Raw genomic sequence first — 57,671 nt, forward strand, 5'->3', positions numbered from 1 at the left:
AAGAACTGGCGTGGTTATTTAGCGCCGTATTCTGGTGTGCGTTAGGCGCGCTCTGCTATTTGTTTATTAGCAGCCTGTTTAGCCACCGGCGAAAAAAACGCCGATAGCGCCCTCCGGTAGAGGGCGTTGCCAGAGCAATCAGGCGAAAAGATTCAGATTTTCTTTTGCCCATGCTTCAAAATCCGTACAGCCGCCGATATGTTTTTGATCGACAAAAATCTGCGGTACGGTTTCTACAGGTTTACCTACGGTTTTTTCCAAATCCGCTTTAGTAATGCCTTCAGCATGGATATCAATATAGCGGTAGTTAAAATCGTCGCGTTCTTTGCTCAGTTTTTCCGCCAACTCTTTTGCACGCACGCAATAAGGGCACCCTGGGCGGCCAAAAATAACAGTAAACATATCTCTCCTCGAACATAAAGCCAGACGGCGAACAGGTGTTATCATGCCGCGATTTACGGCAGATGAAAAGCAGGTTACGCCTGTTCCTTTGATAACCCAGGGCTATATCTGTTAAGCACGCCGGACCAGAACGTTCTACACTGTGCGTCAGTTAACCGGGAGGCTTGATATGCGCACGATTGGCGTGTTACCCAAAAGCGTACTGATACTGGAATACCTCGGTATGATTTTGCTGGCGTTTGCTCTGCTATCGCTTAATCATTACCTTACGCTGCCCGCGCCGTTCAATACGCCGCTGGCTGGCGTATTGATGGTTTTCCTGGGCGTCGTGTTGATCCTCCCCGCCGCGGTGGCGATGATGTGGCGTATTGCGCAGTTACTGGCGCCGCAGTTGATGAAACGTCCACCCGACATTTCTTCCCGTTCAGATAGAGAAAAGCATAATGAGTCCGACCATTGAACTTCTTTGTGGCCATCGTTCTATTCGCCATTTCACCGATGAACCCGTGACTGACGCGCAGCGAGAGGCCATTATTGCCGCCGCGCGCAGCACGTCCAGTTCCAGTTTTTTACAGTGCAGCTCTATTATCCGTATTACCGATAGGGCGCTGCGCGAGGCGTTAGTGCCCCTGACGGGCGGGCAAAAGCATGTGGCGCAGGCCGCTGAGTTCTGGGTATTTTGCGCCGATTTTAATCGTCATTTGCAGATCTGTCCTGACGCGCAGTTGGGGCTTGCCGAACAACTGCTGCTCGGTGTCGTCGATACGGCGATGATGGGGCAAAATGCGCTGACGGCGGCGGAATCACTGGGATTAGGCGGCGTGTATATCGGCGGCATCCGTAACAATATTGAGTCTGTTACCGAACTATTAAAATTGCCGAAGCATGTATTGCCGCTCTTTGGCCTGTGTTTGGGATGGCCTGCGGATAATCCGGATCTGAAACCGCGCCTGCCTGCCGAGCTTGTGGTTCATGAGAACCAGTATCAACCGCTTGATGAAAAGCTGCTGGCGCGCTATGACGAGCAGTTGGCTGAGTATTATCTGACCCGCGGCAGTAATACGCGACGCGATACCTGGAGCGATCATATCCGTCGCACCCTGATTAAAGAAAATCGCCCATTTATCCTTGAATATTTGCATAAACAGGGCTGGGCGACGCGCTAAAACCTGCGGGCCAGTGTATGATACGCGGGCTTTTCAGGGTTTTCAGCGAGGTGCAGGGTGAAAATTGCCATATTGTCCAGGGATGGAACGCTCTATTCTTGCAAACGTCTGCGCGAAGCGGCGATGCGGCGCGGCCATCTGGTCGAGATACTCGATCCTCTTTCCTGCTATATGAATATTAATCCGGCTGCGTCGTCGATCCATTACAAGGGGCGTCGTCTGCCCCATTTTGACGCCGTTATTCCCCGTATTGGTTCGGCCATTACCTTTTATGGTACCGCTGCGCTACGTCAGTTTGAGCTACTGGGTAGCTATCCGCTGAATGAATCCGTCGCTATTACCCGCGCGCGCGATAAGCTGCGATCGCTACAACTTCTGGCGCGCCAGGGGATCGATCTCCCCATTACCGGGATCGCCCATTCGCCGGATGATACCAGCGATCTTATTAAGATGGTTGGCGGGGCGCCGCTGGTCGTGAAGCTGGTAGAAGGCACGCAAGGGATCGGCGTGGTATTGGCGGAGACGCGTCAGGCTGCTGAAAGCGTTATTGATGCGTTTCGGGGGCTCAATGCCCATATCCTGGTTCAGGAATACATTGCCGAAGCTAAAGGATGCGATATTCGTTGTCTGGTCGTCGGCAATGAGGTTGTGGCGGCGATTGAGCGGTGCGCGAAAGCCGGTGATTTTCGCTCCAATCTTCATCGTGGCGGGGTGGCCAGCATCGCGACGATCACGCCCCGTGAACGGGATATCGCCATCAAAGCCGCACAGACGCTGGGGCTGGATGTGGCGGGTGTCGATATTTTACGCGCCGCGCGCGGGCCGCTGGTGATGGAGGTGAATGCCTCGCCGGGACTGGAAGGTATCGAAAAGACTACGGGCGTGGATATCGCGGGGCGAATGATTCAGTGGATAGAACGTCACGCTACGCCTGAATTTTGCCTTAAAATCGGCGGCTAATCGCAATCGTGGATTCCGCCGTAGTACGAAGCACGCTTTTTGCGTAAGCTGTGCCGGTAATTTTTTCATCGTCATCGTAAGAGGTAGCACTTTATTATGATATCACTGGTCGTTCCCACTCTGGATACGTTGCGTCAATGGCTCGACGACCTGGGCATGAATTTCTTCGAATGTGATACCTGCCAGGCGCTGCATTTGCCGCATATGCAGAATTTTGACGGCGTCTACGATGCTAAAATCGATTTGGTGGACAACACCGTTCTTTTTTCCGCGATGGCGGAGGTCAGGCCTTCCGCGTTGCTGCCGCTGGCGGCCGATCTCTCTGCTATTAACGCCAGTTCGTTGACGGTAAAAGCCTTTCTCGATATGCAGGATGATAATCTGCCAAAACTGGTTGTGTGCCAGTCTTTATCCGTTATGCAAGGAGTCACCTACGAACAGTTCGAATGGTTTGTTCGCCAAAGTGAAGAGCAGATTTCTATGGTGATCCTTGAGGCCGGGGCGCATCAGCTTCTGTTTAACGCGGAAGAAGACGCGCAAAAAACCAGCGCGGTTGACCATTTTCTTCACTGATCCCTCCCGATAATCAGGCAGTCGCTGCCAGCGCGGCTGCTGTTTACGTTTTTTTATGCTGCCGTTAACCTTTATTTAAAGAATTATTCACCTCCTTTCTGACCATTTCGCTTTATCACATAGACAAAACCTGCATAAAAAATTGATAAAAGGCGTTTTTTAATCTGGGCTATAGCCTCAAACCTTAGCTAAAGTTATTCTTGCGAAGCTTCTATAGCGAGCTTGATGGCAGGGAGGGTGACCTCTCTTCTTCATTTGTATCAAATGAAAAGGTATGCACATTTCAGGCATGTTTTAAACCACGCCTAATGGGTTCATTTGTTAACGGATTTCAGAAGGAAAGCGATGATGACCGCCTTAAAGAAAAAATGGCTATCGGGTCTGGTTGCGGGTGCTCTGATGGTCGTCTCTGTCGGCACGCTCGCTGCCGAACAAAAAACGCTGCACATTTATAACTGGTCAGATTATATCGCGCCGGACACGGTGGCGAACTTTGAAAAAGAGACCGGGATTAACGTTATCTATGATGTCTTTGACTCTAACGAAGTGCTGGAAGGCAAGTTAATGGCAGGCAGCACCGGGTTCGATCTGGTGGTGCCATCGGCCAGTTTTCTTGAGCGCCAGCTCACCGCGGGCGTTTTTCAGCCGCTGGATAAAAGCAAACTTCCCGGCTGGAAAAACCTCGATCCTGAACTGCTGAAACTGGTAGCGAAGCACGATCCTGACAACAAATACGCCATGCCCTACATGTGGGCCACGACGGGCATTGGCTATAACGTTGATAAAGTGAAAGCGGTGCTGGGGGATGATGCGCCAGTGAATAGCTGGGATTTAGTCCTCAAGCCGGAAAATCTGGAGAAGCTAAAAAGCTGCGGCGTCTCTTTCCTTGATGCGCCTGAAGAAATTTTTGCCACTGTGCTGAACTATCTGGGTAAAGATCCGAATAGCAGCAAAGCGGATGACTACACCGGCCCGGCAACCGATCTGTTGTTGAAGCTACGGCCAAACATTCGCTATTTCCACTCCTCGCAATACATTAACGATCTGGCTAATGGCGATACCTGTGTGGCCATCGGCTGGGCGGGCGATGTCTGGCAGGCCGCTAACCGAGCGAAAGAGGCGAAAAATGGCGTCAATATCTCTTTCTCGATCCCCAAAGAGGGGGCAATGGCGTTTTTTGATGTGTTTGCCATGCCGGCTGACGCCAAAAATAAAGACGAGGCCTACCAGTTCCTTAATTATCTGCTGCGCCCTGATGTGATTGCCCATATTTCCGATCACGTTTTCTACGCCAATGCGAATAAAGAGGCGACGGCGCTGGTCAGCCAGCAGGTGCGCGATAACCCGGGAATTTATCCGCCGGCGGATGTGCGGGCCAAGTTGTTTACCCTGAAAGTGCAGGAGCCGAAGATTGATCGCGTCCGCACCCGCGCATGGACGAAGGTGAAAAGCGGTAAGTAATTTATTAACGGTATGGCCTGATAAGCGTGCGCTATCGGGCATTCCACCGTTTGTATCGTTTGATTGTGTTATGCCGGAGAGCGCCTTGTGAATGATGTCCCCCACCGCCCGCAGGTGAAAACCCGTAAAGCGCTGACGCCGCTTCTGGAAATTCGCAACCTGACGAAGTCATTCGACGGGCAACATGCTGTCGATGATGTCAGTCTGACTATCTATAAAGGCGAGATTTTTGCCCTGCTGGGCGCGTCAGGTTGTGGAAAATCGACTCTGCTACGGATGCTGGCAGGTTTTGAACCGCCGAGCAGCGGGCAAATTATGCTCGACGGCGTCGATCTGGCGCATGTTCCGCCGTATCAGCGTCCGATTAATATGATGTTTCAGTCCTATGCGTTGTTTCCGCATATGACGGTAGAGCAGAACATCGCTTTTGGTCTGAAGCAGGACAAACTGCCGAAGGCGGAGATTACCAGCCGCGTCAATGAGATGCTGGGTCTGGTGCACATGCAGGAGTTTGCAAAACGTAAGCCGCATCAGCTTTCCGGCGGTCAGCGCCAGCGCGTGGCCCTGGCGCGCAGCCTGGCGAAACGTCCTAAGCTGCTCTTGTTGGATGAACCGATGGGCGCGCTGGATAAAAAATTACGCGACCGGATGCAGCTTGAAGTGGTGGATATCCTTGAGCGCGTCGGCGTGACCTGCGTCATGGTGACGCACGATCAGGAAGAAGCGATGACGATGGCGGGGCGCATTGCCATCATGAACCGTGGAAAATTTGTGCAAATTGGCGAACCGGAGGAGATTTACGAGTATCCGACGACCCGCTATAGCGCCGAATTTATCGGATCGGTAAATGTTTTTGAGGGCTTACTGAAAGCGCGTGAGGAGGACGGTCTGGTCATTGACGCGCCCGGTTTGGTTCATCCGTTAAAAGTCGATGCAGATGCCTCTGTCGTTGATAATGTGCCGGTATATGTGGCGCTACGTCCGGAAAAAATCATGCTGTGTGAGTCGCCGCCTGCCGATGGCTATAATTTCGCCGTCGGCGAAGTGGCGCATATTGCGTATCTCGGCGATCTGTCTATTTATCATGTGCGGCTAAAAAGCGGGCAGATGATCAGCGCTCAACTGCAGAATGCGCACCGTTACCGGAAAGGGTTACCGACCTGGGGCGATGAAGTGCGTTTGTGCTGGGAAGCGGATAGCTGCGTGGTCCTGACGGTATAAGGGGGAAACATGAGCACACTTGAACCTCCGGCACGCATCAGTAAACCTGGCGGCGCGGCGCTATGGTTGGCGCGAATGCAAATGAAACATGGGCGTAAGCTGGTTATTGCTTTGCCCTATATTTGGCTCATTCTGCTGTTTTTACTGCCGTTTCTTATCGTCTTTAAGATAAGCCTGGCGGAAATGGCGCGGGCGATCCCGCCGTATACCGATCTGCTGGAATGGGCTGACGGTCAGTTGTCGATTACGCTCAACCTCGGCAATTTTTTGCAACTGACCGACGATCCGCTCTATTTCGAAGCCTATCTGCAATCGTTACAAATTGCCGGTATTTCCACAATCTGCTGCCTGCTGTTGGGCTACCCGCTGGCGTGGGCGGTGGCGCACAGCAAGCCCTCCACGCGCAATATCCTGCTGCTGTTGGTGATTCTGCCCTCGTGGACGTCTTTTTTAATACGCGTCTATGCCTGGATGGGCATTTTGAAAAACAACGGTGTGCTGAACAATGTGTTGCTGTGGCTAGGGGTTATCGATCAGCCGCTGACGATCCTGCACACTAACCTGGCCGTCTATATCGGCATTGTTTATGCTTATCTGCCGTTTATGGTACTGCCCATTTATACCGCATTGACGCGCATTGATTATTCGCTGGTGGAAGCGTCGCTGGATCTCGGCGCCCGACCGCTGAAAACATTTTTTAGCATCATTGTCCCGCTCACCAAAGGCGGAATCATCGCCGGCTCGATGCTGGTTTTTATCCCGGCGGTGGGCGAGTTCGTGATCCCGGAACTGCTTGGCGGGCCGGACAGTATCATGATTGGTCGCGTCCTGTGGCAGGAGTTTTTCAATAACCGCGACTGGCCGGTTGCTTCTGCGGTCGCCATTATTATGTTGCTGCTGCTGATAGTACCGATCATGTGGTTCCATAAACATCAGCAAAAAAGTGTGGGGGAGCACGGATGAATAACTTACCGGTCGTTCGCTCGCCCTGGCGCATTCTGATTCTGGTGCTGGGGTTTACTTTTCTCTATGCGCCGATGTTAATGTTGGTGATTTACTCGTTTAACAGTTCGAAGCTGGTGACGGTGTGGGAGGGATGGTCGACGCGCTGGTATGGCGAGCTCTTTCGGGATACCGCCATGATGAGCGCAGTGGGACTAAGCCTGACAATTGCCGCCTGCGCGGCGACGATGGCGGTGGTGCTCGGTACTATCGCCGCGGTGGTGATGGTGCGATTTGGACGATTTCGCGGCGCAAACGGCTTTGCGTTTATGATCACCGCGCCGCTGGTGATGCCGGATGTGATTACCGGGCTGTCGCTGCTGCTGCTGTTTGTCGCGCTCGGTCATGCTATCGGCTGGCCCTCCGATCGCGGGATGCTGACCATCTGGTTGGCGCACGTCACTTTCTGTACCGCCTATGTGGCAGTGGTGATCGCTTCGCGATTACGCGAACTGGATCGTTCGATTGAAGAGGCGGCGATGGATCTTGGCGCGGCGCCGTTGAAGGTCTTTTTCGTCATTACGTTACCGATGATCATGCCAGCGGTGATCTCGGGCTGGCTGTTGGCCTTTACGCTTTCTCTTGACGATCTGGTGATTGCCAGCTTCGTTTCCGGTCCCGGCGCCACCACGCTACCGATGCTGGTTTTCTCCAGCGTGCGCATGGGCGTGAACCCGGAAATCAACGCGCTGGCGACGTTAATCCTCGGCGTGGTAGGAATCGTCGGATTTATTGCCTGGTACCTGATGGCGCGAGCGGAAAAACAGCGGATTCGCGATATCCAGCGTGCAAGACGCGGCTGAAGCCACTAAAATCTTCCACTATGGTAATGCGTTGCCGCGCGGGTCGCGGCATCATTTTCAGGGAAGACATTCATTGGGATTTATAAAGCAATCAACCTCATCACATGCCCGTTTAAATGTGCCTACGCTGGTGCAGGTTGCGGCTATGGCGATTATTTTGATTCGCGGTCTCGATGTGCTGATGATTATGAATACCCTCGGCATACGCGGGATGGGCGAGTTTATTCATCGCAGCGTGCAGACGTGGAGCTTAACCCTGGTCTTTCTGGCCAGTTTAGTGCTGGTCTTTGTTGAAATTTATTGTGCGTTTTCGCTGGTGAAAGGCCGTAGCTGGGCGCGCTGGGTGTACCTGGCGACACAAATTATTGTGAGCGGATATCTGTGGGCGGCGTCGTTAGGCTACGGATATCCGGAGTTGTTTAGCATCGCGGGAGAATCGAAGCGTGATATCCTGCATTCCCTGGTCATGCAAAAACTCCCCGATCTTTTAATTCTGTTTCTGCTGTTTATTCCCGCTCCCAGCCGTCGGTTCTTCCGGCTGCAATAATGTGTATAATCGTCGCCCCGGATAATATGAAGGTTTTTTGGTATGCAGTGCGCACTCTATGACGCGGGTCGCTGCCGTTCCTGTCAATGGATTACGCAGTCGGTTAACGAACAACTTTCCGCAAAAACAGCCGATTTACATCGTTTGCTCGCCGGGCTGCCTGTTGAACAGTGGTGCGCGCCGATTGGCGGCCCGGAACAGCATTTCCGCAACAAAGCGAAAATGGTCGTGAGCGGTAGTGTAGAAAAACCGCTCTTCGGGATGCTGCATCGCGACGGTACGCCGGTCGATCTTTGCGGCTGCCCGCTGTATCCCGCCTCCTTTGCCCCCGTATTCAGCGCGCTAAAACCTTTTATTGCCCGTGCCGGACTCACGCCTTATAACGTGGCTCGAAAACGCGGCGAACTGAAATACCTGTTGCTGACGGAAAGCCAGTTCGATGGCGGTATGATGCTACGCTTCGTGTTGCGTTCAGAAACCAAACTTACGCAACTGCGCGCGGCGTTACCGTGGCTGCGCGCGCAACTGCCGCAGCTCAGAGTGATCACCGCAAATATCCAGCCGGTACATATGGCGATTATGGAAGGGGAGACGGAAATCTACCTGACGGATCAGCAGGCGCTGGTGGAACGTTTTAACGATGTGCCGCTGTGGATTCGCCCGCAAAGTTTCTTTCAGACCAACCCTACGGTCGCCAGCCGATTATATGCAACGGCGCGCGATTGGGTAGGGCAACTGCCGGTACGCCATATGTGGGATCTTTTTTGCGGAGTGGGCGGATTCGGCCTGCACTGCGCGACGCCGCAGATGCAATTAACCGGTATTGAGATCGCGCCGGAGGCGATTGCCTGCGCGAAGCAATCCGCTGCCGAGCTGGGATTGACCCGCCTTCATTTCCAGGCGCTGGATTCCACCCAATTCGCCACCGCACAAGGCGAAACGCCCGACCTGGTATTGGTGAATCCTCCCCGCCGCGGCATTGGCAAGCCGTTGTGCGATTACCTTGCACAAATGGCGCCGCGTTTTATCATTTATTCGAGCTGTAACGCGCAGACGATGGCGCAGGATATTCGTCATCTGCCGAACTACCGTATTCAACGTGTTCAGCTTTTCGATATGTTCCCGCATACCGCGCATTATGAAGTGTTAACACTGCTTTGCAGGCTGTAGCGCCAAAAGCCAGACATACAAAATATCTATATTAACTATCTAATTATCCATAAATAATAATAACCATGATCGATCGATAAAAAACTCCGATCGATCATGGTTATATATTGCCCTATTTTTGCAAATCAAATCACAAATAATCACTTAAAATCTTTTAATGACTAATTTTGATTATTACAGTGCGTGTAAGGCAAAATTAGACAAGGTGGTTTATCGGGTAAATTTCAATAGCATCAGCGAAGCAATACGTAACGTCAGTAAAGGGGTCAATCATGACAACGAATAGGCACGCTTATGGAGGGCGTTCAGACGATGTTTGCCAAATTTATAGATGTTATTCAAACGTTTTTAACTGAACCGGCAATATTAATTGGGATATTAGTCGGTGTTGGCTATGCGCTGGATAAAAAGACGCCTATAAAAATTATCACCGGTATGATCAGCGCGATGGTCGGTTTGATGATGGTGTTATTTGGCGGCTTTCAATTTTCAGCCACTTTTAAACCGGTTGCAGAGGCAGTCAGCAAGGCTTATGGCGTGCATGGATACTTAATGGATTCATACGCCATGAAAGCCGCGACGCAAATAGCGCTGGGCGATAATTTCGGCTATGTAGGATACGTTTTTGTATTGGCGTTTTTTACTAACCTGTTATTAGTTTTATTTGGCCGTTATACCGGCGCAAAAGGTATATTTCTTACCGGTAATACCGGGGTCTCTCATTCACAGGCAGTACTGTGGTTAATCGTCTTCTGGCTGGGGTTCGGTTGGGTACAATCCATTGTAATTGCCGGGGTATTGACCGGGGTCTTTTGGGCGTTTTCAACTACACTTATTGTTAAACCCATCGCCAAAGTGACCAATAACGCCGGTTTTACCATTGCGCATAACCAGATGCTGGGACTGTGGTTTTTCTCGAAATTCGCGCATAAATTCGGCGATCCGGAAAAGCATGACGCCGAAAACCTGAAACTTCCCGGTTGGTTAGCCATTTTTAACCACAACGTGACGGCAATCGCCATTGTGATGACGCTCTTCGTTGGCGGTTTTCTATTGGCGACAGGGATCGATAACGTACAGTTAATGGCGAAAGGCAAACCCTGGTATATCTATATCATCAATCTGGGCCTGCAATTCTCTATGTATATGGTCATCTTGCTGCAGGGCGTGCGGATGATGGTTGGTGAAATTAACGGTTCGTTTAAAGGATGGCAGGATCGCTTTATTCCTAACGCCATACCGGCTGTGGATGTTGCTGCTTTATTACCTTTTTCGCCTAACGCGGCCACGCTGGGATTCGTCTTTTGTACTTTCGGCACGATTTTTTCTATGGGCATTCTGCTGCTCATCCATAGCCCTATTATGGTACTGCCTGGTTTTGTTCCGCTCTTCTTTTCCGGCGGTCCCATCGGCGTATTAGCCAACCGAATGGGGGGATATCGTTCCGTTATTATTTGTACTTTCCTGTTAGGGATTATTCAGACTTTCGGTACGGTATGGGCCATTCCTTTAACCGGGCTGGCAAAAGAAGGTGTGGGCTGGACGGGAATATTTGACTGGGCGACTCTGTGGCCTGCAATTTGTGAATTACTGAAATTTATTGCTTCAACGTTCCATCTTGGTCCTTATTCCATTTAATTGATTCGGTTTATATAAAGGGTTTTATTATGAAAGATTCTGTAAATATTTTATTCGTATGCGGTTATGGTGTAGGCAGTAGCGTAATGTTACAGACTGTTGTTAAAAAAGCGTTAGCAAAATATGACTTCTCTTTTGATATGGAGCATACGGCAGCGGGAGAGGTCGGTGGATTTACCGACTGGGCAGATATTTATGCGATTTCGAAAAAATTGCTTGATGTTGTTAGCCTCGATCCTAAACACGGACAATATCTCATTCCCATTGAAAATATCATGGATGGCGAATCAATAGGTAAACAGATTTACGATGTGGTAGAGAAAAATTTTCCGCACCTGCTCAACAAATGAGGGTGAGTCATGAAAGCGATTATTCTGCTGTTTGACAGTCTGAATAAAAACTATTTGCCGCCCTATGGTGATTTGCTAACGAAAGCGCCTAACTTTCAACGCCTGGCGGCACATGCCGCCACCTTTGACAATAGTTATGTCGGCAGTATGCCCTGTATGCCAGCCCGTCGGGAACTGCACACCGGGCGCTATAATTTCCTGCATCGTGAGTGGGGGCCGCTGGAACCCTTTGATGATTCCATGCCGGAATTATTGAAAAAAGCGGGGATCTACACCCATCTTATCAGCGATCATCTGCATTACTGGGAAGACGGCGGCGGTAACTACCATAACCGCTATAGCTCCTGGGACGTAGTACGCGGTCAGGAGGGCGATCACTGGAAGGCAAGTGTTAGCGAGCCGCCCATTCCGGAAGTACTGCGCGTTCCACAAAAACAAACCGGAGGCGGCGTTTCCGGGCTATGGCGTCATGACTGGGCGAACCGCGAATACATCCAGCAGGAAGCCGATTTTCCCCAGACGAAAGTTTTTGACGCCGGGTGCGATTTTATCCATAAAAATCATGCCGAAGATAACTGGTTATTGCAGGTTGAGACGTTTGATCCGCATGAGCCGTTTTATACCACCGAGGAATATTTATCGCTCTATGAAGATGAGTGGCAAGGCCCGCATTATGACTGGCCGCGCGGCAAAGTCAGTGAAAGTGAGGAGGCGATAGCGCATATTCGCTGTCGTTATCGGGCCCTGGTTTCCATGTGCGACCGCAATCTGGGACGTATCCTTGATCTGATGGATGAACACGATCTCTGGCGCGATACGATGCTGATTGTCGGTACCGATCACGGCTTCTTGCTGGGGGAGCACGGTTGGTGGGCTAAAAATCAAATGCCCTATTATAACGAGGTGGCGAATAACCCGCTGTTTATCTGGGACCCGCGCAGCGCGGTATGCGGAGCGCGACGGCAGTCGCTGGTGCAGATGATTGACTGGGCGCCAACGCTACTGGATTATTTTCAGCAACCTATTCCCGCAGATATGCAGGGCCAACCTCTGGCGAAAGTCATTGCCAGTGATGAACCCGTCAGGGAAGGCGCGCTGTTTGGCGTGTTTAGCGGACATGTTAATGTTACCGACGGACGCTATGTTTATATGCGGGCCGCGCAGCCGGGGCGTGAGCATGACATTGCGAACTACACGTTAATGCCGATCAAGATGAATGCGCGTTATGATGTGGATGAACTGGGAAAATTATCTCTGGCACCTCCGTTTAACTTTACTAAAGGGCTTCAGGTATTACGTATTCCGGCCAGGGAAAAATATAAAGGTGTGAATAGCTTTGGTCATCTCTTGTTTGATCTCAGAGACGATCCGCAGCAGCAACATCCTATTCATGATGAGGCCATCGAAGCAAGGATGATCAACTTACTTATCCGTTTGATGAAAGAAAATGATGCTCCGGCGGAGCAGTATCGCCGTCTGGGTCTGGATGTTATCTAAAACGTAACAATGTTGTAAGCCGGGTACGCGTCAGCGTCACCCGGCAAGTATTAGTCCGAATCGCCTGTTGATGCAGGCGTTTGAGACTGATGACAAACTGTAGAATGCTCAATGGCGCTGCGCTTATCAGGCCAGGATAGTTTCCGATGGCGGCCCGTGGGCTGAATAAGGTATTTATACTGCCATTTCGCAACACGGTGGGCTAATCACATATGTCTTACTGCGGGAACCACTGATCGCTAATTTTCTGATAAGTGCCGTCCGCTTTAATGGCGGCCAGCGCATTATTCAGTTTTTCCAGCAACGCCTTATTGTCCGGGCGCACCGCGATGCCAAGTCCGGTACCGAAGTATTGCGGATCGGTCACTTTCTCTGTTGCCGGACCCAGTTGCGGATTCGTTTTCAGCCACTCATTGACCACTGCGGTATCGCCAAAGACGCCGTCAATACGGCCATTTTTCAGGTCGATAATCGCATTCTGGTAGCTGTCGTAGGCCACGGTTTTGACCTCCGGATGTTTATCCTGGAGATATTTTTGATGCGTGGTGCCATTTTCCATACCGATACGCTTACCTTTTAGATCGGTAAAGGTTTTATAGGTGTCTTTTTTGGCAATCACCAGCGCGGAGTTCGCATAATAGGGATTGCTAAAGGCGACCTGTTTACTGCGCTCCGGGGTAATGTCCATTCCGGAAATGACGGCATCATATTTTCTGAATTTCAGCGCCGGGATAAGACTATCGAAAGCATGATTGGTAAAAGTACATTCTGCCTGCATTTGCTTGCATAATGCGGTTGCCAGATCGATATCGAAGCCCACAATTTTATTACTCGCATCCAGGGATTCAAACGGGGGATAGGTGGCGGAAACCCCGAAATTGATTTTTTCAGCGGCGATGCTGCCAGTGGCGAAAGAGGCGAGTAATGCAGCCAGAACTAACTTTTTCATGATGTCACTCCCGTAATCTTATGATTATGCGCCGTGTCTGCGGCATAGATTTACAATGCCATCAATTGAATTTGTATGCAATAAAAATGATTAAATATTTTGAAATGGATAAAAAAAGACGGACAAGTTAACCACTTGTCCGTCGGGTTTATTCAATATTATGCATCGTAGGCTTGATAAGCGCAGCGCCATCTGACCATTGTCGAACGGCGGCGAGAATGCCTTATCCTGCCTGGTTAATTGCGCCGCTCAAACGCCAGGGCTTTACGCTCAATCAAACGCATCATCAGCGTCAATAGACCGTTGACGACCAGGTAAATTACGCCTGCCGCGCCAAATACCACCACATCGTAGGTACGACCATAGAGCAACTGACTGTACCCCATGACTTCCATCAAGGTGATGGTATAGGCCAGAGAGGTACTTTTGAAGACCAGTACCACCTCATTAGAATAGGAGGAGAGGGCGCGTTTAAACGCATAGGGCAACAAAATCGCCAGCGTATCTTTCTTACTCATCCCCAGCGCGCCGCAGGACTGCCACTGACCTTCCGGAATCGCGCGAATCGCGCCATAAAATAGCTGCGTGGTATAAGCGGCGCTGTTTAGCGACAACGCGATCAGTGCGCACAGCCACGGTTCAGACAGTAGATGCCAGAGTAGCGGATACTCTTGCAGTGTCGGGAATTGACCGGGTCCGTAGTAGATCAGGAAAATTTGCACCAACAACGGCGTACCGGTAAACAACGTGATATAGCCGCGCACCAGCCACACCACGAACGGCGTTTTTAGCGTCAGGATGATGGTAAAAACTAACGCCAGCACCAAAGCGACGGCAATAGAAGCCACGGTCAGCGTCAGGCTGGTGTGTAGCCCTTTTAGCAGTTCAGGTAAATACTCAAGCATTAGTCCGGCCTCCGCTCAAAACGTGTCGCGCGCAGGTCTATGCGTTTGAGAATGTACTGACTGATCAGCGTAATGACCAGGTAAATAGCCGCCGCAATAATGTACCAGTTAAACGGTTCCTGGGTGCGTGTGGCAATACTTTTGGTCTGCAACATCAGATCGTTAACGCTGATAAGGCTGACCAGAGCCGTATCTTTTAGCAACACCAGCCACTGATTACCCAGCCCTGGCAGAGCGTGACGCCACATCTGCGGCATCACCAGACGGAAAAAAATCGCCGTCTTTGATAATCCCAGTGCCTGACCCGACTCCCACTGACCAGACGGAACGGCTTTCAGCGCGCCGCGTAGCGTCTGCGACGCATAGGCCGCATACAGCAGGGACAACGCAATCACGCCGCACAGGAACGGACTGACGTCAAAGTTCTCAATCTCCATTTGCACCGGGATCTGCGTAAAGCCGAGATGGAGGGTAAACCCGTCAGACAGCGTAAGCAGGAGTTGCGAGGAGCCGAAATAGATAAACAGCACCACCAGAATTTCCGGCAGGCCGCGCAAAATAGTGACCAGCGCGGAGCCTATCCAGGCAATCGGGCGCCATTTTACGGACTCCCAGACGGCAAAGAACATGGCTAACGCGAGGCCAATGATCAGCGCGCAGACGGCAAGGCCGACGGTCATCCCGGCGGCGCTTGCTAAAGGAAAAAATTCGTTCATCAAAGATTACTTCTGGAACCATTTGTTATAGATGGTCTCGTAAGTCCCATCTTTCTTCACTTTTTCCAGCGCAGTATTGAATTTCTGCTGCAGCTCGGTGTTGCCCTGACGTACCGCGATACCCAGGCCGGTGCCGAAATAATCTTTATCGGTGACTTTATCGCCGACCGGCGCCAGCTTAGGATTGGCTTTCAGCCATTCGGTCACGACCGCCGTGTCGCCGAAAACAGCGTCGATACGGCCATTTTGTAGATCCAGCTTCGCGTTCTGATAGCTGTCATACGGTACGGTGGTGATTTCCGGATGCTTATCCATGATGAATTTCTGGTGCGTCGTACCGTTCTGTACGCCGACTTTCTTACCTTTCAGTTGATCGACGCTGGTGTATTTGCCCTGCTGACCCACGAACAGCGCGGAGTTGTCGTAATATGGCGTGGTAAACAGCACCTGCTTTTCACGTTCCGGCGTGATATCCATTCCCGCCATTACAGCGTCGAAACGGCGGAATTTCAGGCTGGGGATCAGGCTGTCGAACGCCTGATTGGTAAAGGTACAGGAGGCGTCGATCTCTTTACATAGCGCGTTGGCCAGGTCGACGTCAAAGCCGACAATCTTGTTATTAGCATCCATCGATTCGAACGGCGGATAGGACGCTTCGGTCGCAAAACGAATGGTCTGGGCTGCTGTAGCGGAAAGGCTAAAGCCTGCAATTAGCGCGGCAATCAGAACTTTTTTCATTGTCATTGTCCCGAATCTTAGTGAGAGAGATAGTTTTTGAACGCTTCGGTCTGAGGGTGGGCAAAGCAACCCGCATCACCGTGCTCGACGATGTGACCATTTTCCATATAAATCACACGACTGGCGGTCTTACGCGCCACTTCGACTTCATGCGTAACGATCACCTGAGTAATGTTCGTTTCCGCCAGCTCATGAATAATGCTGACGATTTGAGCGGTAATTTCCGGGTCCAGCGCGGCGGTCGGTTCATCAAACAGCAGCACCTGCGGCTCCATCATCAGCGCGCGGGCAATCGCGACGCGCTGCTGCTGACCGCCGGAAAGGTGCAACGGATAACGATCGCTATATGGCTTCAGACGTAGACGCTCCAGCAGCTTTTCTGCGCGCGCCAGCGCCTGATCTTTTGTCAGACCCAGTACGCGGCAGGGCGCTTCAATCAGATTCTGCACAACGGTGAGATGCGGCCAAAGATTATATTGCTGAAAGACCATTCCGACATTTTGACGTAGCTCACGAATCGCCTTATCGGACGGCGTTTTCGTAAAGTCAAAATGGTTCCCGGCGATAGTCAGAGTGCCGGAGCGCGGCATCTCAAGCAGATTGAGTACACGCAGCAGCGAACTTTTACCCGCCCCGCTTGGGCCAAGCAACACCAGCGTTTCGCCTTCGGGGCAATCCAGCGTGATATCGAACAGCGCCTGATGCGCGCCGTAAAAGCAATTAATGCCGTTTAATTGAATACTCATTGACACTCGTATACAGGCAGTCTGATAGCTATTGAAGCCGCAGATAGTACCTTTCGCAGAATAGTTATGCAATATTTATGCGTTAAAAGTTAAATATATCCCACATTCTTCCCTAAACATAGCACAAAATAGCAGGAGGAATAGTAGGTAAGAAGAATTGTCGGCATCCCGGGCAGAATGCCAGACAATTTACGGGGTTATGGGTGCAAAAGCGGGGGAATACTGGCTGTTAACGGTTTTCTATCGACTGGCGCAGCGTACCGGCAGGGGCATGGACATCTCCGCCCAGATAGCGAACGTCGTCAATCACCCAGCATGAGCCTTCGTGAATCATAAGCACTTCATCCTGCCAGCTTTGATCGCCCTGTTTTAACGCTACCCGCAGAGGAATGTTGCGCGCATCTCGGTTCGGAATGGTTGATGCGCTGGCGACGTTGGCGCTATCCGGCAGCGTAGCGCGGCTGGAGAACAGATCGCCGCTCATCAACTGGCGGTGCTCCGTATCGCGGCTGGCGTCGGTCAACAATTTCGCCAGGTTATCACTCAAGTAGGGGCGAAGCGCGGCGATATCATTGCTGTGGTGTTGAATACGGTAGTCGTAAAATTGTTGAGCCACGCTGTCCGGGCCGCCTTCCACACACGCGCCGATACGCGGGCCATTATCTTTGTAGGCGGGAGTGACGGTCGTACAGGCGCTAAGCAGAAGCGCGCACGGGATGAGCAAAGAGAGTTTAGAATAGCGCATGATGATTTCCTTATAGGCGATCGAGCAAAAACCGATCTACGATAATCAATTATATCCTTTCAATGATAGCGTATCAGCTTGATAATGCGTTTGAGATCGTGTGCTTAGCTAACCCGGGAGATTCACTATGCAGTTTTCAACAACCCCAACGCTGGAAGGACAAAGCATCGTGGAGTATTGCGGTGTGGTGACGGGCGAAGCCATTTTAGGCGCCAATATTTTCCGCGATTTTTTCGCCGGCATTCGGGATATCGTCGGCGGACGTTCCGGCGCGTATGAGAAAGAGCTGCGTAAAGCGCGTGAAATCGCTTTTCAGGAACTTGGCGAGCAGGCTAAAGCGTTGGGCGCCGATGCGGTGGTAGGCATCGATATTGATTACGAAACTGTCGGCAAGGATGGCAGTATGCTGATGGTCAGCGTCAGCGGAACGGCGGTGAAAACGCGCCGATGAGAGCGCTACTGTGGCTGGTGGGTCTCGCGTTGCTGTTAACAGGCTGCGCGAGCGAAAAAGGAATTATCGATAAAGAGGGATATCAGCTTGATACCCGACATCGGGCGCAGGCGGCCTATCCGCGCATTAAAGTCCTGGTGATTCACTATACGGCGGAAAACTTTGACGTTTCGCTGGCGACGTTAACGGGTCGCAACGTCAGTTCGCATTACCTGATTCCCGCAACCCCGCCATTATATGGCGGTAAACCGCGCATCTGGCAACTGGTGCCGGAACAGGATCAGGCCTGGCATGCGGGCGTCAGTTTCTGGCGAGGCGCCACGCGTCTCAATGATACGTCTATTGGCATTGAGCTGGAAAATCGCGGTTGGCGAATGTCCGGCGGGGTGAAATCTTTCGCGCCGTTTGAATCCGCGCAAATTCAGGCATTGATTCCGTTAGCGAAGGATATTATCGCGCGCTATAACATCAAACCGCAGAATGTGGTGGCCCATGCGGATATCGCGCCGCAGCGTAAAGACGATCCCGGCCCGCGCTTCCCGTGGCGCGAGCTGGCGGCGCAGGGGATTGGCGCCTGGCCTGACGCCCAGCGTGTGGCGTTTTATCTGGCTGGACGCGCGCCGTATACGCCAGTCGATACCGCAACGGTGCTTGCGTTACTCTCGCGCTATGGCTATGAAGTCAAAGCCGATATGACGGCGCGCGAGCAGCAGCGGGTGATTATGGCGTTCCAGATGCACTTCCGTCCGGCGCAATGGAACGGTATCGCAGATGCCGAAACGCAGGCGATTGCCGAAGCATTACTGGAGAAGTACGGCCAGGATTAACGCGGTAAATTTCCGTGATCGCGCAGCCAGGCGGCGGTGCGCTCAATGCCTTCGTCCAGCGTGACGATGGGCTGGTAGCCCAGCTCGTCCTGCGCGCGAGTCGTATCGAGCGTAAAATCAAAATTCAGTTTTGACACGCCGTAATGCGTTAGCGGGGGCTCTTTGGCGGATTTTTTGCCGAAGCGCTCCATACTGCGGGCGATCATATCCAGCATTGGGTAAGGCACAGAGCGAATGCGGCAGTCGATAGTCAGTTCATCAATTAACTTTTGTACGATGCTGCGTAAGGTGCGGTTTTCGCCGTTAGTGATGTTATAAGCGCGGCCAGAAGGCAGATGATCGCAGCCCGGCTGGCTGGCCAGCCACATGGCGTGGATCGCATTTTCATAGTAGGTCATATCGACCAGCGCGCTGCCCCCGTGCGGTAATAAGACGCTACCGTAATGGTGCATCATATGCGCCAGACGTGGGATAAATACTTTATCGTGCGGGCCAAACAGGCTTTGTGGACGCAATACCGTAAAACGTGTTTGCGGATTGGCCTGCGCCAACAGATTAATCACCTCTTCGCCGGCGGCTTTACTGCGGGCGAACTCATTGGCAAACCGATGCGGGCGGAAATCTTCTTTGATATCACGGTGATGGTGGTAATCAAAATAGAGCGAGGGAGAGGAGATATGAATAAAATTGCGCACGCCCCAGGCGACCGCCCATTCTCCCAGACGGCGGGTGGCGCGAACATTCGCCAGATCGAAAGCCTGTTGGGTTCCCCAGGGCGAGGTAAAGCTGGAGCAGTGCCACAACGTGTCGATCCCGGCGAGCATCACTTTAGCCTGCGAGGAGACCAGTTCGGTTAAATCCGCATGGACGAATTCCGCGCCCATTTTTTCAAGCAGCTTGCCCATCGCTTCATTGCGACCCGTCGCTCTGACGCTGATGCCTTTATTGCGCAAAAATTCAACCGCGTTTCGACCTAAGCCGCTGGTGGCGCCGGTAACCAGTACCTTCATATCAATCCACTGTGTTTAATAAACCGTCGTGCGCATTCTTCCGTGAATTACGTCGGTATGCAATGGGAAACACGAAAGAATACAGCAACTTTTTCTCATTTTTCTGTGATTTGTTCTGCAAGTCGGGCAATACGCCTTGCCATTCCCCGGAAAATAAACAGGTGCGCCGGGATCATCAGTAGCCAGTAAATCAGGCCCGGCATTCCGTGTGGATGCCACCAGGCGCGCACGTCAATTTCGCGGTAGCGGCCTTTATCGTGCAGCGTGAAGCTAAGCCGCCCCAGACCCGGCGCTTTCATGCCAAACAAGAGCGTGAGCTGTTTTTCTGGTTCGACAATGATCACTTTCCAGCTATCTACCGTATCGCCAGGCTTGAGCAAGGTATGCGACGGGCGGCCTTTCGCCAGTTTATGCCCCACCAGACGGTCCATCGCGGCGCGCGTCTGCCACAAAATATTGCCGAAAAAATAGCCCTCTTTGCCACCCAGCCGATTTACGACCTGCCATAGCGCCGATAGGCTGGCCGGGGTCTGCGCGGTAAAGCCCGCCTGCTTTGGAAAATAGCCGTATTCGGGACGCCAGCGGGCGAAGGCCAGCGCGTCGTAGCCCCAGTCGCTGGAGTTCACCAGTTTTTCTTCTTCTTTCAGCGTGCGGCGAACGGCGTCATCAAAGGTGATAAGCGTTTGGGGGATCAACTTTTTTAACGCGGCGTCATCGGCCAGCAAATCGTGCCTTAATCCCTGGATTAACGCTTTTGCGGTAGTTGGCGGCACGGAGGTAATGACGTTTAAAAACCAGACCGAAATCCAGCGGGTCGGAAAAGGCACCGGGATCAGCGGACGCCGTTTACCGCTGACGGCCATAAAACGTTCAAACTGCTGCTGATAACTTAATACCTGCGGCCCGGCGGCTTCCAGAATACGATGCTCGCGAGCAGGGTGGTCCAGTAAGCCGACCAGGTAGTAGAGTAAATTTTCCAGAGCGATGGGCGTGGTGCGCGAACGCACCCAGCGCGGCGGCGTGAGTATTGGCAGGTTGTAAACCATGTCGCGCATGACTTCGAAGGCGGCGGAGCCTGCGCCGACGATGATCCCGGCGCGTAATTCCGTCACCGGTACGCCTGCGTCGCGCAGCGTGTCAGCCGTAAGCTGGCGGGCGCGCAGGTGATCGGATTGCTCATGCGCCGGTGCCTGCAGTGAACTGAGGAAAATAAGTTGTTTAACCGGCGTCTGGCGCAGCGCGTCGCGCACGTTGAGCGCCGCCTGACGCTCATGGGCGATAAAATCGCCGCCTTCGCCCATGCCGTGTACCAGATAGTAAACGGTATCAATGTCGCGAAGCAGCGCGGGTAAATTTTCCGGCCAGTGCAGATCGACCTTATGACAACTGACGTTGGCGAGGCGCTGTTTTTCCAGACGTTCGATGCGTCGCGCCGCCGCTCGCACCTGATGCCCTTGCTGACTTAGCGCAAAGACCAGGTGCTGGCCGATATAGCCGCTGGCGCCGAGAACCAGAATGCGTTGCGCCACGTTGCTCTCCTTAGCGGGCTAAAAAGGCGCGCCAGTGGGCGACGACGTCGGTAAGCTGTTCGCGAGAGACATCCAGATGCGTCACCAGACGCACAATCGGCGCGGCGTTAATCAGGATATTCCGTTCCCGCAAATAGTCGCCAAGCGCGGCGGCCTGTGCTTCGCCAACGCGAACAAACAGCATATTCGTTTCGTGGCGCATGACCTCCGCGCCCGCTTCCCGAAGCTGCTGCGCCAGCCAGGCGGCGTTATCATGATCCTCTTGCAGACGCGCCACGTTATGCTTCAGCGCATACAGTCCGGCCGCTGCCAGAATCCCGGCCTGACGCATTCCGCCGCCGACCATTTTACGCCAGCGCGTCGCGCGTTTAATGTAATCGCGGTTGCCGACCAGCAGTGAACCGACCGGCGTTCCGAGACCTTTTGACAGGCAGATGGTAAAAGAGTCGCAATACTGCGTAATCTCTTTTAACTCACAGCCGTAGGCAACCACCGCGTTAAAAATTCGGGCGCCGTCAACGTGCAGCGCCAGTCCACGTTCGCGGGTAAATGTCCAGGCGTCTTTCAGATACGCGCGCGGCAGCACTTTCCCGTTATGCGTATTTTCCAGACTGAGCAAGCGCGTGCGCGCGAAGTGGATGTCATCCGCTTTAATCTTCGCCGCCACGTTCTCCAGCGGCAGCGTACCGTCCGCGGCGGCGTCGATGGGCTGCGGCTGAATGCTGCCGAGCACCGCCGCGCCGCCAGCTTCATAGAGATAATTATGCGCGCCCTGACCAACGATATACTCTTCGCCGCGTTCACAATGGCTAAGCAGCGCGACCAGATTGGCCTGGGTGCCGGTGGGTAAAAAAAGCGCCGCTTCTTTACCGGAAAGGTCGGCGGCGTAGCGCTGAAGGGCGTTAACGGTAGGGTCATCGCCGTATACGTCGTCCCCGACCGGAGCGGTCATCATCGCCTCGAGCATGGCACGGCTCGGTCGGGTAACGGTATCACTGCGTAAATCAATCATGGCACATCCCTGGATTTTAAAAGGTGATGTGCACTGTTTTACCTTAGCCAGTTCGTTTTCGCCAGTTCGATCACTTCATCGCCGCGGCCGCTAATAATGGCGCGCAGCATGTACAGGCTAAAGCCTTTCGCTTGTTCCAGTTTGATCTGCGGCGGGATCGCCAGCTCTTCTTTTGCCACGACCACGTCAACCAGTACCGGGCCGTCAATGGAAAACGCGCGCTGTAGCGCTCCGTCCACGTCTGCGGCTTTTTCCACGCGAATACCGGTAATGCCGCAGGCTTCGGCGATACGCGCGAAATTGGTGTCGTGCAGTTCGGTACCGTCGGTAAGGTAGCCGCCAGCTTTCATTTCCATCGCCACAAAGCCCAGCACGCTGTTATTAAAGACGACGATTTTTATCGGCAGCTTCATCTGTACCACCGAGAGAAAATCGCCCATCAGCATACTGAAGCCGCCATCACCGCACATCGCGATAACCTGACGACCCGGCGCGGTAGCCTGAGCGCCGAGCGCCTGCGGCATAGCGTTGGCCATTGACCCGTGGTTAAACGAGCCCAGCAGGCGGCGCTTGCCGTTCATTTTTAGATAGCGGGCCGCCCAGACGGTCGGCGTGCCGACATCGCAGGTAAAAATAGCGTCGTCAGCGGCGAAATGACTAATTTGTTGCGCCAGATATTGTGGGTGGATGGCTTTATCGCTGAGTTTGGCTAAGTCATCAAGCCCTTTACGGGCGTCCCGATAGTGCTCCAGAGCTTTATCGAGGAATTTACGATTGCTTTTTTCTTCCACCAGCGGCAGCAGGGCGCGAAGCGTGGCTTTAATATCGCCCACCAGCGCCATGTCGACTTTGCTGTGCGCGCCAATACTGCCCGGGTTGATGTCAATCTGAATGATTTTGGCATCGCTCGGATAAAAGGCGCGGTAGGGGAACTGGGTGCCGAGCAGGATCAGCGTATCGGCGTTCATCATGGTGTGGAAGCCAGAAGAAAAGCCAATCAGGCCGGTCATTCCCACATCATAAGGGTTATCGTACTCAACGTGCTCTTTGCCGCGCAGGGCATGAACGATTGGCGCTTTTAGTTTTGCCGCCAACGCGACCAACTCCTCATGCGCGCCCGCGCAGCCGCTACCGCACATCAATGCGATATTGCTGGAGTAGCGCAGCAGTTGCGCCAGTTTTTTCAGCTCTTCCTCCGCCGGCGTGACGACGGGGTGCGGGGCATGGTACCAATGAGTGACGGCGTTTTCAGGCGCAGGTTTCAGCGCCACGTCACCCGGAAGTACGACCACGGAGACGCCGCGGTTTAGCACCGCTTTGCGCATGGCGATGGCGAGTACCTGCGGGATCTGCTCCGGGCTGGAAACCAACTCGCAATAGTGGCTGCATTCACGGAACAACTCCTGCGGGTGGGTCTCCTGGAAATAACCGCTGCCGATTTCACTGGACGGAATATGGGCGGCGATCGCCAGAACAGGGACGTGGTTACGGTGGCAATCAAACAGGCCATTGATCAGGTGCAGGTTGCCCGGTCCACATGAACCGGCGCACACTGCCAGCTCGCCGGTAAGCTGCGCTTGTGCGCCGGCGGCGAAAGCGGCGACCTCTTCGTGGCGGGTTGGCATCCATTCAATGGTTCCCATACGATTAAGACTATCGCTCAGGCCGTTCAGGGAGTCGCCAGTGACGCCCCAGATTTGTTTTACGCCAGCCTGTTCCAGCGTTTTGGCAATAAAAGCGGCAACGGTTTGTTTCATGGTTCTCCATCTCCTTAAATGTGATAACGGTTACAAGTTTAGTTGAAGATGACGATGACGTTTTTCTTTGGCGAAGAGAGGGGCGAAAGGATGAAGCGAGCGGCAAATCGCCCGGTAGCGCTGACGCTTACCGGGCCTATGATGGAACGTTTACCGATTATGCGAGAACAAGATCGCCCTGCGGATGGCAGGAGCAGGCCAGTACGTAACCTTCGGCAATCTCCGCCTCGCTCAGCGTCATGGTGCTACTCACCGTATAGTCGCCGGAAACGACTTTGGTTTTACAGCAGCCGCAAACACCTGCCCGACAGGCAGCGGCAACCGGTACTTTATTACTCTCCAGCGCCTCCAACAGCGTCGTACCGATCGGGGCATAAAATTCCTGCGCTGGCTGTAGCTTGGTGAATTTCAGGCCGCTGGTTGCCGTTTCCGCCACCGGCGTGAAGAACTTCTCTTTAAAGAAGCGCGTTACGCCAAGCGCTTTCACTCCCTGTTCGACGAAATCCATATAGGGCGCCGGGCCGCAGGTCATCACGGTGCGCGATGCCAAATCCGGTACGCTCTGTAACAATTCCGTGGTCAGACGGCCCGCGATAAAACCTTCCGTGGCATGATTTTCCGCCACTAGCGTGACCGGATACTGTCGCCACTCGTCGGCAAAAATCACATCATCCGGCGAACGGACGTTAAAGATGACCTGCACGTCGGCCTGCGGGCGGTATTTCGCCAGCCAGCGACGCATCGACATGATTGGCGTTACGCCACAACCGGCGGCGAGCAGCAGAAACTTATCTTCTGTTTTATCGTCACAGGTAAAATCGCCCATTGCATCAGACAGCCAGATGTAATCGCCGCGCTTGATGTCATGGGTCAACCACTGCGAACCCGTGCCATCGTCAATCCGACGAACGGTCAGCGTAATATATTCACTGACGCCCGGCGTAGACGAAAGGGTGTAGGCGCGCAGCGTTTCCGCTGAATTGCGCACGCTCACCAGCGCATACTGCCCGGCGCGGTAAGGGTAGTAGTCATGGCATAATAGCGCAATTGTCCATACATCCGGCGTCTCCTGACGGATGTGATGCACCTGCATTCGCCAGGGACACTGTGAGGTTGGCATCGTCATCATTGACCTCCTTACGCGCTCAGCAATTGCTTCATGTCTTCTTCAACAGTGGTCACGGAGCGCAGACCGAACTTCTCGTTGAGGATAGCCAGCAAATCCGGCGTGAAGAAGCCTGGTGCGGTCGGCCCGGTGACAATATTTTTCACGCCTAATGACAGCAGCGTCAGCAGAATCACGATCGCTTTCTGCTCAAACCAGGAGAGCACCAGCGACAGCGGCAGATCGTTGACGCCGCAGCCCAGTTTTTCCGCCAGCGTCACCGCCAGGATAATCGCGGAGTAAGCATCATTACACTGACCGGCATCGACCAGACGCGGCAGCCCTTCGATGTCGCCGAACTCCAGTTTATTGAAACGGTATTTACCGCACGCCAGAGTCAGGATCAGGCAGTCATCCGGCACGCTGGTGGCGAAATCGGTAAAGTAGTTACGCTCGCCGCGCGCGCCGTCACAGCCGCCGACCAGGAAGATGTGGCGCAGTTTTTCACGACTGACCAGATCGATGAGCGTATCGGCAGCGCCGAGCAGGGTCTGACGGCCAAAACCGACGGTGATAAGATGCGGAATTTCGCTGTACGGGAAGCCCGCCATCTGCTGCGCCTGGGCAATGACCGGCCCGAAGTCATCGCCTTCAAGATGGCTAACGCCCGGCCAGCCGACGATGCTACGGGTCCAGATACGGTCGTCATAGCTGCCCACGGTCGGGTCGATAATGCAGTTAGAGGTCATCACGATTGGGCCAGGGAAGCGGGCGAATTCGACCTGCTGATTCTGCCAGCCGCTGCCGTAGTTACCGACCAGATGCTTGAATTTACGCAGTTCCGGATAGCCATGTGCGGGCAGCATTTCACCGTGAGTGTAGACGTTAACGCCGGTGCCTTCGGTCTGTTCCAGCAGGTTGTAGAGATCTTTCAGATCGTGACCGGAGATCAGAATGCACTTGCCTTTAGTCGCTTTGACGTTGACCTGAGTCGGCGTAGGGTGACCGTATTTGGTGGTTTCACCGGCATCCAGAATGCTCATCACTTTGAAGTTCATCTGGCCGATTTCCATTGCGCACTCCAGCAGCGCGTTCATGTCAGCAGGCCAGGTGCCCAGCCAGGCCATGATTTTGTGGTACTGCGCGTAAATGTCGTTGTCGTATTGACCGAGAACGTGCGCGTGTTCCATATACGCCGCCGCGCCTTTCAGACCGTACAGGCACAGCAGACGCAGGCCGAGGATGTTCTCGCCAATGGCGGCTTTGTCTTTATTCGGGGTAAATTCCGCCGCCTGACGTTGCAGTTCGCCCAGATCGTCGCTAACCAGTTGCAGATCGGCCATCGGATTGTCGCAATGCGCATTGGCATCCACGCTCAGGCACTGCGCTTTCAACGCTTCACGCAAGGCAATCGCTTCACGGGCGTAGCCGACGATACGCGGAGAGTCGAAGTTAACGTTGGTCAGCGTGGAGAAAAACGCGCGCGGCGCAAAGTTATCAACGTCGTGATTAATGATGCCATATTCACGGGCCTTCACCGCCCAGGCAGACAAACCTTGCAAAGCCGCAATCAGCAGATCCTGCAGATCGGACGTTTCAGCCGTTTTACCGCACATTCCCTGCGCGTAGGAGCAGCCGTTTCCGGCTGGTGTACGGATGGTTTGTTCACATTGCACACAAAACATGGTCACACCTTTTAAAGTTATATTTAATATACATGTTTAAGGTTATGCCTGTGAACAAAGGGATAAAAGGGATTTCTGCCATAATGTGCAAGGAGATTGATTTAGCGCAATTTTGGCGGCAGATGCCTACCGCCAAAGAGGTATCAGGCCGAGAAGAACGCCATTAAGAGGGGGACCAGCAGGCTGAGGATAAAGCCATGTACGATAGCCGCCGGAACAATCTCTACGCCGCCGGAGCGCTGTAATACCGGCAACGTAAAGTCCATTGAAGTCGCTCCGCACAGGCCCAACGCCGTTGAACGGCTGCGGCGAACCAGACCGGGAATAAGCATAATGGCTAAGAGCTCGCGGGCCAGATCGTTAAAAAATGCCGCGCTGCCGATAACCAGTCCAAACGACTCCGTCAGCAAAATACCGGAAAGAGAGTACCAGCCGAAACCTGACGCCATCGCCATGGCGGTTTTTAGCGGTAAGTCCAGGATAAACGCATTAATCACGCCGCCCAGTAATGAGCTTGCCACGACAACGACCGCGACCATCATTCCCCGGCGGTTAAGCACAATTTGCTTTAAGGTCATGCCGCTATTTCGTAGCTGAATCCCCACCAGGAACAATAAAAAGATCAGCGTATATTCACTGGCTTCGGTGGCGTGCTGTAAAACAGAGAGTCCGCTCAGGCCGATGACAAACCCCAATACCACTACGCCGCACAGTTGCAGCGACTCCAGCGCCATGGCAATACGCGAAGGCAGTTTTTCCTGCTGATGATGGTGACGCCACGGGAGGATACGTTCCAGCCACAATAAGGCGGCGATATTACACAATAAAATAATCGTAATACTGACGGCGGAATAATGAAAAATCGCCACCAGATTACTGGCGAGGTTATCCAAAAACGCCAGGCTTATTCCCATAAAAAAGAGAATAAGGTACACGAGCCAGCTCAGTAGCCGGTTAATAAGTTGTAATGCGGCTTTATGTCGCAGTGGAATGAGATAGCCCACAATCAGTGGAACCAGAATGATTAAAAGTCCTGAAAACATGAACAGCCGGGCCCTTTTTTATTGTTTGAATAGCGTACATGACACTACCGAATTCCAGACTATCAGTAAAGCGACACCGTCAGCCGTACATTTATCAGACATTTGCCCCAGGCAAAGGGGGGGAATATCACGCCAGGCGGACGCATTTGCCGTTATACTGCGGTGAATTTTATGGAGTGATGACGTTTTTCTGGAGGAAGCATGATTCTCGAACGCGTTGAAATAGTAGGATTTCGCGGTATCAACCGACTGTCGTTGATGCTGGAGCAAAACAACGTGCTGATTGGGGAAAACGCCTGGGGCAAATCCAGCCTGCTGGATGCGCTGACTCTGTTATTGTCGCCGGAACTCGATCTCTACCATTTTGTCCGTGAGGATTTCTGGTTTCCGCCTGGCGACATAAAAGGACGCGAGCATCACCTGCATATTATTCTGACTTTTCGCGAAACGCAGCCAGGGCGGCATCGGGTACGTCGTTATCGGGCGCTGGAAGCATGCTGGTCGCCTTGCGAGGATGATTTTCACCGCATTTTTTATCGGCTAGAGGGCGAATGCGGCGCCGATGGCAGCGTGATGACGTTGCGCAGTTTTCTCAATAGCGATGGGCAGCCATTGCCGGTGGAAAATATTAACGATCAGGTGCGCCACCTGGTTCGTCTGATGCCAGTGCTACGTTTGCGCGATGCGCGCTTTATGCGACGTATTCGCAACGGTACGGTGCCCAATGTGCCGGATGTTGAAGTCACGGCCCGGCAACTGGATTTTCTGGCGCGTGAGCTGGCGACCCGGCCGCAAAATTTAACCGACGGGCAGATTCGCCAGGGACTGTCCGCGATGGTGCAACTGCTTGAACACTATTTCTCAGAGCAGGGCGCAGGACAGGCGCGTCACCGACTCATGCGCCGACGTTCGCAAAATGAGCAGCGTAGCTGGCGCTATCTGGATATTATTAATCGGATGATCGACAAACCGGGCAGCCGGTCGCATCGGGTGATCCTGCTGGGGCTTTTCTCCACGCTGTTACAGGCGAAAGGGACGCTGCGGTTACATAAAGACGCGCGACCATTACTGCTGGTGGAAGATCCGGAAACCCGTTTACATCCCATTATGCTTTCAGTCGCCTGGCAATTGCTCAATCTGTTACCGCTACAGCGGATAGCGACGACTAACTCAGGCGAATTGCTCTCGCTAACGCCGGTGGAGCATGTCGTACGGCTGGTGCGCGAATCTTCCCGCGTCGCCGCCTGGCGTCTTGGCCCGGGCGGGTTAAGCGCGGAAGATGGACGGCGCATCGCCTTTCATATCCGCTTTAATCGCGCGTCGTCGCTGTTTGCGCGTTGCTGGCTACTGGTGGAAGGCGAGACGGAAACCTGGGTTATTAATGAGCTGGCGCGTCAGTGTGGACATCATTTTGATGCGGAGGGCATTAAAGTCATTGAGTTTGCTCAGTCCGGCCTGAAACCGCTGGTGAAGTTCGCTCGCCGTATGGGAATCGAGTGGCATGTCCTGGTGGATGGCGACGAAGCGGGGAAAAAATATGCCGCGACGGTCCGCAGTCTGCTTAATAACGATCGGGAAGAAGAACGCGAACATCTCACGGCGTTGCCTGCGCTGGATATGGAACATTTTATGTATCGTCAGGGCTTTGCCGATGTTTTTCACCGGGTTGCGCAACTTCCGCCTAATGTGCCGATGAATACCCGGAAAATTATCACTAAAGCTATCCACCGCTCGTCAAAGCCGGATTTGGCGATTGAAGTCGCGATGGAAGCCGGGCGGCGCGGAATTGACGCCGTGCCGCCGCTGTTCAGAAAGATGTTCTCGCGCGTGGTTTGGCTGGCGCGGGGCCGGGCGGATTAACGTTTGAATGTGGCCGGAACCTGTTCGACGACGCTATCGAGTAATGCATAGCGGCGGCGATACTCGGCCCGTTTTTTACTGGCGATCTCCGCTTCGCTTTTTCGGGCGATCGCCAGCGGCAGCGTATAGTAATTCCCTTTAATTCTTTCACCGCCTAACGATTCCCAAAACGCGTCATAGTCGGCATGCATTTGCGTCTTTTTATCCATGTATCGCCAGCTACGATAAACGTGCGCATCGTTACTCACGGCTATAATCTTTTCTGCCTGAAAGACTTGCGCAAACTGACAGAGAGCCTCCATCACGATGCGTTTGGGAAAAAGACCATGGCAGGCTTTGGTCGCCTGCTGGATAATTTCGTGAGGGACGTCGTTTGCCGCGCCCTGTAATCCGCCGATAAATAGTGTGCGTTGTTGGTTAAAGCGACACAGAGTAAATGTGATCTCTGCCAGAATACGTAACTGTGCGTCGCGAACAACAATAGTGCTTTCACCTTCTTTATCCAGTGAGACCAGACTGACTAAATCAAGTTGAAACAACTCGCCGGTTTTAGTTTCAAATTTAGCAAGATTCAGGCCATACTGACTTAAATAGCTAACCTGTTGTTCCCGCGATAAAAGTTGGCGCATCTGTTGATAATGAAAACACAGCGCATCTAAGGCGAAATCGCGTTTAATATTTACAGCCATATAAGGACGATGTAGCCGAATAGGCAAACGCGGCTGACGAGCAAGTAACGTATTTAACTCCGGCCATTGGGTGAGATTGGTCAGTAATTGGCTGGTCGCACGCGGCATGACTAATGAGCGGATTAAAAACTTGCGACGAAAGCTGGCTTTACGCCAGAATTTTCCTGGCTGTAATTGCCCGCGCGTCAGACGAATAAATAATTGTAAAGGAGAGATGTAATCTGAAGTGTACCAGGTATTATCTGTAAGCTGTGTCATGATCGTAATCCGCGACATAAGATTGTCGAGATTGAACCACAGGAAACATTAACCAATCGTCAATACAGCTGGCGCTATCTTTATTGTGTCAGCTTTGTTTAGGTGTGGTTTACTTTCTGGTTAAAATTTTGCCGTCAGGGTTTCTATGCGTGCTAAGGGAAAGAAATTTAAAAAGCGTTATCTGGTCATTATTTTAATTCTTTTAGTGGGGGGGATGGCTGGCTGGCGAATGATAAATGCCCCGCTGCCAACTTATCAGACATTAATCGTGCGGCCAGGCGATCTTGAACAGAGTGTACTGGCGACTGGAAAACTGGACGCGTTGCGTAAAGTGGATGTCGGCGCGCAGGTGAGCGGCCAGTTGAAAACGCTGCTGGTCTCCATTAGCGATAACGTTAAAAAAGATCAGCTACTCGGCGTGATTGACCCAGATCAGGCGGAGAACCAGATAAAAGAGGTCGAGGCCACCCTGATGGAGCTGAACGCGGAGCGTCAGCAGGCAGCCGCTGAGTTAAAGCTGGCGCGGGTTACGCTGGCGCGCCAGCAGCAGTTAGCTAAGACTCAGGCGGTATCGCAACAGGATCTGGATACTGCGGCGACGGAGTTGGCGGTTAAACAGGCGCGTATTGGCACCATAGATGCCCAGATCAAACGTAATCGGGCCTCGTTGGACACCGCGAAAACCAACCTGGAATATACCCGTATTGTTGCCCCCATGGCGGGGGAAGTGACGCAAATCACTACCCTGCAAGGACAAACGGTGATTGCAGCTCAGCAGGCGCCCAATATTCTGACGCTGGCGGATATGAGCACCATGCTGGTAAAAGCGCAGGTCTCGGAAGCGGACGTGATCCATCTTCGGGCGGGGCAGAAAGCATGGTTCACCATTGCAGGCGATCCGCAAACGCGCTATGAAGGCGTTTTAAAAGATATTCTGCCGACGCCGGAAAAGATCAACGACGCTATTTTTTATTACGCCCGGTTTGAAGTGCCGAACCCCAAAAGAATCTTGTGTCTTGATATGACCGCACAGGTTTATATTCAACTCATGGATGTCAAAAATGTGTTGATTATTCCTCTCGCCGCGCTTGGCGAACCGGTGGGCGGCAATCGTTATAAAGTGGCGCTGTTGCGTAACGGCGAAAAACGTGAGCGCGAAGTGATCATTGGCGAGCGTAACGATACAGACGTGGAAGTGGTTAAAGGTCTGGAAGCGGGCGATGAGGTGATCATCGGCGAGAGCAGGCCAGGAGCGACGCCATGACGGCATTGCTTGAACTGCGCAATGTGAGTCGCAGCTACCCCTCCGGAGAAGAGCAGGTGGCGGTGTTGAAAGATATCTCCCTGCAAATCCACGCCGGGGAGATGGTGGCGATCGTCGGCGTTTCCGGTTCTGGAAAATCAACGCTGATGAATATCCTCGGGTGCCTGGATAAACCGACCAGCGGCACTTATCGGGTGGCGGGGCGGGACGTCTCGACGCTGGACCCGGACGCGCTGGCGCAGCTGCGGCGTGAGCATTTTGGCTTTATCTTTCAGCGCTACCATCTGTTGTCGCATTTAACGGCAGCGCAAAATGTTGAAATCCCCGCCGTCTACGCCGGCATTGAACGCAAAAAACGCCAGGCGCGCGCCAGAGAGTTGCTTTTGCGGCTGGGATTAAGCGATCGCGTCGATTACCCACCTTCACAGCTTTCTGGCGGACAGCAGCAGCGTGTCAGTATTGCCCGCGCTCTGATGAACGGCGGACAGGTGATTCTGGCAGATGAGCCGACCGGCGCGCTGGATAGCCATTCCGGCGAAGAGGTGATGGCGATTTTGCGCCAACTGCGCGATCGCGGACATACGGTGATCATTGTGACGCACGATCCGCTGATTGCCGCCCAGGCGGAGCGGATTATTGAAATTCACGATGGCAAGATTGTCCATAATCCGCCCGCGCAGGAAAAGAAACGCGAACAGGGCGTTGACGCTGCCGTAGTTAATACGGCTCCCGGCTGGCGGCAATTTGCCAGCAGCTTTCGCGAAGCGCTGTCAATGGCGTGGTTAGCGATGGCCGCTAACAAAATGCGTACTTTACTGACCATGCTGGGAATTATTATCGGTATTGCGTCGGTGGTGTCGATTGTGGTGGTCGGCGACGCCGCAAAACAGATGGTACTGGCGGATATCCGCGCTATGGGCACTAACACGATTGATATTCATCCAGGCAAAGATTTTGGCGACGACAACCCGCAGTATCGACAGGCGCTGAAATATGACGATCTGGTGGCTATTCAGAAACAGCCGTGGGTTAACTCTGCGACGCCCAGCGTTTCAAAGAGCTTACGTCTTCGCTATGGCAATATTGATATTGCCGTAAATGCTAATGGCGTCAGTGGCGATTATTTTAACGTTTACGGCATGTCCTTTAGGGAGGGGAACACCTTCAATGCTGTACAGCAACAGGATCGCGCGCAGGTGGTGGTGCTGGATGCCAACACGCGACGCCAGCTATTTCCAAATAAAGCGAATGTCGTAGGGGAAGTGGTGCTGGCGGGTAATATGCCGGTTATTGTTATTGGCGTGGCGGAAGAGAAACCGTCCATGTACGGCAATAGCAATCTGTTGCAAGTTTGGTTGCCCTATAGCACGATGTCAGATCGCATAATGGGTCAGTCATGGCTTAACTCGATCACCGTTCGTGTGAAAGATGGCGTTGATAGCGATCAGGCTGAACAGCAGCTTACCCGCCTGCTCACCTTACGCCACGGTAAAAAAGACTTCTTCACCTGGAATATGGACAGCGTCCTGAAAACGGCTGAAAAAACCACCTATACTCTTCAGTTATTTCTGACGCTGGTGGCCGTCATTTCGCTGGTTGTCGGCGGCATCGGTGTTATGAATATTATGCTGGTTTCCGTCACCGAGCGAACGCGTGAAATCGGCATCCGTATGGCGGTAGGCGCGCGCGCCAGCGATGTGCTACAGCAGTTTCTTATTGAAGCGGTGCTGGTTTGCCTGGTTGGTGGAGCGCTGGGGATTAGCTTGTCGATGTTCATCGCATTTATGCTACAGCTTTTCCTGCCCGGCTGGGAGATCGGTTTTTCACTGACTGCGCTGGCGAGCGCGTTTTTATGTTCGACATTTACCGGGATACTGTTTGGCTGGCTACCGGCGAGAAACGCGGCGCGACTGGACCCGGTGGATGCGCTGGCAAGGGAGTAATCTCGCTGACGTCATTTGTCGGCCTGATAAGATGCAACAGTGTCGCTATCAGGCACTGGCGTTAAATAAAAATGCCAGCCGATCGGGCTGGCATTTTGCCTCCTGGATGTACACAATGAGACAGAGGAGCTATGCAACGGCCTCTGCTTCGATGGGCACGATGACGCTGGCGTGATTGCCTTTTGGCCCCTGGTGGACATCAAACCGGACAGACTGTCCGGCTTTAAGCGTTCTGTAACCATCCATTTGAATGGTGGAATAATGGGCGAAAATATCCTCGCCGCCGCCTTCAGGGCAGATGAAACCAAACCCTTTGGCATTGTTGAACCACTTTACAGTACCCGTTTCCATGCTTCGACATCCTTCGTAAATCTTATATAAGTAAGATGGAATGAACCGGTGACGGAGTGGGGGCTGTTCAAAACCTCACCAACTCTCGACATTACAATTTAGAGAAATCAGGCGAGGCGTCAAGCATCAGGCAGGGGGGATCGGGTAAAAATGAATCAAAAATTTGAAGCAGTTAACGCTATTGCCGGGAATGTGACAGATGTCGCGGATGGTACTGATAGATGTTAGTTATCTATCAATTGAGGTAGATTGATTGTGTGCATAGACTCTGGTCAGCGGCAGATTTTCCTGCCGACAACCGTAACCGATAATGACGACTGACAATGGGTAAGACGAACGATTGGCTGGATTTTGACCAGTTGGTGGAAGATAGCGTGCGCGACGCGCTAAAACCGCCATCTATGTATAAAGTGATATTAGTCAATGATGACTACACTCCGATGGAGTTTGTTATTGACGTGTTACAAAAATTCTTTTCTTATGATGTAGAACGTGCAACGCAATTGATGCTTGCAGTTCACTATCAAGGCAAAGCCATCTGCGGCGTGTTCACCGCCGAGGTGGCGGAAACCAAAGTGGCGATGGTGAACAAGTATGCAAGGGGGAACGAGCATCCGTTGCTGTGTACGCTGGAAAAAGCCTGAATGCAGGTATAAAAATTGGGGGAGGTGCCTATGCTCAATCAAGAACTGGAACTCAGTTTAAACATGGCTTTCGCCAGAGCGCGCGAGCACCGTCATGAGTTTATGACCGTCGAGCATCTGTTGCTGGCGCTGCTCAGCAACCCATCGGCTCGCGAAGCGCTGGAAGCATGCTCCGTGGATCTGGTGGCGCTCCGTCAGGAACTCGAAGCCTTCATTGAACAAACCACACCCGTACTGCCTGCCAGTGAAGAAGAGCGTGATACGCAGCCGACGTTAAGTTTCCAGCGTGTCCTGCAACGTGCCGTCTTCCACGTTCAGTCTTCCGGGCGTAGTGAAGTGACTGGCGCGAATGTGCTGGTGGCTATCTTTAGCGAACAGGAATCACAGGCGGCTTATCTGCTGCGTAAGCATGAAGTGAGCCGTCTGGATATCGTGAACTTTATTTCTCACGGGACGCGAAAAGACGAACCGAGCCAATCTTCCGATCTCGGCAATCAGCCAACTGGCGACGAACAAGCTGGCGGGGAGGAACGTATGGAAAACTTCACGACGAATCTTAACCAACTTGCTCGCGTGGGCGGCATCGATCCGCTGATTGGTCGTGAAAAAGAACTGGAACGCGCGATCCAGGTCTTGTGTCGTCGCCGTAAAAATAACCCGCTGCTGGTGGGGGAATCCGGCGTTGGCAAAACGGCGATTGCCGAAGGGCTGGCCTGGCGTATCGTGCAGGGCGATGTGCCGGAAGTGATGGCCGATTGCACCATTTACTCTCTGGATATCGGTTCGCTGCTGGCGGGCACCAAATACCGTGGCGATTTTGAAAAACGGTTTAAGGCGTTGCTGAAACAGCTTGAGCAGGATACCAACAGCATCCTGTTTATCGATGAAATCCATACCATTATCGGCGCTGGCGCGGCGTCGGGCGGACAGGTGGATGCGGCAAATCTGATTAAACCGCTGCTTTCCAGCGGCAAGATCCGGGTGATCGGCTCAACGACCTATCAGGAATTCAGCAATATTTTTGAGAAAGACCGCGCATTAGCACGCCGTTTTCAGAAAATTGACATTACCGAGCCTTCGGTGGAAGAGACGGTGCAAATTATCAACGGCTTGAAACCTAAGTACGAAGCGCACCACGACGTGCGTTATACCGCGAAAGCGGTGCGTGCGGCGGTCGAGCTGGCGGTAAAATATATCAATGACCGCCATCTGCCGGATAAAGCCATTGACGTGATTGACGAAGCGGGCGCTCGGGCGCGTCTGATGCCGGTGAGCAAACGTAAGAAAACGGTCAACGTGGCGGATATTGAGTCCGTAGTGGCGCGAATTGCGCGAATTCCTGAAAAGAGCGTCTCGCAGAGCGATCGCGATACGCTGAAGAACCTGGGCGATCGTCTGAAAATGCTGGTCTTCGGCCAGGATAACGCGATTGAGGCGCTGACCGAAGCTATTAAGATGAGTCGTGCCGGTCTGGGCCATGAGCATAAACCTGTCGGCTCATTCTTGTTCGCCGGGCCAACTGGCGTAGGGAAAACTGAAGTTACGGTACAGCTTTCAAAAGCGCTGGGTATTGAGCTGTTGCGCTTCGATATGTCCGAATATATGGAGCGTCATACGGTGAGTCGTCTGATCGGCGCGCCTCCGGGATACGTCGGTTTCGACCAGGGCGGGCTGCTGACGGATGCGGTGATTAAGCATCCTCATGCGGTGCTGTTGCTGGATGAGATCGAAAAAGCGCACCCGGATGTCTTTAACCTGCTGCTGCAGGTGATGGATAACGGTACGCTGACCGATAACAACGGCCGTAAGGCGGATTTCCGCAACGTGGTGCTGGTGATGACCACCAACGCCGGCGTGCGAGAAACCGAACGTAAATCTATTGGTCTTATTCATCAGGACAACAGTACCGATGCGATGGGCGAGATCAAGAAAGTGTTTACGCCGGAGTTCCGTAACCGTCTCGACAACATTATTTGGTTCGATCATCTGTCTGGCGAGGTGATTCATCAGGTTGTCGATAAGTTTATCGTCGAGTTGCAGGCTCAGTTGGATCAGAAAGGCGTCTCCCTGGAAGTCAGTCAGGAAGCGCGCGACTGGCTGGCGGAAAAGGGCTATGACCGGGCGATGGGCGCACGACCGATGGCGCGTGTGATTCAGGATAACCTGAAAAAACCGCTGGCCAATGAGTTGCTGTTTGGATCGCTGGTTGATGGCGGACAGGTCACCGTCGCACTGGATAAAGAGAAAAATGCGTTGACGTATGGCTTCCAGAGTGCGCAAAAGCACAAGCCGGAAGCCGCGCATTAATCTTCGTTTCACTGCCGTACAAACCGGGCCTTAGCGCCCGGTTTTTTTACGCCGGCTAATAGTTAGCCTGATGGCGTTGTGCTCGCGGTAGGCGGACAAGGCGCTTGTAAATTGCGTCATCATCCGGTAATCGACGGGTCAAATGCGAAAAAAAGCCCGACCCGCTGCGTGAAAAGGGATGCCGAAGCCGCTGTTACCAATGCCAAAAAAACTAATCCTCTTCTCTGAAAAGAGTAGTCTTACACTTAGCACAAAGAATTCTTCTATGATTATCCCATACCTGTATCAAACCAACATCGCTGAATTTCTCGTGACCACAACTGTAGCAGGATATTTTACTCATATTGTGTTTTTTAATATATTCATCTTTGGTTGGAAGTTGCTTCCAGTAGCCTATCAGTCCGGGCATAACCTCTCCTTGAGTGGTTTATGTAATTTGCAAACCATGATAATAATTGCATAAGAAATAGTTCATTATGAAATTATTTCTTATCACATTTTCGAAAGCGAATGCTATTAGCATCACACTTTCTACGTTGTTATCAACGATAATGCTTTCGTACAGGTAGCTTAGCTGTTGGCAGTGCTATACCCCGTCCAATCATCCATCAACGCCACCCGTTTAGGCCATAACGTCCCACGCTGATACGCTGCTTCAGCCTTATCTGCCAACTGGTGCGCCAACGCATGTTCAATAACCTCACGTTGATAATCCGTTGCTTCACCAGCCCACTCACGGAAAGTAGAACGGAAGCCATGTTGCGTTAAGTCGATATATCCCATTCGTTTCAATACAGCCAATAACGACATATCAGAAAGTGTTTCAGCGCGAGGGGCAGGGAATACATGATTGTTATCTTTTAATCGTGGTAAATCTTTTAACAAATCAACAGCAGCATCAGACAGAGGAACTCGGTGCTTTTTTACTACCGAGAGATACTTATGCAAACTTTTCTAAAGCGTTTCAGGTAGGGAAGTAGGGCTGTTTTACACAATCTATAGTAAGTTTGGTGTAGCAACCAAAGGTCCAAAAACAAACCTTTCATCAGGAAAATCACAGTAAAAACAAGAAGTTTAGATACAAAAGCCCGTACTTTCGTACGAGCTCTTTCTTGAAGATGGCGGTGAGGGGGGATTGACTCGCTTTGCTCGCCCCTTCGGGCTGTCTCCTCGCAGGCTCGTCGTCTGTCCAACTGGCTGCGCCGCTACTCAGCCCATCCCTGGGCCTCGCCCCTTCGGGGCCAGAGCAAGCTCTGTTCAAAAACGCTCCCGGCGTTTTTGTGTCGAACCCCGGTCGGGTGTTCTCATCCCCCCTGTAGGGTGGCTTTATGTGAAAAAAAAGCCCGTACTTTCGTACGAGCTCTTTCTTAAATATGGCGGTGAGGGGGACTGCAATGTATGGGTTTGATACAGTCCTATACTGTCCCTCAATGTCATGATCTCTAATGTTTTTCTTCAAAATGCGATCCTGGTTTATCCGCAACAATCCTGATAAAGCGTGCTATTCATGGCATACCATATGGCATACCGGAACGGGGAGGGGATCATTTATGACATTGTTAACTGATACAAAGGCAAAGCGTATCAAACCGGATGACAAGCCGTTAAATCATGGGGGTATTACTGGGCTTGCTCTCCATCCTTCATCATCAAAAGGACGGGGGAAGTGGGTATTACGGTATGTAAGCCCGGTTACCCAAAAACGACGAAATGCCGGATTAGGGTGCTATCCGGAAATCAGTATCGCTTCAGCGGCGAGTCTGGCACAGACTATGCGTGAACAACTGGCTGTGGGTGATGATCCGCTTGAACTGAAAAAGGCAGAATCAAACAAAATAGTCATACCGACATTTGAAGTTGCAGCACGCATGGTTCATGCCGAGCTTTCTCCTGGATGGAAAAACAAGAAGCACATTAAACAGTGGCTTTCGACTCTCGAGCAATATGCATTCCCGTCACTTGGGAATAAAACTCTGGATATCATTACACCCGCTGATGTGGCAGAAACACTTCGTCCATACTGGCTTACGTTACCTGAGACGAGCTGTCGGGTCAGGCAGCGTATTCATACAGTGATGGGATGGGGCTGGGCTCACAGGCATTGCGCTGCAAATCCTGTTGATGTCGTTGGTCATTTACTTCCTTCACAAGCGAATGCCAGTGTGCGGACAATGCATCAACCCGCCATGCCCTGGCGGCAACTGCCTCGCTATGTTGCGACAAAGGTTTACAGTGATGAGCGCTATAACGTGACGCGGGCGCTGTTGTTAATCGTTATTCTCACCGGTGTAAGGTCTGGTGAAGCACGTGGTATGACCTGGAATGAAATTGATTTACGCAAACGCATCTGGACACTCCCTCCGGAACGGATGAAAGCAGGTGTCCAGCATCGTGTTCCGTTGTCTTTACAGGCTATTGCGGTGCTTGAAAAAATGCAGGGTTTGCATGACGAACTTGTTTTTCCTTCTCCCAGAAAGCAGATCGTGTTATCGGATATGGTGCTGACTGCTTTTTTGCGTAAGACGGGAGCGGTCAGTGACACTCCTAGGCGTGTGGCTACAGCACATGGCTTTCGTTCCAGTTTTCGCGACTGGTGCAGTGAGTGGGGCTATTCACGAGACGTGGCGGAGAGAGCGCTGGCTCATACCTTGAAAGATAAAGTTGAAGCCGCATACCATCGTACTGACTTGTTTGAACAACGTATTCCGATGATGCAGGCATGGGCTGATTATGTGGTATCTGCGCTCCCTCAGGAACACGAAGTCAATGCTGAATCCAAATAGGGGAAACCGGTTGACTATTAAAGGTGATCGCTTCGGCGATCACCAAATCCAGCCGTCAAATGAACCATCATCAGTTGCCAGTACTGAGCACCCTGATAGTGATATTCAGAATTGAGATAAAAGTTAATAAGCTGACGAAAAGTGAGTTCGATTCCGGGGGGACGTTGATATTTGGATTTACGAATACTTTTCTAGATAATTAATGATGGTAATTACGTTGTGGCATGTTTTGAGTTTAATATTATTTGGTGGTCATAAGAATGCCTGGGGATTTATAGGGACTCATAAGGACATATAGGGATACCTAGAATCGGGTATCATTCAGTTATCTAATGAATTGAATTTCATCCTAAATTCCTTTTTGTAAAAACCCGCAGTATGACCTGTTTTTAATATGTAAATAAAAATGCTGAGATGCTACAAACAAAGAATTGGGTTCGGTTCCCTGTTTAAATCTGACTCTTAGCGAGATTTCCGGGGTGATGGCTGAAATTCAGTCAATGAGGGGGCAATGGTTACTAATGTGAAATGTGGCAGGTTATGATCCTAACCGCCCCCCAACTCCAACTCCAATTCCAACTCCAAACCCAAACCCAAACCCAAACCCAAACCCAAACCCAAACCCAAACCCAAACCCAAACCCAAACCCAAACCCAAACCCAAACCCAAACCCAAACCCAAACCCAAACCCAAACCCAAACCCAAACCCTTTCACCACTGCGGAATAAGAAATACTAAGTCCGGGTATACCCGTCGTGATTTTCTCCACCGCGTTTTTCTTCTTCCTGTCAGCTTCCGGTAATCGTTCCCCGTCACAACCTGTTCTGCAAGGGTATATAAACACTGCGCGCCCTTGCAAAACAGAACGATGCCGGGGCCTCGAACCGTCAGGCGACACGAAGACGAAAATCACTCAACTGACGGAGAAAATACCATGGCGATGAACCTGCATACCCGGACAAGTATTTCTAATTCCGCAGAGGCGACCAGCGTATTGCCGCTGGAGCACTCAGGCTCCTCAAAAACGAAATTTTGTAAGGGCAATGATAAAAAAGATATTTATCAGACAGTGACTGAGAGCATTATTGAGGCGCTGGAGTCCGGCGTTAAGCCCTGGGTGTGTCCCTGGAAACGTAATGATACCTTGTCCGGTATTCCCTCTAACTTCGCCACAACAACCGCCTACAGCGGTATGAATATTATGTTACTGTGGTGCAGTGCGGCAAAACAGGGATTCAATGATTCCCGCTGGCTGACCTATAAACAGGCTCAGGCTTTGGGTGCCCAGGTGCGTAAAGGTGCCCGGGGGACCACTGCTATTTTTTATAAAACGCTGGAGAAAGAAAACGAACAGGGAGAGCCTGAGAAGATCCCAATGCTGAAAACTTTCACAGTATTTAATGTGGAGCAGATTGACGGTCTGACGCTGAACAGTGAGGAGTTGATAACTCAACCCGTGTCTGAGTTTGATCCGTTGCCCCAGGTTGAGGCGCTTTTTCAGCGTAGCGGGGCGAAAATCACTGAACGTGGACAACAGGCGTTTTTCACTCCGGTAACGGATGAAATTTATTTACCTGAACGCCATTTATTTACTGATGCTGCAAATTTTTATGCCACAGGATTACATGAGCTGACCCACTGGAGCGGCGGAAAAAAACGCTTAAACAGGGAAATGAAAGGAAAATTTGGTTCAGAAGATTATGCCTTTGAAGAATTAATTGCGGAATTAGGCTGCGCTTTTTTAATGGCTGATCTGAACGTATCCGGCGATGTTCAGCATGAAAGTTATATAGCGTCATGGTTAAAAGCACTGAAAAATGATAAGCGCTATATTTTCAAAGCCGCCAGCGCTGCCTCTAAAGCACATCGTTATCTGATGGATAAACGTTGAGTTTAAAGGGAATGCACAAACCTGCATTCCCTTTTTTACTTGTTAATAAAATCCATTAAAATCTGGCGGCAACAAATGTATTTGTTACCGCCCGTAATTCTGCGTACCGCAGAATTATATTCTACAGAACAAAGTAAATAATCATTCATGGCATCTGAAGTTTTTCCCTAAATGCTCTCCTGATGAAAAATAATGGCGAAAAATATAATATAATGGTTTCCACTCTTCGACGTTAAATGTGATTTTACCATCATTGCAATACAGTAATTTTTCAGAAACGTGGGTGCGTATTATCCGGGCCTCCATTGAGACCATCTCTTCCGTGTATTCTCCCAGGGACATACCTCTGACAACCCGGGCTTCAATCTGAACCGGACATTCTTTTATTCTTCCGGGACCGACATCCAGGCTGTTAACTTCTGTCAGATCGCTACATAAAAATTTATTTTTTTCAGAACGATATCCCATTTTTTTTTTAATATCAGGTACATGTTCCTTTCCGGTTATATCAGCCATCGCCTCAACATGTTCCCATAGTCTGGCATCGGGAATGTTCAGTACAATATCAGCATTCTGTTGTAAATTCTCATAGCACTTACCTGATTTACCGAGTCCAAAAATGATGCTTTTACCCAGAATCCACCATGAAGATATCGGTGACAGATTTGTCGTTCCGTCAGCGTTCTGGCTGGATACAATCGCGACGGGCGTTCCAAAATAAAGTGAAGAAAAATTAACCTGTTGTGTATTCATTTTAGTCTCCTTCAATGTGGAAGTTTCTGAGTATAGCCTTATCCGGAACAGAATAATTCGCTACGGAACGAATCGTCAGTAAGGGAAATCGAGTTGTTTTTATTTCCTGAAAACTCATTAAATATTTCCTGATCGTTCCGGATATAATGAGGGGGGCATATCTGGAATATAAAAACAGATGCCTGTCACATTATTTAAAACATGATAATTTCATAGTGTTTTTGATTGATGGTTATAAGTTGCTGGTAATTATTAGTTTATTGACTTAAATATATATTTTAGATCGTTACGATCGAAACAATTTGTTTTACATGATATGCCTGCGTCTATTTTCTGGTGATTATTGTTTTGCCTGGTATAACAGGTACACAGGTCTCTCAGGGGTAAGGTGTGTAATTATGGCAGATAATGAAGTGTGGTATCGGTGTCTGAATCGTACACAGTGGAGGGCATTTTTTGCCGCATGGCTGGGCTACCTGCTTGATGGTTTTGACTTCGTACTGATTGCGCTCGTGCTGACAGAAATACAGGGAGAATTCGGACTGACGACAGTTGAGGCGGCCAGTCTGATTTCTGCTGCGTTTATTTCCCGCTGGTTTGGTGGGCTGATGCTTGGTGCGCTGGGGGACAGGTATGGCCGCCGTCCGGCAATGGTCATCAGCATTGTTCTGTTTTCTCTCGGGACGCTGGCATGTGGTCTGGCTCCGGGATACACCGTTATGTTTATTGCCCGGCTGTTTATCGGTATGGGAATGGCGGGTGAATATGGCACCAGTGCAACTTATGTCATCGAGAGCTGGCCGAAGCATTTACGTAACAAAGCCAGCGGATTTCTGATTTCCGGGTTTTCTGTCGGCGCCGTGATTGTGGCTCAGGTTTACAGTCTGGTCGTCCCGCTATGGGGATGGAGGGCATTATTTTTCATCGGTATTCTGCCGATTATTTTTGCATTGTGGTTACGTAAAAGTATTCCCGAAACGGAAGACTGGAAAAAAAGAAAGTCAGAAAGTGTCCCCGTACTGACGATGGTTGATGTTTTATACCGTGGTGAGTACCGGGTTGTGAATATTCTGATGACTGTCGTTGCCGCAGTCGCTTTATGGTTCTGCTTTACCGGAGAACTGCATAGTGCAGTGATTATCTCAGGGCTGGGATTAATATGTGCCGCTATTTTTATCAGCTTTATGGTGCAGAGCAGCGGAAAGCGCTGGCCGACAGGCGTAATGCTGATGGTTGTCGTGCTGTTTGCTTTTCTGTACTCCTGGCCGATCCAGGCACTTTTACCCACTTACCTTAAAACTGAACTGGGCTATTCGCCATCCACTGTGGCAAACGTTCTTTTTTTCAGTGGTTTTGGGGCTGCGGTGGGATGCTGTGTCGGTGGTTTTCTTGGTGACTGGCTGGGAACCCGTAAAGCCTATGTATACAGCCTGCTGGCATCACAATTCCTGATTATTCCGGTATTTGCCATTGGTGGCTCCAGTATATGGCTTCTCGGATTTTTACTTTTTTTCCAGCAAATCCTGGGGCAGGGTATCGCGGGAATACTGCCGAAACTGATTGGCGGGTATTTTGATACGGAACAAAGAGCTGCCGGACTCGGATTTACCTATAACGTCGGGGCACTTGGTGGCGCTGCTGCTCCCGTTATTGGGGCACTTATCGCGGAACGCCTGGACCTGGGAACTGCCCTGGGATCTCTTTCATTTGGTCTTACTTTCGTTGTGATTTTGTTGATTGGGTTTGATATGCCGTCACGTGTTCAGCGCTGGTTACACCCGGATGCGATACGTACACACGATGCCATTGATGGTCGCCCTTTCAGCGGCGCAATAACGCGTAACGTGAAGTAAAAATAAAAGCTAATCAGATGTGAATATTTATATAAGGGGGCACCCATTCAAAAAATACCCGTAATTTTTATTACAGCACATAACAAAAATACAACTGTTTTTCTTAATTAAGGATGGTAAAAAAATGAATCAGTTAAAGGCAATGGCATCGGGAGCCGTTTTATTACTGACGGCAGTACCCTTAACATCTTATGCACTGACATTTGATGCCCGTGGAGGATACCGTAGCGGTAGTCATGCATATGAAACCCGTCTTAAAGTCAGTAATGGATGGGAAAATGGATGGTGGGGCAGTCTGGAAACGGATAGCTGGAATGGCGTTCATAATAATTCGAATGAAGTTATAGGGTTAAGTTATAATGAGCTGGAAACAAATTATACTATAAAACTCGATGATAAATGGTCACTGAAGCCCGGAATGCTGACGCACTGGAGTAAAGCCGGAACCCGTTTCGGACCCTATCTGAAACTTTCTTATGACGTGAATCCGGATCTTAATCTTGGTATCCGGTACCGCTATGACTATAACGTATATCGCTCAACCGACCTTGACGGAAATAACGCAAGGGCCAATCAGCACCGCTGGGATGGTTACGTTACTTATCGTATCAATGATCTGTTTACGGCGGCGTGGCAGACAACAGTTTACACTTATCAGAATGATTTTCATTATAACAATCATAAAAAATGGGCGACAGAAAATGCGTTTGTCCTGTTATATAAAATGTCAAAAAACATCACGCCTTATATAGAATATGATTACCTGGATCGTCAGGGAGCCTATAACGGAAGAGATAATATTCCTGAAAACAGTTATCGTGTCGGCGTGTCATTTAATCTGTAAAAGGAGAGCATTGTGTTAAAGAAAAAAATTACCGGAGTTCTTATAATGGCCGCATCTTTTGCGGCTGGTGCATCGGTATTGCCTCCACTCCCTGTCCCGTTTAAAAGTGGTACGGGAGTCATTGACGGGAAAGTTATCTATGTGGGCCTCGGGAGTGCCGGGAAAACATGGTATAAGCTGGATACGGGATCACCGGAGAAGAAATGGGAACCTGTTGCCGAATTTCCTGGTACACCGAGAGAACAGTCCACATCCGCTGTCATCAATGGAAATATTTATGTTTTCGGTGGTGTGGGGAAAAATGAGAACGGTCTTACGCAGGCATTTAATGATGTTTATATGTATAACCCGTCAGAAAATGTGTGGCGTAAACTGATGTCCCACAGCCCGCTGGGGATGGTGGGACATGTGACATGGGTACATGATGGCAAAGTTTTCACCACAGGAGGCGTAAATCAGAATATCTTTAATGGATATTTCAGCGATGTTGCCCTGGCTGACGGGAATAAAACGTTACTTGATGGCATTAACAAAAACTATTTTGGTAAATCAGCAGGTGATTACCTGTACAGCAATACAATTCTGACTTTCGATCCGGATTCATCACAATGGCATTATTACGGAATGTTACCCTTCCACGGAACTGCCGGGGCCACTCCCGTAGTTAATGGTGACAGCATCATTCTGATTAATGGTGAAGTTAAGCCGGGTCTCAGAACGGATGAGGTTATTGCAGGGCAGTTTAAAAATAAAGGACTGGTCTGGAAGAAACTCTCCCCGGTGTCTTCACCTGACGGTGTGGCGGGGAGCTTTGGCGGAATGAGTCATGGCGATATTATTTTTGCCGGAGGTGCTTATTTCCCCGGAGCAAGGAAGAATTACAGCCAGGGAAAATTTTATGCGCACCAGGGACTGAAAAAAACGTACAGTGACAAAGTTTATCTGTATAAAAAAGGAACATGGTCAGATGCAGGTACTTTGCCGGAAGGAATTGCGTATGGTGTGTCACTGCCCTTGGAAAATGGTTTACTCATGATTGGAGGGGAAACAGACGGGGGCCAGGCAACAACAGGTTCTGTATGGCTTGGGGTTAATAACAGTCATCTGGAAATTAAAAAATAAACATAATGATAAGGTGATATCCACAAGAAAGTGGATATCACCTGCGTTGTATTATTTAACCTTCTGATAAATAAAACCCTGCTAAAATGAGTGTGCAAAATGAAAATCAACAAGCTGATATTATTCGGATTTTTTATTACTCCTTATTCTGATGCTTCAACAATGATGGGAAAATTACCTGTTAATGATGGATGGCACAGTCCTCAACAGATCTTTTCACAGCATCAAAAGACGAGTACGAATGCTTACCGAATTCCGGCGATCACGGCCACGACTCAGGGGACGGTAATTGCTGTAAGTGATGCCAGGGCAGATGGTACAAGCGATATTGGTTTAAATAAAGATGTGCATTTCGGATACAGAATATCTACTGACGGAGGAAATACCTGGAGTCATGAACAGGAAGTAATTCCGGATATTAAAGGGAAACATCAAATTTCAGATCCGGCTATTGTACATAATACTGATACAGGCAGCACATTCCTTTTTGGATTTTACAATGACAGGTTTATTACAGCGAAACCTGTCAGTAATAATTCTGATTTTTTTATGTTTAAATCCGATGACGGAGGAAAAACCTGGGATAAGGGAGTAAGCCTGTATAATCTGGCTCCTCCTGGATATAAGTATATTTTACAGGGACCCGGCTCTGGAATGTATTATAAAGGCACTGTTTATATTGCGGCTCAGGCATGGCATAATGATAAGGATAATATAAACGGGGGAACAACAGCCACTTCCGGGTTTATTTACTCAACGGATAACGGGAAAACCTGGTCTTCTGCATGGCTGCGTCCCGACAGTCAGATTAACGGGAAGCCGGGAACTGATGGTTTGCCGGATATTACTTCTGAAAGCAGTATTTTCCATCATGACGGATACATCTATTTGTCAGCCAAACCTGAAACACGGCGGGAAGTTGAAAACAGGATTGTATACAGAACTAATAATAACGGGGAAACCTGGGCGAGAGTGAAAGAGGATTTTCTGCCTGATAATGTCTCACGTGCGGAGACCAGTTCACTCTCTCTTGACGATAACGTCTATCTGGTTGGTTATACAACACAGACAAAGAGAGCTGGCCGGGATGGTGTCTGGATCACAACAAATACTGGCCGGAGAATTCAGGTTTTTGATGCGCCGGTTAACGGTTATACTTCACTGGCGCAGGACGAGAATAATCTTTATATTTTATTTGAAGGTCAGGGGGATATGTATTTTCAGCGATATGATATTTCTTCCAGGGATTATGCAAATTTGAATGCTGTCATCCTGAACCGGAGCGATGATTTATTCTATATCCAGGATAAACTGAGAGGGAATACCTCATATATAAAGGGATCTTATGGTAAGAATGATTCATCCGGCGCTGAGTTATTTTATGCGAGTGACCGGGTTAAGTTTGGTATATTTCATTCAAAACAAACTAATAACAGTAAGCATGTTTACGGGACTGTCAACTATTCTAATGATGATACATCATTTTTACTGTCTAAAGACCACGTTGTTTTTCCCGGTGATAATATTTTTGTCGGATATCAGAACAGCGATATTGATTATGTGAATAAATCGCATAATGATGTTTCGTCCTGGCTTGCTGGTTATTCTTTGTCACATGATTTTGACTGGTTGACTTATGGTATTAAATTAAATGGTATTTACAGCCGTAATGATTTTTCACGAAATCATTACGAAGGTCTGGGTCGTACAGCCACATTTGATTCTTATAGTCTGGCGATTAAAAATCAATTATCCAGAGAGTTTCATTTTACAGGGAATGTAAAAACAAATATAGAATCCGGATTAAATACCACTTACTTTAATCATTCCGGTTTTACTGAGAAAGGTGGGAATGGCTGGAATAATGTCACGCTTGATAATTCAGGGAACTGGTCAAATCAAATTTATGCAAATGCTGAAATTAGTAAAATGTTTGATATTTACCGTAAAACAGAACTGACGCTGACCGCCAGCGTTATGTACCAGTATGAGTTAATGAATTCTGACTCATGGGCTGAAAATTATACCGTTCTCGATTCTCACCGGGTAATGTCTCCCCCGGTAAAAAAACACAGTGGTGGCTTAACGACCGGATTTTTAAACGCTGCGGTTAATATAAACAGACAGACTGATATTGTTGCCGGGGTATCTTTAAATACCGATGGCGACAATATGGTCGGGGGGACTGTCAGGTATACCTTCTGATTTTTTGATATTATATTCTGACATTAGTTAAAAAAGATCGCCAGAAGTTGTTGGGTTATACAAAGTATTATCAGAAATAGTGTGTTGAACCGAAAAAGGGAGTGCAATGCAATATAAACTGCCGGAAAACAACGAATATTATTTCAAAATTTAGGTAGATGAGCAAATCCCCTGCATCTTAGATGACTAAGTGACAGGGGGACTAATTCAGCCAACATACCTGCAACTTGAAGTATGATGGGTATAACCTCTTTTAATAAGATATCGAAATTAGCGATATTTACTGTGATATATATCACGTGTTTGTTTTATCTCAGTGGCTATCTTCTGCGCTTCTTTAATTTTTCCTTCACTGGTCAGTTTCCTTGCTTTGTCAATCTGTCCAATTAAAATATTCAGGCCATGGCGATAATCTTTCATCTCCACAGTATCTGTTGATTTTCCCTCAAGTTTTGGTGGCGTAGATTTTTGAGCATCAATTGCTGCATTACGCATATTCTCCAGCGAGATTTTCATTTTTGCAGCGTCAGTTGTAGTCTGAACAACGCCAAGATTTTGTGCAAGGGTATCCATATCAACATCTAGGTCCGCAGCAAATACAGATGCAGACCCTGTAAACAACATTCCCATTGTCACTATCGTAAATATTTTTTTCATTAATCTGCTTCCTTTATTTAATTTGTAAATGATAAAATATAATCAGTGATTACAATTTTTTGCTCTCCCTGATACCCTCTGTCGTTATCATCAGGTCTGAACTGGATGGGTTTTATTTCCATCCAGTTTTTTTACTGGTTACATTTTTCTCAGGTCGAAACGATCAAGGTTCATTACTTTTGTCCATGCGTTGACAAAATCATGGACAAATTTCTCGTGAGCATCATCTGAAGCATAAACCTCAGCAACCGCCCTGAGCTCGGAATTAGAACCAAATATGAGATCTACCGGGCTGGCTGTCCACTCGAGTTTTCCTGTTTTACGATCAAAACCATCGAAATAACCCTGATTTTTGGTGGATTTAGTCCATTTTGTTGACATATCAAGCAAGTTAACAAAGAAATCATTACTCAGAACACCGGGATTACGAGTTAATACGCCGGCGTGGGAATTACCAGAATTCGCACCTAATACCCGAAGCCCGCCGATAAGAACAGTCATTTCAGGTACTGTAAGTTCCAGTTTATTTGCACGATCAACTAACAGTTCCGTGGGTGATTTCTTATTTCTTTTTGCATCATAATAGTTACGAAACCCGTCTGCTGTTGGCTCCAGCACGGAAAAAGAGTGAATATCTGTCTGTGACTGAGATGCATCTGTCCGACCGGGAGTAAAGGGGACATGAATGTCATATCCAGCCCTTTTGGCAGCATCCTCAATTGCAGTATTTCCCCCCAGAACAATAAGGTCAGCCAGTGATACTTGTTTGCCATCAGTCCTGTTCTTATTAAAGTTGCTTTGGATGTTTTCCAGGGTTTTCAGCACATGGTTAAGTTCTGCCGGATCGTTGACCGCCCAGTTTTTTTGTGGTTCCAGACGAATACGGGCTCCATTATCACCTCCACGGAAATCAGTTCCCCGAAACGTGGAGGCCGAAGCCCATGCTGTTCTGATTAACATTGAATCTGACAGTCCTGACTTAATTATTTTCTCTTTCAAGGACATAATGTCTTGATTTTCAATCATTTTATATTCAGCAACAGGGAGCGGATCCTGCCAGATAAAATCTTCTTTTGGTATCTCTGCTCCAAGATATCGTGCCTTTGGCCCCATATCTCTGTTCGTCAGTTTAAACCAGGCTCGGGCAAAAGCCTGTTTAAATTCTTCAGGATGTTCCATAAAGCGTCTGGATATTTTTTCATATGCCGGATCAACCTTAAGGGCAATATCTGTCGTAAACATCATTAAAGGATGAAACTTTGACGGATCAGCTGCATCAGGAACGATATTTTTTGCATCTTTTGGTTTCCATTGCCATGCACCAGCCGGACTTTTTGTCAAAACCCAGTCATGTTTGTACAGGTTATTAAGATATTGCATTGTAAAATGCGTGGGATCTGCCGACCATGCTCCTTCTAGACCACTACTTATTGTGTCTTTACCATTTCCTGTTCCGCACTTATTAATCCATCCCAGCCCCTGCTCTTCCACACCAGCTTCTGCCGGGGCTGGACCGACGCATTTTGCCGGAGATGCTGCACCGTGTGCTTTACCAAAAGTGTGCCCGCCAGCAATAAGTGCGACGGTTTCTTCATCATTCATTGCCATACCGGCGAAAGCTTCACGGATATCTTTGGCTGAAGCAAGAGGGTCGGGTTTACCATTTGGCCCTTCCGGATTAACATAAATTAGTCCCATCTGTGTCGCTGCCAGCGGCTTTTCGAGTTTTCCTTTTTTGTCCCTGTTATCCGATAAAAGCTTTGGTCCCGCCCCCCAATAGACTAAATCAGATTGCCAGTCATCTTCACGACCACCGGCAAATCCTAGAGTTTTAAACCCCATAGACTCAAGGGCAACATTCCCTGTCAGAACCATCAAATCACCCCATGATATTTTTTCTCCATATTTCTTTTTTATTGGCCATAAAAGACGGCGGGCTTTGTCAAGGTTAACGTTATCCGGCCAGCTATTTAAAGGCGCAAACCGCTGTTGCCCACCGTCTGCCCCTCCACGCCCATCATAAACCCGGTATGTTCCTGCGCCATGCCATGCCATACGGATAAAAAATGGTCCATAATTACCATAATCGGCTGGCCACCAGTCTTGTGAAGTTGTCAGTAAGGTTTTGATATCTTTTTTTACCGCAGTCAGATCAAGGCTATTAAATTCTTTGGCATAATTAAAATTAGCACCGTAAGGATTAGACTCGACATCATGCAACCGCAGCGAAGAAAGATCGAGTTTTTGTGGCCACCAGAAACTGTCATGTCTGGTTGAACTATCAGCTTGGGCGGTTGGGGCACTGCTCAGCAGAGCTATTGTAATAATCACAGGCAATATCTTTACCTTTGTTCTCATATTAATATTCCTTATGTTTTGTAGGGTTTATACGGCAAAGATAACTTGTTGTATGCAGAACAGTATTACTAATAAAAAAAACCTATTGTTTAAATAGGTATTTTAAATTACATTCGGTAGTCATTGAAAATGCTAGATTTTCTATACTAATCTTAATCTTAATCTTAATCTTAATCTTAATCTTAATCTTAATCTTAATCTTAATCTTAATCTTAATCTTAATCTTAATCTTAGTATCATGAATATTCATCTGACTGAATAGCAAAACGAATACTCGGATCCAGGAAGAGCTATGTGATCGCTTTGCAGTTAATTTCACCTGACTACTTGAATACAGGCTGTTATTTTTAGTCTCCGTTAGTATCTGGCTACTCCAGTTCATTTATCGTGCGGAAGACAAATATTTCGCGGCTTTTCGCGTCGAATGACACCGGAACGTTGTTTCTCATCACTGTTTTGATGGTATCAAACAGCCGGATTAACGATGTTCTGGTTTTATCGTCCGGCATAACATACATGGCGTAGTGCCAGTGTCCGGCATCGCTGGCCGCCAGATGGCTGTTAATGATGTTGATATAGCGGGCGCGGGTTTTCATTGAGCGCTCCGTTTCGACGGCGACGATTGCGCCGTTATCCAGCGTGATAATCCCGTCAGGACGATAGCGGACGTCAGGATAACGCGCCAGAAACTCCCCCCGATCGCCATTAAGCCAGCCCTGCCCGCCTTTCTCTTCCAGTGCAATTCTTACCCGCTGGTTTAACAGTCGATGCTCCAGCGTCCTGTATTTAAGATTACCCGGCTCAAAATAACCGGGGAATACGTTATCGTCAGGCTTTACCACCATCGCCAGCCCCTGCATGGTGATCCCCCATAGTGATTTCTTTCCGGCTATTACCGGGTAGTGATGTTTTATCAGAAACCCCAACGCAACCGCTTTATTCAGTAGCGTATACGTTGGACGGTGACTTTTCCCCCTGAATCCAACAACTTTTTCAGCGTTTTAAAATCGGAGTATGTCTCTTCTTTAAGGAATGTCAGCAATGCAAGCATTTTTCTGTTTGCGGCGTCTTTCCTTTCTGCAACGTTATGAATAAGCATTTCAGTCCTCACAGATTGATTGATGGCTTATTTTCCTGTCTTTCATTTTTATTCGGCGTTGCCTGTTTATACTCAAATGAAAGAAGTTCGATGTTTTCTTTTTTGACCTTAATCTGAAACATCTTTGTAGCTCTGGGGAGTTCGGTTGACGTAAATACAAAACCAACTTTTTCAGGGAGATTTAAAAACATATTACTGTCAACGTAGTAACTTTCTGCCTGTCTTATCATTCGGTCTGTATCCACTTTTTCCGTTAATGATAAATCAGTCCGTATTTTCCTCATTTCATCATCGACCAGGATTGAGCCTGTCATTTTTGCCGCCCATTCTGCTGTTTCGGGATTCTGGATTTTATAAATCAATTTAAATTTCGCGTTTTCAATGACAGCGCCAGTAACCGAATCACCATTTAAGTCAGACGGGCAGTCACGCAGATCGGCTGTCGCCTGAAAAGCCATGAATATATGCACGACTTTATCTCGTGCCGTTCCAAGTCCTTCAAGAGCAGGGCGAGAGAGATGATATTTCAGTTCATTGAGGAAAATAGCAACAGTACGCGGGGTGCTGTTTATTCTGTCCCTGGTCTCTGCTATTTGTATTAGCCGGGTCAGAATCATTCTTTGTGCGGAAATTATCTTTTGATTGCGCGTTGAACCAATAATGTAGCAACAACCACCTTCATCAAAAACATATTTTAATGAAAATCCATTTTTGGCATTAATTGAGTTAACTAAAGCAATTTCTTCCAGTTCACCACAAAATGCGGGTACATCTTCACGTAATGACTGAACAAAGTCAGTGTTAAATAAATCACGAAGCGTCATTCTTTTCTTATAAATTGCTGCTGTGTTTCTGGCCGCCCTGCGATCTTTTATTCGATAAAAATCCGATGCTTCACCTTTTTTCGCCAGACTGAATCCGGCATTAAAAAGTTCCTCCAGTTGTTCATGGGAAATGTCAGCCAGCAAATCAAGCTGGTAATTTAATTTGTTCAGGTTGATGAGTGTGAATTTTTTGCCTGCTTTTTTACATGCTTCCCTGAGTACATGTGGTGCCCATTCATCATCTTTTGGATCTTCCACAAAAACAGCCTCTCCTGAAAGAATAGCCTGGTAAAGCAGAACGGTTGCCGTTATGCCTTTCCCTGAACCTGTTGTGCCGATAATGGCTGCGTGTTGGGTCCTGAATTCTTTCAGGGTTATATATTGTGGCTGGTCATCTTTGTTCAGGCCAATGAATACACCTTTCTTTAAATCAATGTAATCGAGTGGATTATATTCTGTGCTGCCGGGTAACAGCTCTTTTACTTTGCGTACATCCGTTCTGGCTTTTCTCTCCAGCCCGCTTTTCTTAATCATTCGATGTCTGAGGTTGTCAATTTCTCCTGCTAAAAGTCGTCGAACTGTAATATGAAAGATTAATCCTGCTGCCGTAAATATCATGGTCATGATCCATAGCGGAACGCTGAACAGTATGTTGTTGTTGAGCGACTTTAAAAAGTAACTCAGCCCCTGAACTGTAAGCGGTGACAGGGTGCCGGATATAAAAAAGAAGATGGACACACACGCAACCGACTTTAACCAGAACGGGGCGTTCTTTCTTTCCTCGCGGGGAAGGTGGAATATAAAAGGTAATGTAAGACCTGCGAGCAGGGATAATATAAAAGGGCTGTTTTGCAGCCATACCAGGAAAAAGGAAAATGCATCAGCAAAGGCATTCAGCCTTTGCATCAGGTGGGAACCCATATCTGTTTTCTCCATACGAAAACTGACGTGTTGGGCGCAAAAGATGGGAGCAGCGCATGGGAGCGTAACCCCGCTCCCATGTGATGCTCCCATAATATGCTCCGATGAACAGGCAAAAGGCGTTGATCGCCAGTGGTGATCAGGCCCGTTCTCCGCGCTTTCAGAATACAGCCGACCCGTGGTCGTCTGTCCTCTGAAACGCCCGAATGACGGGCAACGGCGTGTGCCATTACGTTCGGGCTGGACGCCCTAACTGCATGACACATGGGGGTAATGTCCCGGCTGGACGCCGGGCCAAAACCCCCAAAGTCAAAGGCGGCACACCGTCCTGCGCTACGCGCGACCAACCCCTTTAAGACGCTGCGTTTAGCCTGTTTTTCCTCGCTGGCTCGAAAAAACGGGAACGCTGCTTTAAAGGGGTTGGTCGCGCCTGGTCGGTAATATCCCCCGCCGGGGCGGGTCATATTACCTGGCTGCGACGGTGTGCGGGGCAGGCCCCCCACAAAAAACGGCACGTGGGCGTGCCTTTTTGCTCGCCGGGGCGGCAAAATTTTTGCGGCTCCCCCCGGCCTGCTCAATTCGCTGTGGGCGAATGTTCGCAGGTGGGCGCGGTTCCTTAAAATTAGCAATTTCTTCGAAATTGAATTTTCTTTCCGCGTACCACTTCCTTATTTTTCGTCTTAACAATTTCTTCGAAATTGAAGCCAAAAATAATGAAGCCTTAAAATCCCGTCGCCTGTTAGTCTGTGTATTGTACAATACACTTTTGTTTTGTGTTATTACATCTGCTCGCGGTATATTTCAGCCCTGCACTCCCTTTCAGCTTCCAGTGCTTCACTCCAGGACGCATCATCAATTTTCGTGCCTTTGCTTTCGGCATAGTGTATTAATTTATTTGCGTCAGCTTCATTAAGTTCTGAAAGATGATCGCGCAAAAGACCGATAAAACAGCTTTCGTATATTTCGTAATACAGCCTACAACCTCTGTGGGCTTCTTTTGATAACGTGTCATATACCAGGCTTACAGATATTCTGTCCTGATTTTTTGAATGTATATTTTTAATGAATGAATCTTCATTTATCATTCCTAACCTCTTATATCAAAATGGATATATCAGTTATCCTTTCACTCTGCCAAATTTTGAAAGGATTTTGCTTATTGATTCAGGGTCTGCGGCTTTACATTCTCCTAAAAATTCTTTTCTCATATTGAATGTTTTACCCGGATTAAACCGATGATGTTTTTTAAAAGCGTTGATTTTAAAAAATGCGCGCTCTGCTGAACTGCATTCACTTCCACCACTATTACCCGTTGCTTTCCCGTACATACAAAGAACAACTTCGCACGGGTCAGCGGCAAAGGAATAAATCGGTGTTCCTGCGACCAGGCATAATACAGTCGCCGCGATAACGGTTTTTTTCATGATTAATCCTCGTTAGATTATATTGTTTGAATGGATTAGCGAGAAAAATAAATAGTGGTTTCTCTGCATGTCAGGCAATTAAAGACAGGCTGGTATTCAATAACACCTTTTGCGCCATTATGACGAAACCAGTTTTTGGCATTAAAGAAATCAGTACCGGATTGAGCAGTGACGACAATTCGCGTTGAGTGGGCAACTGTATAAAATACGGATGGAGACTATATTGTATCGTGGAAACTTTGTGCGCTGATTGATGATGTCCATTTACCGTTAACTGTCGGGGAAGGGACTATAACGTTATTGTCACTCCATTGCGGTAAACGGGTATTTAATGGGGCAGCGGCTTTATACCACTCTACAGGAACGGGGGGGCGGTGGCGATGAACATCCGGTAACTATTGCTGCCAGGATGATTACTTTAATTTTCTTTATCATGCTTTCATTTCCTCAAAATATTGATTGTGATGGACTGGACGTAAATAAATGTCATTCATACGACGAACATTACCGTCTAAATCAATGCTCACAATCACGTCCAGGCTATCCAGAACCTTACGTAACATAAATGTATAGGGGAGCTGGGCACATTGTGGATTCTCGTAGCAACGGGTAATAAACCCATCTATAGCTTCTTTCGCTGCTCCTGCATGAATGGAGGTCATACTCCCTTCATGGCCGGAACCTGTTATTTTGAGAAAATCCCAGGCTTCCGCGCCACGAACTTCTGTCAACAGAATACGGTCAGGGTTCATACGGTAATTCCAGCGTAAAAAGGCTCGCCAGGGTAACGACAGAACCTTTTTCATCTGATGATTGTGACGGATAAAAAAGATGGACGTAGTTTTTATGGATAAAGAATGTAATTTCCGGGGTGTCCTCAATTGTGGATATCCGAAGATGTGCCGGAATATAAACTGTCAGCATTTCTATATAGGTGGTTTTCCCGGTACTGGTTTCCCCGGCAACCGCGAGCGTTTTACAGTACCCGACGCATTTCTCCATAAAAAGAGGAATGTTTTTTGTATTGTACAATTCAATTAATTCCTCGTCGTGTGTCTCCGTCTTTTCCTCGCCTGTTACCCGGTTATAAAATCCCGCATCGATATATGACTGATGCGGGATTTGTACCTTTGATGGCTTACGGATGGTGACAGACACCGTATTGCGCTCACAGGCCGGAGGAACAATAACCTGGCACCGTTCGCCGGATTCCAATGTGGCCGACAGCCCCGGCTTGATATCTTCGACATTGTCGCCGTGGTGCTTTGCCAGACACCGGGCGAATTTGTAGCAATTCTCCTAGGACAAAGGAACTGCGTGCTGCTCCCATACGTCGTTGATTTTGGTCTACAGCTCACCCGGACGGTTGACGGCGATCTCTGTCAGGCCGGGAAGCTCCAGAAAGTCGCCGAAGAAACGCTGTTTATAACGGTAAAGAGAGATATTTATTCTGGCCCGTCGCTTCGACTGTCGGCTGATCGTTAATGAAGCCTGTTCTCTGGGTCTTCTGGGCGTTGATGGCTCTGGAGTAGAGGTTTGCCGGGAGCTATCGACGTCCGCACCGGCACTATGGATAAGGCGCTCGCCTCAACCGGCGGGTACGTCACGTGCCG

Annotated in this window: 52 protein-coding genes and 4 pseudogenes (1 of these 56 only partly in view); 28 read left to right on the forward strand and 28 right to left on the reverse strand. The window is 49.7% G+C overall.

Annotated elements, in window-relative coordinates:
* Window positions 1–107, forward strand: partial view of an inner membrane protein YbjM gene (locus tag J4728_RS00265; RefSeq protein ID WP_000680850.1) — the final stretch only. 271 nt of this gene lie to the left of the window's left edge; only the last 107 of its 378 coding nucleotides appear in the window; the start codon falls outside the window, past its left edge; it ends in the stop codon at window positions 105–107.
* Window positions 108–138: 31 nt separating this feature from the next.
* Here J4728_RS00265 and J4728_RS00270 read toward each other — a convergent pair whose 3' ends face one another.
* Window positions 139–402 carry a GrxA family glutaredoxin gene (locus J4728_RS00270; protein WP_000495513.1) on the reverse strand — a complete coding sequence of 88 codons (264 nt, stop codon included), beginning with the start codon at window positions 400–402 and terminating at the stop codon, window positions 139–141.
* A 169-nt stretch (window positions 403–571) separates the two neighbouring features.
* Between J4728_RS00270 and J4728_RS00275 the strand changes: the two genes are divergently transcribed.
* From J4728_RS00275 to J4728_RS00335, 13 genes are all read left to right on the forward strand, one after another.
* On the forward strand, window positions 572–862 hold the full coding sequence (locus tag J4728_RS00275; RefSeq protein ID WP_001259135.1) for a YbjC family protein: 291 nt from the start codon (window positions 572–574) through the stop codon (window positions 860–862).
* Window positions 846–1,568 carry a nitroreductase NfsA gene (nfsA, locus tag J4728_RS00280; RefSeq protein WP_000075300.1) on the forward strand — a complete coding sequence of 241 codons (723 nt, stop codon included), beginning with the start codon at window positions 846–848 and terminating at the stop codon, window positions 1,566–1,568. Before J4728_RS00275 ends, nfsA begins: the two co-directional genes overlap by 17 nt.
* Window positions 1,569–1,625: 57 nt before the next feature.
* Entirely contained in the window at window positions 1,626–2,528 is a 903-nt protein-coding gene (rimK, locus tag J4728_RS00285) for a 30S ribosomal protein S6--L-glutamate ligase (protein WP_000684361.1), read from the forward strand.
* Between the two features lie 96 nt (window positions 2,529–2,624).
* The gene (locus J4728_RS00290) at window positions 2,625–3,101 is read left to right on the forward strand and encodes a YbjN domain-containing protein (protein WP_000624814.1); all 477 of its coding nucleotides are present in this window, start codon (window positions 2,625–2,627) and stop codon (window positions 3,099–3,101) included.
* 348 nt (window positions 3,102–3,449) lie between these two features.
* Window positions 3,450–4,562, forward strand: a complete 1,113-nt coding sequence (potF, locus tag J4728_RS00295) for a spermidine/putrescine ABC transporter substrate-binding protein PotF (RefSeq protein WP_000125769.1) — start codon at window positions 3,450–3,452, stop codon at window positions 4,560–4,562.
* 87 nt (window positions 4,563–4,649) lie between these two features.
* Window positions 4,650–5,783, forward strand: a complete 1,134-nt coding sequence (gene potG, locus J4728_RS00300) for a putrescine ABC transporter ATP-binding subunit PotG (RefSeq protein WP_208210847.1) — start codon at window positions 4,650–4,652, stop codon at window positions 5,781–5,783.
* 9 nt (window positions 5,784–5,792) lie between these two features.
* The gene (gene potH / locus J4728_RS00305) at window positions 5,793–6,746 is read left to right on the forward strand and encodes a putrescine ABC transporter permease PotH (protein WP_000105453.1); all 954 of its coding nucleotides are present in this window, start codon (window positions 5,793–5,795) and stop codon (window positions 6,744–6,746) included.
* On the forward strand, window positions 6,743–7,588 hold the full coding sequence (gene potI, locus J4728_RS00310) for a putrescine ABC transporter permease PotI (protein ID WP_076933646.1): 846 nt from the start codon (window positions 6,743–6,745) through the stop codon (window positions 7,586–7,588). The genes potH and potI overlap by 4 nt, the downstream gene beginning before the upstream one ends.
* 73 nt (window positions 7,589–7,661) lie before the next feature.
* On the forward strand, window positions 7,662–8,135 hold the full coding sequence (locus tag J4728_RS00315) for a YbjO family protein (RefSeq protein WP_000505788.1): 474 nt from the start codon (window positions 7,662–7,664) through the stop codon (window positions 8,133–8,135).
* A 42-nt stretch (window positions 8,136–8,177) separates the two neighbouring features.
* A complete protein-coding gene (gene rlmC / locus J4728_RS00320) occupies window positions 8,178–9,305 on the forward strand; it encodes a 23S rRNA (uracil(747)-C(5))-methyltransferase RlmC (protein ID WP_001149780.1) in 1,128 nt (375 codons plus the stop codon).
* A 294-nt stretch (window positions 9,306–9,599) separates the two neighbouring features.
* The gene (locus J4728_RS00325; protein ID WP_000399323.1) at window positions 9,600–10,943 is read left to right on the forward strand and encodes a PTS sugar transporter subunit IIC; all 1,344 of its coding nucleotides are present in this window, start codon (window positions 9,600–9,602) and stop codon (window positions 10,941–10,943) included.
* A 29-nt stretch (window positions 10,944–10,972) separates the two neighbouring features.
* On the forward strand, window positions 10,973–11,293 hold the full coding sequence (locus J4728_RS00330; protein WP_000655399.1) for a PTS sugar transporter subunit IIB: 321 nt from the start codon (window positions 10,973–10,975) through the stop codon (window positions 11,291–11,293).
* A gap of 9 nt (window positions 11,294–11,302) precedes the next feature.
* Complete coding sequence (locus J4728_RS00335) at window positions 11,303–12,790, forward strand: sulfatase (RefSeq protein ID WP_208210850.1); 1,488 nt, start codon at window positions 11,303–11,305, stop codon at window positions 12,788–12,790.
* A 217-nt stretch (window positions 12,791–13,007) separates the two neighbouring features.
* On the opposite strand, the gene artJ is transcribed toward J4728_RS00335, so the two are convergent.
* From artJ to J4728_RS00365, 6 genes are all read right to left on the reverse strand, one after another.
* Entirely contained in the window at window positions 13,008–13,739 is a 732-nt protein-coding gene (gene artJ / locus J4728_RS00340) for an arginine ABC transporter substrate-binding protein ArtJ (RefSeq protein ID WP_000737538.1), read from the reverse strand.
* 236 nt (window positions 13,740–13,975) lie between these two features.
* Complete coding sequence (gene artM / locus J4728_RS00345) at window positions 13,976–14,644, reverse strand: arginine ABC transporter permease ArtM (RefSeq protein WP_000895396.1); 669 nt, start codon at window positions 14,642–14,644, stop codon at window positions 13,976–13,978.
* Window positions 14,644–15,360, reverse strand: a complete 717-nt coding sequence (gene artQ, locus J4728_RS00350; protein WP_001001677.1) for an arginine ABC transporter permease ArtQ — start codon at window positions 15,358–15,360, stop codon at window positions 14,644–14,646. The genes artM and artQ overlap by 1 nt, the downstream gene beginning before the upstream one ends.
* 6 nt (window positions 15,361–15,366) lie before the next feature.
* Complete coding sequence (gene artI, locus J4728_RS00355) at window positions 15,367–16,098, reverse strand: arginine ABC transporter substrate-binding protein ArtI (RefSeq protein ID WP_000756586.1); 732 nt, start codon at window positions 16,096–16,098, stop codon at window positions 15,367–15,369.
* A gap of 17 nt (window positions 16,099–16,115) precedes the next feature.
* Window positions 16,116–16,844: an arginine ABC transporter ATP-binding protein ArtP gene (artP, locus tag J4728_RS00360; protein WP_000027186.1), complete on the reverse strand. Its 729-nt coding sequence runs from the start codon at window positions 16,842–16,844 to the stop codon at window positions 16,116–16,118.
* A gap of 229 nt (window positions 16,845–17,073) precedes the next feature.
* Window positions 17,074–17,589: a lipoprotein gene (locus J4728_RS00365; protein ID WP_001270724.1), complete on the reverse strand. Its 516-nt coding sequence runs from the start codon at window positions 17,587–17,589 to the stop codon at window positions 17,074–17,076.
* Window positions 17,590–17,716: 127 nt separating this feature from the next.
* On the opposite strand from J4728_RS00365, the gene J4728_RS00370 reads away from it, so the two are divergent.
* Window positions 17,717–18,040 (forward strand): heavy metal-binding domain-containing protein, encoded by a 324-nt coding sequence (locus J4728_RS00370; protein WP_001160725.1) that lies wholly within the window; start codon window positions 17,717–17,719, stop codon window positions 18,038–18,040.
* Window positions 18,037–18,867, forward strand: a complete 831-nt coding sequence (locus J4728_RS00375; protein ID WP_023203679.1) for an N-acetylmuramoyl-L-alanine amidase — start codon at window positions 18,037–18,039, stop codon at window positions 18,865–18,867. Before J4728_RS00370 ends, J4728_RS00375 begins: the two co-directional genes overlap by 4 nt.
* Here the strand turns inward: J4728_RS00375 and J4728_RS00380 are convergent.
* From J4728_RS00380 to J4728_RS00410, 7 genes are all read right to left on the reverse strand, one after another.
* Window positions 18,864–19,877: an NAD-dependent epimerase/dehydratase family protein gene (locus tag J4728_RS00380; protein WP_000866904.1), complete on the reverse strand. Its 1,014-nt coding sequence runs from the start codon at window positions 19,875–19,877 to the stop codon at window positions 18,864–18,866. The two genes, J4728_RS00375 and J4728_RS00380, sit on opposite strands and share 4 nt — an antisense overlap.
* Window positions 19,878–19,972: 95 nt before the next feature.
* Window positions 19,973–21,406: an SDR family oxidoreductase gene (locus J4728_RS00385; RefSeq protein ID WP_000069000.1), complete on the reverse strand. Its 1,434-nt coding sequence runs from the start codon at window positions 21,404–21,406 to the stop codon at window positions 19,973–19,975.
* Window positions 21,407–21,416: 10 nt separating this feature from the next.
* Window positions 21,417–22,418 (reverse strand): low-specificity L-threonine aldolase, encoded by a 1,002-nt coding sequence (gene ltaE, locus J4728_RS00390; protein ID WP_000566422.1) that lies wholly within the window; start codon window positions 22,416–22,418, stop codon window positions 21,417–21,419.
* Between the two features lie 38 nt (window positions 22,419–22,456).
* On the reverse strand, window positions 22,457–24,175 hold the full coding sequence (gene poxB, locus J4728_RS00395) for a ubiquinone-dependent pyruvate dehydrogenase (RefSeq protein WP_000815309.1): 1,719 nt from the start codon (window positions 24,173–24,175) through the stop codon (window positions 22,457–22,459).
* A gap of 157 nt (window positions 24,176–24,332) precedes the next feature.
* The gene (hcr, locus tag J4728_RS00400) at window positions 24,333–25,301 is read right to left on the reverse strand and encodes an NADH oxidoreductase (RefSeq protein WP_001669316.1); all 969 of its coding nucleotides are present in this window, start codon (window positions 25,299–25,301) and stop codon (window positions 24,333–24,335) included.
* 11 nt (window positions 25,302–25,312) lie between these two features.
* The gene (gene hcp, locus J4728_RS00405) at window positions 25,313–26,965 is read right to left on the reverse strand and encodes a hydroxylamine reductase (RefSeq protein ID WP_061376482.1); all 1,653 of its coding nucleotides are present in this window, start codon (window positions 26,963–26,965) and stop codon (window positions 25,313–25,315) included.
* A gap of 143 nt (window positions 26,966–27,108) precedes the next feature.
* Window positions 27,109–28,008, reverse strand: coding sequence for a lysine exporter LysO family protein (locus J4728_RS00410; protein ID WP_208210853.1), 900 nt, complete (start codon window positions 28,006–28,008; stop codon window positions 27,109–27,111).
* A gap of 201 nt (window positions 28,009–28,209) precedes the next feature.
* Between J4728_RS00410 and J4728_RS00415 the strand changes: the two genes are divergently transcribed.
* The gene (locus tag J4728_RS00415; protein ID WP_000599770.1) at window positions 28,210–29,868 is read left to right on the forward strand and encodes an ATP-dependent endonuclease; all 1,659 of its coding nucleotides are present in this window, start codon (window positions 28,210–28,212) and stop codon (window positions 29,866–29,868) included.
* Here J4728_RS00415 and J4728_RS00420 read toward each other — a convergent pair.
* A complete protein-coding gene (locus tag J4728_RS00420) occupies window positions 29,865–30,815 on the reverse strand; it encodes a VirK/YbjX family protein (RefSeq protein ID WP_001519667.1) in 951 nt (316 codons plus the stop codon). The two genes, J4728_RS00415 and J4728_RS00420, sit on opposite strands and share 4 nt — an antisense overlap.
* Window positions 30,816–30,960: 145 nt before the next feature.
* Between J4728_RS00420 and macA the strand changes: the two genes are divergently transcribed.
* Window positions 30,961–32,079: a macrolide transporter subunit MacA gene (gene macA / locus J4728_RS00425; RefSeq protein WP_208210855.1), complete on the forward strand. Its 1,119-nt coding sequence runs from the start codon at window positions 30,961–30,963 to the stop codon at window positions 32,077–32,079.
* Window positions 32,076–34,022, forward strand: coding sequence for a macrolide ABC transporter ATP-binding protein/permease MacB (gene macB / locus J4728_RS00430; RefSeq protein WP_001748306.1), 1,947 nt, complete (start codon window positions 32,076–32,078; stop codon window positions 34,020–34,022). The genes macA and macB overlap by 4 nt, the downstream gene beginning before the upstream one ends.
* A gap of 129 nt (window positions 34,023–34,151) precedes the next feature.
* On the opposite strand, the gene cspD is transcribed toward macB, so the two are convergent.
* Window positions 34,152–34,373, reverse strand: coding sequence for a cold shock-like protein CspD (gene cspD, locus J4728_RS00435; protein WP_000447499.1), 222 nt, complete (start codon window positions 34,371–34,373; stop codon window positions 34,152–34,154).
* Between the two features lie 150 nt (window positions 34,374–34,523).
* On the opposite strand from cspD, the gene J4728_RS23755 reads away from it, so the two are divergent.
* The 3 genes from J4728_RS23755 (at window position 34,524) to clpA (ending at window position 37,324) form a co-directional block, all read left to right on the forward strand.
* On the forward strand, window positions 34,524–34,601 hold the full coding sequence (locus tag J4728_RS23755; RefSeq protein WP_212742690.1) for a hypothetical protein: 78 nt from the start codon (window positions 34,524–34,526) through the stop codon (window positions 34,599–34,601).
* 95 nt (window positions 34,602–34,696) lie between these two features.
* The gene (clpS, locus tag J4728_RS00440; RefSeq protein ID WP_208210858.1) at window positions 34,697–35,017 is read left to right on the forward strand and encodes an ATP-dependent Clp protease adapter ClpS; all 321 of its coding nucleotides are present in this window, start codon (window positions 34,697–34,699) and stop codon (window positions 35,015–35,017) included.
* A gap of 30 nt (window positions 35,018–35,047) precedes the next feature.
* Entirely contained in the window at window positions 35,048–37,324 is a 2,277-nt protein-coding gene (gene clpA, locus J4728_RS00445) for an ATP-dependent Clp protease ATP-binding subunit ClpA (RefSeq protein WP_000934064.1), read from the forward strand.
* A gap of 211 nt (window positions 37,325–37,535) precedes the next feature.
* Here clpA and J4728_RS00450 read toward each other — a convergent pair whose 3' ends face one another.
* The 3 genes and pseudogenes from J4728_RS00450 to J4728_RS00460 form a co-directional block, all read right to left on the reverse strand.
* Window positions 37,536–37,733, reverse strand: coding sequence for a hypothetical protein (locus J4728_RS00450; protein WP_001117984.1), 198 nt, complete (start codon window positions 37,731–37,733; stop codon window positions 37,536–37,538).
* 161 nt (window positions 37,734–37,894) lie between these two features.
* Window positions 37,895–38,248: pseudogene (locus tag J4728_RS00455) on the reverse strand (tyrosine-type recombinase/integrase); the annotation flags it as partial.
* A 130-nt stretch (window positions 38,249–38,378) separates the two neighbouring features.
* Window positions 38,379–38,783 carry a hypothetical protein gene (locus J4728_RS00460; RefSeq protein ID WP_208210861.1) on the reverse strand — a complete coding sequence of 135 codons (405 nt, stop codon included), beginning with the start codon at window positions 38,781–38,783 and terminating at the stop codon, window positions 38,379–38,381.
* 91 nt (window positions 38,784–38,874) lie between these two features.
* On the opposite strand from J4728_RS00460, the gene J4728_RS00465 reads away from it, so the two are divergent.
* Window positions 38,875–40,107, forward strand: a complete 1,233-nt coding sequence (locus J4728_RS00465; RefSeq protein ID WP_208210864.1) for a tyrosine-type recombinase/integrase — start codon at window positions 38,875–38,877, stop codon at window positions 40,105–40,107.
* A gap of 934 nt (window positions 40,108–41,041) precedes the next feature.
* The gene (locus J4728_RS00470; RefSeq protein ID WP_208210867.1) at window positions 41,042–41,998 is read left to right on the forward strand and encodes an ArdC family protein; all 957 of its coding nucleotides are present in this window, start codon (window positions 41,042–41,044) and stop codon (window positions 41,996–41,998) included.
* A gap of 141 nt (window positions 41,999–42,139) precedes the next feature.
* Here J4728_RS00470 and J4728_RS00475 read toward each other — a convergent pair whose 3' ends face one another.
* On the reverse strand, window positions 42,140–42,751 hold the full coding sequence (locus J4728_RS00475; protein ID WP_208210870.1) for a flavin reductase family protein: 612 nt from the start codon (window positions 42,749–42,751) through the stop codon (window positions 42,140–42,142).
* A gap of 398 nt (window positions 42,752–43,149) precedes the next feature.
* Here J4728_RS00475 and J4728_RS00480 point away from each other — a divergent pair, with 398 nt between their 5' ends.
* From J4728_RS00480 to J4728_RS00495, 4 genes are all read left to right on the forward strand, one after another.
* Entirely contained in the window at window positions 43,150–44,604 is a 1,455-nt protein-coding gene (locus tag J4728_RS00480; protein ID WP_088759998.1) for an MFS transporter, read from the forward strand.
* Between the two features lie 124 nt (window positions 44,605–44,728).
* On the forward strand, window positions 44,729–45,448 hold the full coding sequence (locus tag J4728_RS00485) for an oligogalacturonate-specific porin KdgM family protein (protein ID WP_077950582.1): 720 nt from the start codon (window positions 44,729–44,731) through the stop codon (window positions 45,446–45,448).
* 12 nt (window positions 45,449–45,460) lie between these two features.
* Window positions 45,461–46,570: an N-acetylneuraminate epimerase gene (locus J4728_RS00490; protein ID WP_313896398.1), complete on the forward strand. Its 1,110-nt coding sequence runs from the start codon at window positions 45,461–45,463 to the stop codon at window positions 46,568–46,570.
* A gap of 99 nt (window positions 46,571–46,669) precedes the next feature.
* Window positions 46,670–48,775, forward strand: coding sequence for an exo-alpha-sialidase (locus J4728_RS00495; protein WP_243771234.1), 2,106 nt, complete (start codon window positions 46,670–46,672; stop codon window positions 48,773–48,775).
* Window positions 48,776–49,045: 270 nt separating this feature from the next.
* Here J4728_RS00495 and cybC read toward each other — a convergent pair whose 3' ends face one another.
* The 8 genes and pseudogenes from cybC to virB11 all read right to left on the reverse strand — a co-directional run bounded on the left by cybC (window position 49,046) and on the right by virB11 (window position 57,507).
* A complete protein-coding gene (gene cybC, locus J4728_RS00500; protein ID WP_208210873.1) occupies window positions 49,046–49,432 on the reverse strand; it encodes a cytochrome b562 in 387 nt (128 codons plus the stop codon).
* Between the two features lie 138 nt (window positions 49,433–49,570).
* On the reverse strand, window positions 49,571–51,790 hold the full coding sequence (gene katG / locus J4728_RS00505) for a catalase/peroxidase HPI (RefSeq protein ID WP_208210876.1): 2,220 nt from the start codon (window positions 51,788–51,790) through the stop codon (window positions 49,571–49,573).
* Window positions 51,791–52,158: 368 nt separating this feature from the next.
* Window positions 52,159–52,889, reverse strand: a pseudogene (gene mobC, locus J4728_RS00510) (MobC family replication-relaxation protein).
* A gap of 8 nt (window positions 52,890–52,897) precedes the next feature.
* The gene (locus J4728_RS00515; RefSeq protein ID WP_208211180.1) at window positions 52,898–54,634 is read right to left on the reverse strand and encodes a type IV secretory system conjugative DNA transfer family protein; all 1,737 of its coding nucleotides are present in this window, start codon (window positions 54,632–54,634) and stop codon (window positions 52,898–52,900) included.
* 779 nt (window positions 54,635–55,413) lie between these two features.
* Window positions 55,414–55,719: a dpoa decarboxylase gene (locus J4728_RS00520; RefSeq protein WP_208210879.1), complete on the reverse strand. Its 306-nt coding sequence runs from the start codon at window positions 55,717–55,719 to the stop codon at window positions 55,414–55,416.
* Between the two features lie 33 nt (window positions 55,720–55,752).
* On the reverse strand, window positions 55,753–56,058 hold the full coding sequence (locus tag J4728_RS00525; RefSeq protein ID WP_208210882.1) for a conjugal transfer protein: 306 nt from the start codon (window positions 56,056–56,058) through the stop codon (window positions 55,753–55,755).
* A 35-nt stretch (window positions 56,059–56,093) separates the two neighbouring features.
* Window positions 56,094–56,493: pseudogene (locus J4728_RS00530) on the reverse strand (cag pathogenicity island Cag12 family protein).
* Window positions 56,490–57,507 (reverse strand): annotated as a pseudogene (virB11, locus tag J4728_RS00535) (P-type DNA transfer ATPase VirB11). Before virB11 ends, J4728_RS00530 begins: the two co-directional pseudogenes overlap by 4 nt.
* Window positions 57,508–57,671: the final 164 nt, after the last annotated feature.

Origin of the sequence: Salmonella sp. 32070601201500089SM (assembly GCF_017573605.1) — a bacterium.
In the GTDB taxonomy this organism is placed as follows: Bacteria; Pseudomonadota; Gammaproteobacteria; order Enterobacterales; family Enterobacteriaceae; genus Salmonella; species Salmonella enterica.

What these genes read in the sequence shown, in the direction of transcription:
- clpS (WP_208210858.1), top strand. Translation starts at nt 34,697, where the DNA reads ATGGGTAAGACGAACGATTGGCTGGATTTTGACCAGTTGGTGGAAGAT.
- J4728_RS00380 (WP_000866904.1), bottom strand. Translation starts at nt 19,877, where the DNA reads ATGAAGGTACTGGTTACCGGCGCCACCAGCGGCTTAGGTCGAAACGCG.
- J4728_RS00270 (WP_000495513.1), bottom strand. Translation starts at nt 402, where the DNA reads ATGTTTACTGTTATTTTTGGCCGCCCAGGGTGCCCTTATTGCGTGCGT.
- J4728_RS00480 (WP_088759998.1), top strand. Translation starts at nt 43,150, where the DNA reads ATGGCAGATAATGAAGTGTGGTATCGGTGTCTGAATCGTACACAGTGG.
- hcp (WP_061376482.1), bottom strand. Translation starts at nt 26,965, where the DNA reads ATGTTTTGTGTGCAATGTGAACAAACCATCCGTACACCAGCCGGAAAC.
- J4728_RS00275 (WP_001259135.1), top strand. Translation starts at nt 572, where the DNA reads ATGCGCACGATTGGCGTGTTACCCAAAAGCGTACTGATACTGGAATAC.
- cybC (WP_208210873.1), bottom strand. Translation starts at nt 49,432, where the DNA reads ATGAAAAAAATATTTACGATAGTGACAATGGGAATGTTGTTTACAGGG.
- J4728_RS00485 (WP_077950582.1), top strand. Translation starts at nt 44,729, where the DNA reads ATGAATCAGTTAAAGGCAATGGCATCGGGAGCCGTTTTATTACTGACG.
- J4728_RS00415 (WP_000599770.1), top strand. Translation starts at nt 28,210, where the DNA reads ATGATTCTCGAACGCGTTGAAATAGTAGGATTTCGCGGTATCAACCGA.
- artI (WP_000756586.1), bottom strand. Translation starts at nt 16,098, where the DNA reads ATGAAAAAAGTTCTGATTGCCGCGCTAATTGCAGGCTTTAGCCTTTCC.
- poxB (WP_000815309.1), bottom strand. Translation starts at nt 24,175, where the DNA reads ATGAAACAAACCGTTGCCGCTTTTATTGCCAAAACGCTGGAACAGGCT.
- ltaE (WP_000566422.1), bottom strand. Translation starts at nt 22,418, where the DNA reads ATGATTGATTTACGCAGTGATACCGTTACCCGACCGAGCCGTGCCATG.
- cspD (WP_000447499.1), bottom strand. Translation starts at nt 34,373, where the DNA reads ATGGAAACGGGTACTGTAAAGTGGTTCAACAATGCCAAAGGGTTTGGT.
- J4728_RS00325 (WP_000399323.1), top strand. Translation starts at nt 9,600, where the DNA reads ATGGAGGGCGTTCAGACGATGTTTGCCAAATTTATAGATGTTATTCAA.
- J4728_RS00515 (WP_208211180.1), bottom strand. Translation starts at nt 54,634, where the DNA reads ATGGGTTCCCACCTGATGCAAAGGCTGAATGCCTTTGCTGATGCATTT.
- J4728_RS00375 (WP_023203679.1), top strand. Translation starts at nt 18,037, where the DNA reads ATGAGAGCGCTACTGTGGCTGGTGGGTCTCGCGTTGCTGTTAACAGGC.
- J4728_RS00450 (WP_001117984.1), bottom strand. Translation starts at nt 37,733, where the DNA reads ATGCCCGGACTGATAGGCTACTGGAAGCAACTTCCAACCAAAGATGAA.
- J4728_RS00475 (WP_208210870.1), bottom strand. Translation starts at nt 42,751, where the DNA reads ATGAATACACAACAGGTTAATTTTTCTTCACTTTATTTTGGAACGCCC.
- J4728_RS00290 (WP_000624814.1), top strand. Translation starts at nt 2,625, where the DNA reads ATGATATCACTGGTCGTTCCCACTCTGGATACGTTGCGTCAATGGCTC.
- J4728_RS00465 (WP_208210864.1), top strand. Translation starts at nt 38,875, where the DNA reads ATGACATTGTTAACTGATACAAAGGCAAAGCGTATCAAACCGGATGAC.
- artQ (WP_001001677.1), bottom strand. Translation starts at nt 15,360, where the DNA reads ATGAACGAATTTTTTCCTTTAGCAAGCGCCGCCGGGATGACCGTCGGC.
- J4728_RS00335 (WP_208210850.1), top strand. Translation starts at nt 11,303, where the DNA reads ATGAAAGCGATTATTCTGCTGTTTGACAGTCTGAATAAAAACTATTTG.
- J4728_RS00330 (WP_000655399.1), top strand. Translation starts at nt 10,973, where the DNA reads ATGAAAGATTCTGTAAATATTTTATTCGTATGCGGTTATGGTGTAGGC.
- katG (WP_208210876.1), bottom strand. Translation starts at nt 51,790, where the DNA reads ATGAGAACAAAGGTAAAGATATTGCCTGTGATTATTACAATAGCTCTG.
- J4728_RS00525 (WP_208210882.1), bottom strand. Translation starts at nt 56,058, where the DNA reads ATGAAAAAAACCGTTATCGCGGCGACTGTATTATGCCTGGTCGCAGGA.
- rlmC (WP_001149780.1), top strand. Translation starts at nt 8,178, where the DNA reads ATGCAGTGCGCACTCTATGACGCGGGTCGCTGCCGTTCCTGTCAATGG.
- potH (WP_000105453.1), top strand. Translation starts at nt 5,793, where the DNA reads ATGAGCACACTTGAACCTCCGGCACGCATCAGTAAACCTGGCGGCGCG.
- J4728_RS00410 (WP_208210853.1), bottom strand. Translation starts at nt 28,008, where the DNA reads ATGTTTTCAGGACTTTTAATCATTCTGGTTCCACTGATTGTGGGCTAT.
- J4728_RS00520 (WP_208210879.1), bottom strand. Translation starts at nt 55,719, where the DNA reads ATGATAAATGAAGATTCATTCATTAAAAATATACATTCAAAAAATCAG.
- nfsA (WP_000075300.1), top strand. Translation starts at nt 846, where the DNA reads ATGAGTCCGACCATTGAACTTCTTTGTGGCCATCGTTCTATTCGCCAT.
- hcr (WP_001669316.1), bottom strand. Translation starts at nt 25,301, where the DNA reads ATGACGATGCCAACCTCACAGTGTCCCTGGCGAATGCAGGTGCATCAC.
- J4728_RS00495 (WP_243771234.1), top strand. Translation starts at nt 46,670, where the DNA reads ATGAAAATCAACAAGCTGATATTATTCGGATTTTTTATTACTCCTTAT.
- macA (WP_208210855.1), top strand. Translation starts at nt 30,961, where the DNA reads ATGCGTGCTAAGGGAAAGAAATTTAAAAAGCGTTATCTGGTCATTATT.
- J4728_RS00470 (WP_208210867.1), top strand. Translation starts at nt 41,042, where the DNA reads ATGGCGATGAACCTGCATACCCGGACAAGTATTTCTAATTCCGCAGAG.
- artJ (WP_000737538.1), bottom strand. Translation starts at nt 13,739, where the DNA reads ATGAAAAAGTTAGTTCTGGCTGCATTACTCGCCTCTTTCGCCACTGGC.
- potI (WP_076933646.1), top strand. Translation starts at nt 6,743, where the DNA reads ATGAATAACTTACCGGTCGTTCGCTCGCCCTGGCGCATTCTGATTCTG.
- macB (WP_001748306.1), top strand. Translation starts at nt 32,076, where the DNA reads ATGACGGCATTGCTTGAACTGCGCAATGTGAGTCGCAGCTACCCCTCC.
- artM (WP_000895396.1), bottom strand. Translation starts at nt 14,644, where the DNA reads ATGCTTGAGTATTTACCTGAACTGCTAAAAGGGCTACACACCAGCCTG.
- clpA (WP_000934064.1), top strand. Translation starts at nt 35,048, where the DNA reads ATGCTCAATCAAGAACTGGAACTCAGTTTAAACATGGCTTTCGCCAGA.
- artP (WP_000027186.1), bottom strand. Translation starts at nt 16,844, where the DNA reads ATGAGTATTCAATTAAACGGCATTAATTGCTTTTACGGCGCGCATCAG.
- potF (WP_000125769.1), top strand. Translation starts at nt 3,450, where the DNA reads ATGACCGCCTTAAAGAAAAAATGGCTATCGGGTCTGGTTGCGGGTGCT.
- J4728_RS23755 (WP_212742690.1), top strand. Translation starts at nt 34,524, where the DNA reads ATGAATCAAAAATTTGAAGCAGTTAACGCTATTGCCGGGAATGTGACA.
- J4728_RS00365 (WP_001270724.1), bottom strand. Translation starts at nt 17,589, where the DNA reads ATGCGCTATTCTAAACTCTCTTTGCTCATCCCGTGCGCGCTTCTGCTT.
- J4728_RS00420 (WP_001519667.1), bottom strand. Translation starts at nt 30,815, where the DNA reads ATGACACAGCTTACAGATAATACCTGGTACACTTCAGATTACATCTCT.
- J4728_RS00370 (WP_001160725.1), top strand. Translation starts at nt 17,717, where the DNA reads ATGCAGTTTTCAACAACCCCAACGCTGGAAGGACAAAGCATCGTGGAG.